Genomic DNA, 57130 nt, shown 5'->3' with positions numbered 1-57130 from the left:
TGCGATATCGCGGCGGTGATTTCCAATCACGACGATCTGCGCAGCCTGGTGGAGTGGCATGAGATTCCCTACCATCATGTGCCGGTGCCGGCCGACGACAAGGCGCCGGCGTTTGACGAGATCGAACGCCTCGTCGAGTCGGCGGGCGCCGATTGCGTGGTGCTGGCGCGCTACATGCAGATTCTGCCGCCGGGACTCTGCCAGCGCTATGCCGGCCGCGTGCTCAATATCCATCACAGCTTCCTGCCGTCCTTCGCCGGTGCCAAGCCCTATCATCAGGCGTATCGGCGGGGAGTGAAATTGATCGGTGCCACCTGTCACTATGTGACCGAAGAATTGGATGCCGGCCCCATCATCGAGCAGGATATTCACCGGGTCAGCCACTGCCATACCCCCAATGACCTGGTACGTTTCGGCCGTGATGTCGAGAAGGCGGTGTTGGCGCGAGGGGTGCGCTGGCACCTGGAGGATCGGGTCTTGTTGCACGGTAACAAGACGGTGGTCTTCGCCTGACGACAGGATCGATTACAGCGGGAGGGGGAGCTGCAGTCGCGCTTCTTCGGAAACCAGGCGTGCCCCCACGCCGAGTAGTCTCACGGGACGGTGGGCACGTGACCAGGCCTGTTCGAGCAACTGCGAGAAACTCTCGGGAGCGGCGGGAAGGCCCCGACTCTCCAGGGTGGTAAGGCTGAAGTCGTCGAAGCGCACCTTGACGAACAGCCCGGCAAGAGGCGGCTGGCCGTGTCGGGCGATCCGTTCCGCCAAGCGTTCGCACAAAGGGGCCAATGCTCGCTGGGCGCTGTCCAGATCGGGAAGGTCCTGCTCGAAGGTCGTCTCGACACTGATCGACTTGCGCTCGCGTTCGGTGCGCACCGGACGTTCGTCGATGCCGCGCGACAGTTCGAACAGTCGCCTCCCGAATTTGCCGAATTCGTCGATCAATCGCTCGAAGGGTTGGCGTCTCAGGTCGGAGCAGGTAGCGATACCCAGGGTATCCAATCGTGCCGCGGTGGCGGGCCCCACGCCATGCAACTTGTTCACCGGTAGCGAGGCGACGAAGGCGTCGACCTGCTCCGGGGGAATCACCGTGAGCCCGTCGGGCTTCTCCCAGTCGCTGGCGATCTTGGCCAGGAATTTCGCCGGTGCGGCGCCTACTGAAACGGTGATGCCGGTTCGGGTCAGGCATTCCTGCTTGAGCCACTGGGCCATCCAGGTGGCGCTGCCCTGAAAATCCTCGACGTCGGTGACGTCCAGGAAGGCTTCATCGAGCGACAGGGGTTCGACCAGCGGTGTCAACTCGTGAAAGATGCCCTGAAGGTCCCGGGATACCGCGCGGTACTTGTCGAAATCACCGGGCAGCAGGGTCAGGTGGGGGCAGAGCCGCAGTGCCCGGGCGGTGGGCATGGCCGAGTGGATACCATAGGTCCGGGCCGGATAGTTGCAGGTGGCGATCACGCCACGCCGCTCGCGTGATCCCCCGATGGCCAGGGGAATGTCGCGCAACGACGGATCGTCGCGCATCTCGACGGCAGCATAGAAGCAGTCACAATCGGCATGCAGGATCTTGCGCACGGCCGTCTCCGTACCTTGCAGCCGCGGGCGTCAGGCCAGGGCCTGGCCATTGCCACCGCGAATGACGCCCACGCCGATACCCTCGATCTCCAGCTCCTGATGGCGCAGGTCGACCTCGATGGGCGCGAAATCGGGATTCTCGGCTTCCAGAACCACCCGATGACCCTGGCGATGGAAGCGTTTGACGGTGACCTCATCCTCGAGACGCGCCACCACGATCTGCCCGTCACGGATGCGTTCGGTGCGATGCACGGCCAGCAGGTCGCCCTCGAGAATACCGATGTTCTGCATGGAAAGGCCGCGAACCCGCAGCAGGTAGTCGGCGCGGGGGGTGAAGTATTCGGGGGGTAGCGGGCAATAGCGATCGATGTGCTCGGTGGCGAGGATCGGGCTGCCGGCCGCCACTTCGCCGATGATCGGCAGTCCCTGGGAGGGAGCGCCGTCCGAGGGAGAAGCACCGGACGAGGCTTCGGTCTCCTGGGCCGGAAGACGGATGCCGCGTGATGTACCGCGAATGACCCGAATCACGCCCTTGCGTTCCAGGGCGCGCAGGTGCTCCTCGGCGGCATTGGGTGAGCGAAAGCCGAGCGCGCGGGAGATTTCGGCCCGGGTCGGGGGATAGCCCAGCTCGTTCATCGTCTTGACGATGAAATCGAAGACGTTCTGCTGGCGGGGCGTGAGGGAGCGAGTCATGCGACCTCCGGGTCGAGAACCTGTCAATGGACGGATCGGTGAGCCTGGCGCTATCTGAAACCTCGACGAGCCCGAGCATCTTGCTGGCAGAGCCAGATCCGATCACCACACTATTGGTCAAGTATACAGCATGGCAATCCATCCAGTAAAAACGGATCGCTGGTCGGCCAGCGCGTCCTTTCCGTTTCCTCGTTTTAAACAGTAGTTGATTGGTAACATTGAGGCGCTGTATGCCCTGTCGTACACTCGAACCACATTCAAACAATTGTTTCCAACCTTGGACCCGATTCATGGCCCAGCCCGACACCGTCACGCGCATTCTGGACACCGCCGAAGTGCTGTTCGCCGAGCGAGGGTTCGCCGAGACGTCGCTGCGCAACATCACCAGCAAGGCCAAGGTCAACCTGGCCGCGGTGAACTATCACTTCGGTTCCAAGAAATCGTTGATCCAGGCCGTCTTCTCGCGCTATCTGGACCCGTTCACCACGCGGTTCCACGCCGCCCTGGATGAATTGGAGGCCAAGCATCGTCAGGATGGCAGCGACATTCCCCTGGAAGAACTGCTCGAAACCATGGCGCGAACCGTGCTCGAAGTGCCGGCGGAGCGTAACAGCCTGAAGGTGTTCATGCGCCTGCTTGGGCTGGCCTACAGCCAGGCTCAGGGGCATCTACGTCGCTATATCCAGGACGAGTACGGCAGCGTCTTCACTCGCTTTACCGAGCTGGTGCGGCGGGCGACGCCGGAACTGCCCGACGCCGAGCGTTTCTGGCGTCTGCACTTCGTGCTCGGCACGGTGATCTTCACGCTCTCGGGACTGGATGCGCTGCGCGACATTGCCGAGCAGGATTACGACGAGCATGTCACGGTGCGCGACCTGGTCCGTCGTCTGCGTCCCGTGGTGGTGTCGGCGATGCAGGCACCGTTGCCCGAACCGCCGGTACAGGAGGCGAGCTGATGCGCACCCCCCGCCTGGAGGCCTTGCCCCCGGAGGATGGTATCTGGGTCGAGATCGACGTGGCGCAGCAGCGGCTGGTGATTCGGGAGGGCCGAGAGGCTCGCTGGTCCTGCGAGGTCTCCACGGGGGCGGCCGGCACCGGCGAGGCCAATGGCAGTGGCTGCACGCCGCTGGGCTGGCATTATGTGCGTGCCGCCATCGGGGAGGGCCGTCCTGCCGGAACCGTCTATCGCGGCCGCCGACCGACCGGCGAGGTGTTTGACGCCGGACTGGCTGCCAGGCATCCCGAGCGGGACTGGATTCTCACGCGCATCCTGTGGCTGTGCGGGCTCGAACGGGGGCGTAACCGGGGCGGCGAAGTCGATTCCCAGCGACGCTACATCTATCTGCATGGAACGCCCGATGACCAGCCGATGGGGGTGCCAGCCTCGCACGGTTGTGTTCGCCTGCGTGACCCGGACCTGCTGGACGTCTTCGCCCTGGCGGTGCCCGGTACCCCCGTCTGGCTGCATTGATACCTAGACGGCGCCTCCGAGCGCAAAGATGGGCAGATACATCGCCACCACCAGGCCGCCGACCATGACCCCGAGGATCACGATGACGGCGGGTTCGAGCAGTGACGTCAGAACATCGACGCGGTCATCGACCGCTTGCTCGTAATGGTCGGCGATGCGCTCTAGCATCTGATCCAGGGTCCCTGATTCCTCGCCGATGGCGACCATCTGGATCGCCAGTGTCGGAAAGCGTCGAGTCTGGCGCATGGCGATGTGCAGGGGCTGACCATCGAGCACATCACGCCGGATGCGCCCGATGGCCGCGCTGAAGGCTCGGTTCCCGGTGGCGCCGGCGGCACTGTCCAGGCCCTCCGCCAGGGGAACGCCGGCGGCGAAGGTGGTCGCCAGGGTCCGGCAGTAGCGGGCCACGCACGACTTGTCGAGAATGTCGCCGAGCACCGGCATGCTCAGGGCCAGCGCATGCAGGCGAGCGGCGAAAGCCGACGAACGTCGCTGGCCGGCATGCACCAGCAGGGGCAGGCCGATCGCGAACGCGAGTCCCCAAATCCAGTAGTGCTGAACGGCCTGGGAAAGCGCCAGGGTCAGGCGCGTCAATGCCGGCAGTTCGGCGCCGAAATCCCGGAACAGGCCCTCGAAGCGAGGCACTACCTTGATCAACAGCAGCGAGGCGATGGCCACCCCGGTGACGAGCACGACGGCCGGATACCAGAGTGCCTTGCGGACGCGTGCCTGAAGCCGTTCCACCTTTTCCTTGTGGGTCGCCACGCGATCGAGCATGCGCTCGAGCGTGCCGGCTTGCTCACCCGCCGCCACCAGGTGAATGAAGAGCCCGCCGAAATGTCGAGGATGACGGCCCAAGGCTTCCGCCACGCTCGTCCCCTCGTTCACCTCCTTGCTCAGGGCCTCGACCAGAAGCCGCATGGCGGGCTTCTCGACTCCATGGGCGACAACCTCCAAGCCTTGCAGCACGGGAATGCCGGCACGAAGCAGGGTGGCCATCTGGCGTGCGAAAAGCGTGATGTCCCGGGCGCCGATACGCCCCGCCCCCGTACCGAAGCCTCGCTTGCGCTGGATACGACGCACGAGGATACGTTGTTCGACGAGTCGTTGTACGACGTCTTCGCGACGTGTGGCGATGGTCTCGCCGGTGACGCGTCGTCCATCGGCATCCTGTCCTGACCAGCGCCAACGTTGCGGCTTGGCATCATCGCCGCGATGGGCATGGGGCATCGTTACCTCCCATGTCGCCCTGTCTCAATGATGGCCGGCGACTCGACTCACTTCGGCGAGACTGGTCAAGCCCTGCATGGCTTTGTCGAGTCCATCGCTCCACAGACTCGGGTAGCCCTCGTGTCGGGCCTGTTCCTCCAGATCTGCCGCCTTGCCGCGACGCAGGATCCGCTCGCGCATCGCCGTGTCGATCGGCACCACCTCGTAGAGACCGATGCGTCCCCTGAAGCCCTGAGTGCAGTAGCCGCAACCCACGGGCTCGTGAAGATCGACGCGGCAGGTCGCTGGATCGTCGATGCCGAGGTCGAGGAGGACCTGCCGGTTCAATCGGGCAGGCTGCTTGCAGTGATCGCAGAGCCGACGCGCCAGGCGCTGGGCAATGATCAGGCTCACCGAGCCGGCGATATTGAAGGGAGCGATCCCCATGTCGACCAGGCGTGTCAGGGTCTGCGCTGCGGAGTTGGTATGTAGCGTGGAGAGCACCAGGTGACCGGTCTGGGCGGCCTTGATGGCGATTTCTGCGGTTTCCCGGTCGCGAATCTCGCCGACCATGACGACATCCGGGTCCTGACGCAGGAAGGCACGCAGGGTGCTGGCGAAATCCAGGCCGATGCGCGGCCGAACATTGACCTGGTTGATGCCTTCCAGCTTGATTTCCACCGGATCCTCGGCGGTACAGATATTGCGGCTGGCCTCGTTGAGTCGTCCGAGTCCGGTATATAGCGTCACCGTCTTGCCGCTACCGGTGGGGCCGGTGACCAGGATCATGCCCTGGGGCGCGGACAGGGCGGTTTCGTAGAGCTGCCGTTGTGCCGTGGAGAGGCCGAGCTGATCGATGTTCCAGTGTGCCGAGGTCGGGTCGAGCAAGCGCAGGACGACCTTTTCTCCATGCACGGTGGGCAGTGTGTTGATGCGAAAGTCGACGCCCGGGCCTCCGGGATGGCGCCACTTGATGGCGCCATCCTGGGGGAGACGACGTTCCGAGATATCCAGGTGCGCCATCACCTTGAGCCGGGCGGCAATACGGGAACGCATCGTGACGGGGGGATGTGCCACGTCATGCAGCATGCCGTCGATCCGCAGTCGGATGCGAAAGTGGGCCGCATAGGGTTCGAAGTGGATGTCCGAGGCGCTGTGCTGGATGGCATCATGAAGGATGCTGTCGATGAAGGCCACCAGCGGAGCGTCGTCATGCGTGGTATCGGATGCCGCGACGTCGTTCTCATGGCCCGCGCCCAGTGCCCCAGGCGACGACTCCATACGAGCCAGTGCCGCGAGAGTGCCGCTTCTGGGAGCGAGGTAACGGTCCAGCCAGGCAGCGAGTTGATCCCGGGGGGCGAGGACACCCTCGGGGGTGAGGCCGGTGGCGAAGCGTAGCTCATCGAGTTCGGCGAGCGTTGCGGGCTGGCTCACGGCGACGGTGAGACGCTGCCCATGACGGCGCAGGGGAAGCACGTCGAGCCGGCGGAGCAGGGCTTGCGGATAATCGGCGGCGGGAGGCAGTTCGTCGAAATCCAGGGTCTCCAGGTCGACGACAGGCAGCCCGTATTCCCTGGCGGCCACTTCGGCAGCTTGCCGCGCCGACACGGCTCCCGCATCGACGACGAGTGTCAGTAACGGGCACTCGGCCTGCCGGGCCTGCTGTTCCAGGTGCCGGGCATCCCCGGCGTCGAGCAGGCCCTCGTCGACCAGGCGCCGAGCCAGGCCATCCAGGCCCATGGCATGTCGCTCAGGGTTCTGCTCCATGTCGTCACCTGCTGGATATTCGCTCATGGCATCTTGCGGTCCCGGCTTGGGATATCGCCGAGTCTAGTCAGTCGAGGTTGGCGTGGCTCGACGTTTTTACGGTGGCATATCGACGAGTTTGCAGACTCCGCCATGCGAAATGACGACGCCGAGAAGTCAGAGAATCGTCCTTGTCGGTCCCTGGCTCGCTACCTACCGTCAAGGCAGGAGCGGTCAGCGTGGACGGAGACGAAGAGAAGGCGCGAGCGCCAAGTGTCCGGATAACGCTACCCGCGAAACCCTGCGGGGGTATCCGAAGCGTCGACCAGGGAGGTGGGCCATGGAAGGAAGGATGAGGGAAGACACGACGAGTGTGCCGGTGGATCAAGCCGGTTTTACCCTGATTGAATTGCTGATCGTGGTGGCGATCATCGGGATACTGGCGGGGATCGCGGTACCGCGTTATCAGGACTATACGGAGCGGGCCGAGCACAGTGCAGCGTTATCGGAACTGAGCGCGGCGAAATTGCGCGTCTCGGTGAATATTTCCGAGGGGCTGGACGACCCCTGTACGGACGTGGGCTGGAACTGTACCGCCAACGACGACGATTCCGGCACCATCGAAAACACGCCCGGCAACAGTGAGTTTGACGACGAGCATGCCAATACCCACCCCAATGCCGTGTTGACCTGGAATGCCAGTGATGAAGAGGGCATTACCTGGACGCCGAAGGCCTGGAACGACGAGTAAAAAGGCCTTGTATGGTGGTGTGCCGGGCCGCTCGGGCGGGGCTCGGGGCGCTCCGGCGAATTACTCGAGTGATCCGCCGGACCAGAGTTCGGCAATACGTCGTTCGGCCAGGTCCCGGTAGGTTTCGCCACGCAGCTTGTCGGCAGTCAAGGAGTCGCGAATGGCCGGCCAGTGGTCGCCGGCGCGTCGTGGCAGGGGGCGAACATGGGCATCGATCCAGGTCAGGCGTCCCTGATCGTCGACCAGCAGGTTGTTGAGATGCAGGTCGCGATGCACGTAGCCGGCGCGGGCGAGCTGCGCCACTTCCCGACAGAAGTCGTCGAGAAAGCGCCTGCGTCCCGTCTCGTCGAGATCATCGAAGACCTCGCCGCCCACACGGGCATCCCGTACCTGTTCCATCAGCAGCAGTGAGGGAGTCCGGTTGGCGGGGTTGAGGGATATTCCCCAACCGTGGAAACCCGGGACACGCAGGCCGGCCTGGCGCAGGATACGCAGGCTGAGGAATTCCTTGCGGGCATCTGACTGCATCAACCAGCGCTTCTCGAGATAGTCGCGGCACAACCATTTCAGAGGGTGTTGCCGCTTGCGGTACTTGTCCGGCACCACCTTGGCGAGGATGCGCTGGTCCTGCGATACATAGAAGCGACTGCTGCCCATGGCCTCGAATGCCGCCGTGGTGGTGGTGCTGGCCAGTCGCAGGCGATCCGGTAGGTCCCGCGAGTGAAGGACCAGATAACGTCGACGACGATCATCGAAGGGAATGTCGAGCAGTTTCACGAGTGGACTCTTTACGTGACCCGCAGCGGAGGGCGGGTCATAGGCAATCTCGGGATCGGCATGTCGAGAGCTCACGTTGAAGCTGATGCCGGGGTTAAAGCGCTAATCCTACCGTTTCGGCATCTGGCCGCCTAGCCAGGCCCCTTCCTGGTGACTGTCTTGCGCCTCACTCTCCATTGAGTGTGGCGATAAGTTGCCGTGGCCCACCATGGTCGCGATGCTCGCCGAACCAGACGCCCTGCCAGGTGCCGAGCGCCAGGCGGCCGTCGCGCACGGCCAGGGTCAGTTGCGTGCCGAGCAGGCTCGCGGCGACATGGGCGGGCATATCACGCATACGGCTGAGATGGACGTCGTATGGACGCCTGTACTTCCCATGGTTACTGGGAGAAGGGATTTCCTGGCTGTCCATATCGACTCCTTGGTGCATGGACACCTCACACACGATTTTGTCCATATCTCTGTCACTCCCCATGCGCAGTAATGACGATGCGCCGGCTGCCGCCATGGTTGCGGTGTTCACATAGATAGATACCTTGCCAGGTGCCCATGTTCATTCGGCCATCAGAAATAGGGATTTGAACACTAGGACCTAGGAGGCTGCTTTTTAAGTGTGCGGGAAGGTCGTCACTCCCTTCAAATATGTGTTGGTAATAAGGTTCACCTTCAGGGACTGCGCGATTAAAGAAGCTTTCGAAGTCGTTTCGCACAGTCGGATCGGCATTTTCGTTGATCGTCAATGAAGCTGAAGTATGCTTTATAAAAACACTCAGTAAGCCTATCTTTATATTCTTTATGTCGCCGATGGCCTGTGCAACATCATCGGTGATCAGGTGAAAGCCACGAGAACGGGGCTTCAAAGTAATTTCTTTCTGCATCCACATAATTCATCTCCTATTTTCGAAGTGGAACAACTTTCTTTAGGTTTTCAATCTCTTTCTCAAGCTGAGCAAGTCTTTCCATAAGCATCAGTTCACGGTTAAGAGTCTGGTGGTAGAGTTCCCGGTAGTTGTTCTTAGCGCTTTTCTCAGCTTTCAGCCGATTGTCAATCGATTGATATGAGTGATTGATGTTAGCAGTCGCATTGTCAATAGCTTCGATCAGCTCAGAAAAAGAAGCACGAGACTTCTTGATGGATCCTCGCTTGCGGCCAGCCTCGAGCGCAACAGTATCTTTGTTAATGGGGCTGCTCTTGGGAACCCTGACCGGCGTATTGGAACGCAGCCTACTTAACGCTTCCCAATAATCATTCAATGCACTCATTGTTCACCTGCCTTGCCCATGACGCGCTCTTTGTATTCGAGGAGATGGCGGAGTTCCTCCTTTTCTGTGCGAAACTCTACGCTATCAGGAGCGGTGTCTTCCAGCTCGTCGACGAACAATTTCTGCCTGGCTATGACACGATCAAGCTTGCTCTGTTTAATAACAGACCTAGAGCACGTTAGGCAGGAGGTCATCGAACGAAGCAGCTTCTGGTCACAGGGCGCAACCGTTGTGCAGGCACCCAATGGTGTTTGAGTATACGCGATTTCACCCTTTTTGAACTGTTTTATTAGCTCTTCTCTGCTATCCGCAAAGACCAATTGTTTGTTGCTGCTAGGTTTGTTCCGATCAATAAAGGTACCATGTGCCCCATACAGAGGCTCTCCGGAACTCAGAACATCACTAATGTAGGCAATGGCGTCTGCTTCTGGTTTTTCCCGTTTGATCAGCTGAGCAATGTGCTCTTGGCCAGTGGCATCATAGTTTTGGCTGCTGGATTGAGAGTAGTAGATGGTCATTTCTCGACTGACGTGCTTTAGCTGCCTTTTGAGCGAGGGGAGAGAAACTAGAGCCGATTGGGCGACATAGAAAGAAAGCGAACGTCTGAACTGGTGGATTGTAAATCGCCATATGCTGCCCACTGCAAAGGCTTTCTCACTTTCCCAGGCACGAAAAGGGTTTATTTTTTCAAGCTCATTGAGGTCGTCTTTAGTAACCCTGAATGCATCTTGATCCAGAAGGTTGTAGATTTCATGAGATTTGCTTGATGCATCACCTATGATTATGTTGATTCCATCATAGTCAACCCGGGTGAAAAGTGAAAGATACCCTGTTGATATGAATAGCGGGGTTTCGTGATACGATAGTTTGATCTTCTGTGAAACGAGCTTGGCAAGCATGCCGGCTATCTCGTAAGCTCTTTCTACTTCTTGGCTGGTGATCCAGCTAACCCCCTTTTTTTGACCCACAAACTTACTGGTTGTCCCTAAAAGCTTGTAAGTTCCATTAGATACTTTCAGCGAATTAGTTAGAAGGCTCAGCGATTCGGAGCTTCGCATTCCTGTGTAGATATGTAAAATAATACGAGCGCCATGCTGAATTCGCGTTAGGAAAGTTGACAGAGAAGGCATGTTTTTAACTTTGTACTTGACTAGGTACTCCCAGATGCCGTGTTCCTGTGCAGCTTCCTTGAAAAAAGGTTTGAAATCTTTTGTGCGATAGCCAATCTTTGTTTGTAAAGCTGAAGAGCGTGCATAACGGTCACAGGCAAGGATTGACTCAATGAACCTTTGCAGCTGGTCTTTGATCTCATGGAGATCTTGAAAGAAGTCATCCAGCTGCTGTATCAGTTCTGAGTAAATTCTGTTGGGGATCACCGGATGCTGGTTGTCTTCACCCAAGCTGTGTAGTCTTCTTTTTACCGTCTCGAACTTAAAATTGGATAATATTTTATACCCCGACGCTTCGCTTGGTAGCGTGATCAGGTGAGATAACACGGAAGATAGACCAGCAAGAAGACTTCTCGTTGTAATCTTGCCCACAAATTTGGTTAGTTCGTCTTCCGCCTGAAGCACTTCTTTGATAGTTAGTCCATGGTTCTCACAGTATTTGGCCAGACTTCTGACTGCTTTGAAATATGTCATCGTGGTGCTAATGCTGATACCCGATGCTCGCCCAGAATCTACCATAAATAATAAGAGGAACATCAGCCATTTGACTTCTTCTTTTGTGCTGTTGCTGAAGATCTTGAAATTGAATCTTGCATTACCAGTGTTGCCACTCAGGCGATAGGGTCTAAAATCCCATACGTCATCTGAATAGATAGATAGTGTTTTTCCCTCAAGAGTCTTTGATACAACAAAATCAGGAAGAGGGCGTTGGCCCACTTCATTTGGAGTAAATGGGGCAGGCGCACAGGCGATGTCCTGGGCCAGTGATGAAAAGTTTGGGTAGTAGGCCTGTGCTTTCATCATATTAACTCCAGGTCATCCATAAGTTTAAGCTTCTTGGTCCAGTATTTGGATAGCAACTCTTCGTCTTTTATTGAGCTTTGTATTTCTTGTGCATCAACTTTGGAGAGCTTGCCCGATGCCTCTATCTGTGAAGCTATGCTGTTGATGGCATCTACGACCGGTTGAAGCATTTCCTCGAAGTGATGGTCATTGAAAGCTAAATGCTTTGACTGCTCAAGTATGTATTTGAGGCTTAAGATTTTTCTGTAATCTATAGTGTCTGCGTGAACACGGAAGTTTTTGCAGAACAAACACCCTTCCGGTGTTTTACAGTCTGGCTGGATATGTGAGCTTGAAGAGGGGGTGGGTGAGTGAAGCTCTACACACTGCCCTGTGGCGATAGAGTTGGTAGGCTTTTCATTGGAGATTATGATATCGTTTTTAAAATTGGTGAAAAAGTCCGTCAGCTCCTTGCTGGCTTGCTGGTCAGAGCCTTCAGAATAATGCTTTATCATCGTCTCCGGTGTGTTCTGTAATAGCGTAGCGGTGGTGCTTAAGTCAGCTTTTTCAAGTAGCCAGTTGCTCTTGTGGGCTCGCCACATGCGTGTTGTGATTTTGGTTTTGAAGTCGAAGCATATTTCAAGCCTTCGATGGAAGTCCGTTGATAGGTTCATGGATAGAGGGTAGATATCTTTCCCGTTGAAGGAGAAGAAGAGATAATTAAAGCTTTCCCTTCCGGTTCCTTTGATTAAGTGGTCTCGCAACCTTAATGCTTTCCTGAAAAGGTTGAGAAACCTAGCCTCAATGTAGAATTCAACCGGTCTTCCGCCTGCCCTATACTTGATTGATCGAAATCCCTGCCGGTCGATGCCGACCTGGTAGTCGTCTGACCACTCTAAGGAGGCGAACTGCCCGAGGCTCATACCCGTGCTGGAAGAAAATAGCATCATGAAAGCCTGAAAGGCCATTGATGCGGCCCTCATCCTATGGATACTGTATTTATCATTATTGGCTTGATCGATTCTTGTTAATGCTCTATTTCGAGCAACCTTTGCATTTTGTGCTTGGGAGCGGTGCTGTGTCATTTTTCGTGCTATTTCTTCAACACTGAATATCGTTCCATTGATGTAGTCGTAGGCTTTATAGTTTTTTCCATTCTGAGTTTTTTTCTCTATATTCGAGGGGCCTGCGAATGGCATCTGGGTAGGAAAAAACCAATAGTAGCCATGTTCAAATTCTAGTCTCTTAGGGAAGCGCTCAAAGTCAATGACAAAGTCAGACAGTTGGTGGAATAATGATGTGTAGAACTTTAGTGCTGATCGTGCTCGTTTCTGTTCAGGTGTTTCAGTGATGTTAACCGCCCTAAATGAGCGACTGATTTTTCTAACACCTCTGAAAAGGTCACCATAACGGTCAGAGTAGATGTTTCTACCAGCAGTGAATAGCACTAGCTGAAGAGTGGCAGCGGTATTGATATTCATCTGACTCTTTCGCACAAGGTCAATTAAATATTCGGTGAATACTCCAACTGCATCGATATAATGCTGTTGGGAGTCCAGGCCTTGCACGTAGCTATCGTCACACCAATTAACAAAGCGTTGAAATTGACCGACTGATGTTTTGAGGCTGGCCGGTGATTTGCCTAGTCGTATATGCTGACTGAGATAGTCAAGGTAGTTTGTGATAAAAGTCCTTCGACACGTACGGTAACTTTCCGTATCCACTAGGTTGATAACGCTTTCCTCCCTTGTGTTATCGCCACTTTTGCGTCTGCGGACTGAATAACACCAGGAGCCAACGTCCATAGGGAATTTGTAACCGGGAATGTAGACACGAACCAAGTGCGGGGCAATCAGGGTAAGCTTGCCTTGCGTATCGAAGGGGAGGTCCGAAAGTTTATATACTGTAGTGTTGCGCTCCATCCAGGCCATAGAGTCACTCTTCCTTAACAATTTGTTCCAAGAAGGATTCAAACTCGCTTTGCAGGTGGCTAGCGATCTTGAATTTCTTCCGGTAATTCAAGTAGCCCTCAGTTGTGCTGAGTTGGCTATGCCCCATTCGCTCCCGCACGTACATCAATGCCTGGAAGAACTCGGGCCGCTGTTCTTCGGTAGCGTTTTTTTCGCTATGTTGATCAAGTAGGCTCTCCACAAGATTCATGCCGAAACTGGCACGGAGGTCGTGGAATCGAAATGTAAAATCATGTCCATGCTGATTCAGGTTTGGCATCAGTTGTTGATGAATGAACTGAGTCACAGCATTACCGCGTGGCGGAGAGCGATATAGAAACGCAAAAGGGTCGCTTGTGGCCATGTAGTAAGGCTGACCTGCTCGGGTCAGAAAGAGATACTGCTCCTCAACCTCCGGGTAGGTGTGCTGACTTTTCGCCACCCGTTGCAATCTGCGCGGCGACTGGCTGTAGATCTGGAGCCTAGTGTAGAGCCAGACTGGGACAAGCAGGGACATCTGCTTGCCATACTTGGTGTTGATCAATGTGCCATGCCCGACCTTGATTCGCTTCGATGTGGTGCCGTCACGGGGTGGTGAGGCCACATGCTTCGAGCGAAGCGTGAAGACGGTTTGTAGTCGGGCACCTGTCGTCAAGGCGAGCAGGAACGCCAGCGTCATCTCGGTATTGCCAATGCGCTGGAGTGCCTCGACTAAGGCTATCTGCTCGTCTTTCGGCAGTGGCCGCAGTTTGCCGCCGTCTTCCAGGTATTCGCTGAAATCGTGACTTTGTCGCGCTGTGCGGAACGATCGGGTCAAGTCAGTGCTCTTGACTTGCCTCTGGTGCTGGAGGCCTTTCGCATCCTTGAAGCTGAGGCGCGTGTCACTCTCGACCCATAGGGGGTGGGGGAAACGAACACCATCATGCTCCAGCCAGCGATAAAAATTCTGCACTGTACTCATGCGGCGTTTGGCCGTGCTGGCTTTGATGGTGTGAAAGCCCACGAGGTCATGCAGGAAAGCACAGTAGCGATAGGTCGGGCGAGCACGAGGGCGTCCGGGGACGTTGAGGAAATCGATATCGTCATCGAGCTGCCACTGGCGAAAGTGAGCGAGGTCGCCAGCGATAGACTCCAGGGTGCGATGGCTGATCGGCGAGATGTCAGCTAGCCGGCTTAAGAGGTAGCGGTTGGCTTCTTGCCAGGGGCTACCGTCTGGATCCAGCACCACCGGGTAGTGGTAGCAATTGTCCCGGAAATGGCTCTGAAGGCGCTCCGCCCAGAAGGGCCGTCCATCACGGGGGGAGCACCGCCATGCCTCTGGGCTGGGACTTTGGGAGACGGACGGCTGGTAACAGTCCAGCTTGCGCAGTACCTCAACGCGCACCTGTGTCGGTGAAGCCTTCACTACCATGCACCTTTTTATTGCATCAATGGCGATGAGACGAAAATAGCTTGACAGGAGTGAGAAGGCAAACCAGTATTCTGCATCATTGACGATGAAACGAGATCGATATGCAGCTGGGCGACCTAGCAAGTATCCAAGCGGGCTACCCGTTCCGGGGCAAGATTGCCGACTTGCCGGAAGGGGAGGCTCTGGTGGTGCAGATGCGAGACATCGCGGATGGCGGCATCGATTGGGCCTCTTGCACCCGCACTGCACTCACCGGCAAGCGAGCGCCGAATTGGCTCAAGCCGGGCGACGTGCTTGTGGCTGCGCGAGGCAGCCACTACTACGCAATCGAGGTGGACTCTCAGGCCGAGGATCACTGCGTGGCGGCGCCGCACTTCTACGTGGTGAAAGCCCAGATGGAGCGGATTCTCCCCCGATACCTTTGTTGGCTGATCAACCAGCGCCCTTGCCAGCGCTTCCTGGAGCAGAACGCCGAAGGCAGTCTGACCAAAAGCATCCGGCGTCGTGTACTGGAATCGCTGCCCATTACCGTTCCTCCGCTCAAGCGGCAGCACCAGTGGGTCGGGCTGATCGATACGCTGTCGCAGGAGCGCAGGCTGCTGCATGAACAACTGGCCGCTAATTCGGCATTGCAGTCGGCACTGGCCGCTGATCTGCTGGGCCATCAGGATGAACGCAACCCATGACAGGACATGACTCAATGAGCGAGCAAATCAACCAGGACAGTATCAACAAGGCCCTGTGGGCGGCCTGCGATACGTTTCGCGGCACCATCAGCGCGGACACCTATAAAGATTTCATCCTCACGATGCTGTTTCTGAAGTACATCTCGGATGTATGGCAGGACCACTACGATAGCTACCAAGCCGACTATGGTGATGAGCCGGAGCTGATCGAGGAGTTGATGAAGAACGAGCGTTTCGTCCTGCCACGTGATGCCAGTTTCTACACACTTTGGGAGCACCGACACGAGCCAGGCAATGGCGAGCGGATCGACCGCGCCCTGCACGCCATCGAGGAAGCGAATGGCACCAAGCTCAAGGACGCAAGCAAAAGCGTATTCCAGGATATCTCCTTCAATACCGACAAGCTTGGTGGAGAAAAGCAGAAGAATACGACTCTGCGCCATCTTCTTGAAGATTTTGCCAAACCCGAGCTCAATCTGAAGCCGAGCCGTGTTGGCTCTTTGGATGTGATCGGTAACGCTTATGAGTACCTGATCAAGAACTTCGCTGCCTACGGTGGCCAGAAGGCTGGTGAGTTCTATACGCCACCAGAAGTGTCGGATTTGATTGCTGAGCTATTGAACCCTCAACCGGGTGATACCATCTGTGACCCTGCTTGTGGCTCCGGTTCGCTGCTAATGAAATGTGGACGCAAGGTTGTAGAAAATTACGGAAGCCGTGAATATGCCCTTTACGGTCAAGAGTCGATTAACTCCACATGGGCGCTATGCAAGATGAACATGTTCTTGCATGGCGAAGACAACCACAAGGTTGAGTGGGGCGATACAATACAGAACCCACTTTTGCTAGATAATAATGGTGAGCTAAAGTTATTCGATATAGTTACTGCTAATCCTCCGTTTAGTCTCGATAAGTGGGGTCATGACGAGGCTGTTCACGACAAATTCAGCCGTTTCCGTCGTGGAGTTCCCCCAAAGACCAAGGGTGATTACGCATTCATCCAGCATATGATTGAGACATTGCAACCTGCCTCTGGTCGTATGGGAGTGGTAGTCCCCCATGGCGTACTTTTTCGTGGCTCAAGCGAAGGGAGGATCCGTAAGAAGTTAATCGAAGAGAATCTATTGTATGCCGTAATTGGCTTGCCAGAGAAATTGTTTTACGGCACAGGTATTCCAGCTGCGATTCTAATCTTTAAAAAGAATAAAAAAGATGATTCCGTTCTTTTTATTGATGCTAGTCGTGAGTTTAAACCCGGCAAGAATCAGAATGTTCTGACGAAAAGCAATATTCAGAAGATTGTTGCTACCTACCGTGAGCGAGTCAGCGTAGATACGTATGCGCATCTGGCAACCCACGAGGAGATCCAAGAAAATGACTACAATCTCAACATTCCGCGCTACGTAGATACCTTTGAGGAAGAGGAAGAAATTGACCTGATGGCCGTGCGTAACGAACGAAAGAAGCTACAGTCTCAGCTTACTGATCTTGAAGGTAGAATGGAGCAGTATTTAGAGGAGCTGGGCTATGGTGCCTGAGGGGTGGCATGTTAAAAGCGTTGGAGACATATGCACTTTCATCAATGGGCATGGGTTTAAATCCCAAGATTGGTCTGATTCTGGGCTGCCGATAATTCGCATTCAAAATTTAAACGGTTCCGAGAGTTTTAATTTTTATGATGGTGCCATAAAAAAGCAGTGGCTTGTGAATCCAGGTGATATACTTTTTGCTTGGGCTGGGACTAAAGGAGTTTCATTTGGCGCCAAGCTTTGGAAAGGGCCAAAAGGTGTCCTTAATCAACACATTTTTCGTGTTGAGCCTAAATTAAAAGTTGATCATACTTGGCTTTACTTTGCCATGCTATCAGTTACCAAGCGTGTTGAAGAGAAAGCACATGGTTTTAAGTCTACCCTTGTTCATGTGCAAAAAAGTGATGTGACCGAGCAGGTTGTTCTTGTTCCCCCGCTTGATGAGCAAAAGAAAATCGCTCAAGTCATCTACACATGGGATGAAGCTGTCCGTACTTGCGAAAGGCTTCTCTCTAATAGTCGCCAGCAGAAGAGGGGGTTACTACAACAGCTGCTTAACGGAAAGCGTAGATTTAATTCTGAGTCTGGAAGAGGGTTTCCGGCTTGGAAGGAAGAGAAAGTCGGTAATTTTTTGAGATTACATAAAGAATATGTGCCTGCTTCAACAAAATTGCCGATACTGACTTCTTCTAGGGACGGTCTCTATGAGCAAGAGCGCTCAGTTATAAATGAAGGGAAGTATGGTGTCATACCTTTTGGCTATTTTACATATAGGCATATGAGTGATGATTTAATTTTTAAGTTCAACTTGAATCGAGAGTGGGAAAGGGGGGCTATTAGCAAAGAGTATCCTGTCTTCTCCGCAAGTGGGGTTGATAAGGATTTTCTAGAAGCTCAATTAAATCATGGCGATGCCTTTAAAAGGTTTGCGATTCAGCAAAAGCAAGGCGGTACAAGAACTCGACTGTATTTTAGAAATTTATGTGAATTCAGGTTTGCGGTTCCTTGTCTTGAAGAACAGGAAAAAATTGCTACCGCGCTCTCTGTCGCCAATCAAGAGGTTGAAGTTGTCAAGAAAAAGGTTGAGTGCATCAAACATGAAAGAAATGCTTTAATGCAGCAGCTTTTGACAGGTAAGCGGAGGGTGGGTTCTGGTGATTTTCAATGTGAAAAAGTTGGCGAGGTGTGAATGTCAGTTTCTGATATGTTTAAAGATTTTTTAGACAATCTAAAGGTTGATAACGCCGAGCGGATTAGTAGTCGCTATGGTGAAATCACTGCTAGCCTAAATAAGAAGTTTAGAGACTCCGAGTCCAAAGAGGCAAACTCACTGAGAGTTGGTTCATATGGGCGTTATACCGGCATCAAAGGCATCTCAGATCTTGATATGCTTTATATAATGCCAAAAGGAGCGTGGGATACCTATAAGAATGGGCAGCAGACCCAGCTGTTGACTGATGTTAAGGATGCAATTAAAGCTAGGTATCCGAGTACAAATATTAGAGTTGATCGCTTGGTTGTTACAGTCACATATAAAAACTTCCACGTTGAGGTTCAGCCTGTCTTTGAGAATTTTGATGATGGAGGCAGCTTTTTCAAGTATCCAGACACTTACAATGGTGGAAGCTGGAAAATTACTAAGCCCCGACAGGAAATGCGGGAAATAAAAAAATTAAACGAGCAAAAAAATAGGAATTTGCGTTTATTGTGTAAGATGGGTCGTGCTTGGAAAAACAAGCATGGCGTAGCGATGGGAGGGCTTCTAATTGACACGCTTGCTTATAACTTTATGAAGTCAACGTCATTCTATGATAATAAAAGTTTTCTTTATTTTGACTATTTGAGTAGAGACTTTTTTAACTACTTGGCCGAGCAACCTTGTCAGGATATTTATAAGGCTCCAGGTAGTAATCAGAATGTAAAAGTAAAGAAAAAATTCCAGAAGAAAGCAAGGCAAGCCTACAACTTGTGCTTAAAAGCGATAGATGCAAGGGGAACTGAATCTGAAAATAATAAGTGGAAGAAAGTGTACGGAAGAAGCTTTCCTGCTAAGCAGGGCGTTCAAGAAGCTGTGGCCAAAGCAGGAAGGGGGTGGCGAAACACTGAAGAATTTATTGAGGATACGTATCCCGAAGACATTAAGTTTACTGTTTCTTTGGACTGTGACGTTTCTCAAAATGGCTTTAGAGAGAATTCGCTAATTAATATTATTATGAAAGGGCTGCCACTTCGGCGGCAGAAGAGACTTAACTTTAAAGTGGTTTCTCATGATGTCCCACACCCATTTTCATTAAAATGGAAGGTCTTGAATCGAGGTGAAGAAGCACAAAAAAGAGATTGCATCAGGGGGCAGATAGAAGATGACGACGGCTCTATGAAAAAAAGTGAATCTACTGATTTTAAAGGAGAGCATCTAGTCGAATGCTATGCTGTTAAAGACGGAGTGGTTGTTGCGAAATCAAAAATTGATGTGCCTATCCAGTAGGAGTTAATGGTGAAAAAAAACGATTTGTTAAGAAGCATTGCAGAAAAAGGTTATGATGTTGGTTTTGGGGCAAAAAAGCATTTTGCCACCTATGATATAGTCGAAAAGACGCCGGGGTTCATTAGTTTTATTTCGTTGGCCTTTGGTATTATTGCTCTTGCAATTGATGATATATCAAACAAGCTTGTTTCCTCTGTTTTTATAATTTTAGGCGTTGTGGGTCTCTATGTTTCTTTGAATGATAGTAAGAAGAAGGAGTATGCTGAAGCCGGAGTTGGTATAACTAAGCTTTACTATAGGTTAAAATCTCTCTATTTTAATGTCAAAGCCATGGATGAGTCAGAGGATGGTTCTGGTTATCAAAAGGAACTTTCTGAAATTGAAGAGGAGTTTTATTCGCTCAGTATAAGCAAGCAGATAATGTTTAGCAATTGGTACGCTCATTATAAGTTTTTCTGGGAGCTCCAGATTGACTGGGTTGCTGAGCAGAGAAGATTCCGTTTTTTTAGAGACAAAGTTCCGCTCTCATTCTTGCTATTTGTCTTGGTTGTTATTTTTTCATCTGGGATTTATTTCTCTGACCTTATAAGCTATGTTTGTCGTTAGCTTTTCTCGTGCGCTTGTTATAGCTTCCATTTTAAATAACTTTATATGCAGGGGTGGGGATGAAAATGGATTCTCCAAGGTTTCAAGAAGAGTTCAGCGCTAAACTCCCCGCGCTAACATTATTGTTACAGCAAGGGTGGGGCTTTCTTTCTCCCGAATTTGCCTTGGCTGCTCGCGGTGGCCAATATGATGAAGTCGTGTTGAAAAATATTTTGCGCGAAGAGCTTGGGAAACGTCGCTTTGTCTTTGGCGGTGCAACGCATGCTCTTTCCCAAAATTCGGTCGACAATTTGGTTGCTGAGGTGTGTACGCCCGCATTGAATGAGGGGCTTCTTTCCGCTAACGAGAAACTCTATAATCACCTGCTTTACGGTATCTCGGTAACCGAGTTCGTAGATGGCCGTAAGGCCAGCCCGACTGTAGCGCTAATTGACTGGGATAACCCAGAGAATAACATCTTTCACTTCACAGAGGAGTTCAGCGTTGCTCGCTCGGGAGGCGTGGATACGCGCCGGCCGGATATCGTCTGCTTCGTAAATGGTATCCCCCTGGCGGTGATTGAGGCCAAACGGCCCGACGGCCAGTCTCACAAGGGGCCAACTCTGCAGGAGGGCATTTCTCAGTGCTTACGTAACCAGCGCTATGACGAGATTCCCCAACTCTTCGCATACAGCCAGCTTCTGTTCTCGATCAATGGGCATGAGGGTCGCTATGGCGCCTGCCATACACCAGAGAAATTCTGGGCGACCTGGAGTGAGGAAGACATTTCGGAAGCCGAGATGCATGCGCTCAAGAATGCCCCGCTCTCGGCGCAGCAACTTGATGCGCTCTTCAGTCATCGTCCACCAGCAGACCGCGAATGGTACGAACAGCGCCTGCAGGGCGGCGAACTGGCCGTGACCGGCCAGGACAGGCTCCTCATCAGTCTGCTTTCACCGGGGCGTCTGCTGGAGATGACGCGCTTCTTCACCCTGTTCGATAAGAAGGCCGGGAAGATCGTTGCTCGCTATCAGCAGGTGTTTGGTATCAAGCGGCTGATCGAGCGAATCAACACCAGACGTCCGGATGGTGGACGAGAAGGTGGTGTCATCTGGCATACCACAGGCTCCGGCAAGTCCTTCACCATGGTGTTTCTCAGCAAGGCACTGATCCTGCACGAGTCGCTCAAGCAGTGCCGCTTGGTCATCGTCACCGACCGGATCGATCTTGAGAGCCAGTTGAGTGCCACCTTCACGTCCGGTGGCGAGCTGGCCACCAAGAAGGACAAGGCTGCGGCCATGGCAACCTCTGGCACACGCCTGGCCGAACAGATTGGTAAGGGCAACGAGCGCATCGTCTTCTCGCTGATCCAGAAGTTCAACTCCGCGACCAAGCTGCCGGAGTGCCACAACGAAAGCTCGGACATCATCGTCTTGATCGATGAGGGGCACCGTAGCCAAGGCGGCGAGAACCATATCCGCATGAAACAGGCGTTGCCCAATGCCGCCTTTGTGGCCTTTACGGGCACCCCCCTGCTGAAGGAGGACCGAACCACTAACAAATTCGGCCCCATCGTTCACGCCTACACCATGCAGCGTGCTGTAGAGGATAAGACGGTTTCCCCGTTGCTCTATGAGGAGCGTATTCCCGATCTGGATGTGAACGAGCGGGCCATCGATGCCTGGTTCGAGCGGATCACCGAAGGGCTGGAAGACGCTCAGAAGACCGACCTCAAACGCAAGCTGGCCAGGAAGGGGCAGATCTACAGCGCCGATGACCGTATTCGTCTGATTGCACTCGATATCGCCAACCACTTCGTCAAGCATGTGCCGGAGGGCCTCAAGGGCCAACTGGCATGCGACAGCAAGAGCTCAGCCATCAAGTACAAGAAGTACCTGGACGAAGCTGGATTGTTCGAGTCGGCGGTGGTGATGAGCCCACCGGACACCCGTGAAGGTAACACCGAGGTGGATGAAACCACCTTGCCGGAGGTGCAGCAGTGGTGGAAGGACAATGTCGGCAACCAGGAGGAACAGGTTTACACCCGCAGCCTGATAGAGCGCTTCAACAAGGATGATGACCTCAAGCTGCTGATCGTGGTTGATAAACTGCTGACCGGCTTCGATGAGCCCAAGAACGCGGTGCTCTATATCGACAAGCCGCTTAAGTCCCATAACCTGATTCAAGCTATTGCTCGCGTGAACCGCCTGCATGACAAGAAACGTTTTGGCTTCCTGATCGACTATCGCGGCATTCTGGCGGAGTTGGATACCACCATCGCCAAGTATCAGGACCTGGCTTCACGCACTCAGGGAGGCTTCGATATCAACGATATCGAGGGGCTTTATCACTCCATGGGTACGGAGTACAAGCGGCTGCCGCAGCTCTATACGCAGTTATGGGCGATCTTCGATGGCGTGAAGAACAAGCAGGACATCGAACAGCTACGCCAAGTACTGGTACCGCGCATGGAGACTCTGGAGTCGGCTTTGCCGGGCGCTAAGCCTGAGCTGGTCGATGTGCACCAGAAGGTGCGTGAAGACTTCTATGAGGCGCTGACGGCCTTTGCCAGCTGCCTGAAGGTCGCCCTGCAATCATCCACTTTCTTCGAGGATTCGAGTTTCACCGACGACGATCGTCGTCATTACAAGGACACTCTCAAGCAGTTCTCCAGCCTTCGCCAGCTGGTCAAGCAGGACGCAGGCGAGTCCGTGGACTACGACGACTACGTGGAGCAGGTCAAGAAGCTGCTGGATCGCCATGTGGTAGGTGTCGATATCCAGGAAGCGGACGGGGCCTACGAAGTTAGTCGTATGGGAGCACAGCAGGCGCCAGAAGAGTGGAGCGAGGACAAGACCCGCAACGAGACGGATATCATCAAGACTCGGGTCACCAAGATGATCGAGCAGGACCTCAAGGATGACCCTTACGCCCAGGAAGCCTTCTCGGCGCTTCTGCGCCAGGCCATCGAGGAGGCTGAGAAGCTGTTCGACCACCCCTTGAAACAATATCTTCTTTTCAAGGAGTTCGAGCAGCAAGTCAGCGAGCGCCGACTAGATGAACTGCCTGATGCTTTTCAGGGTAATCGGCATGCGCAGGCGGTGTATGGTGTCTTCAAGCAGGCGTTGCCTAAGGTGCTGTCCAGTGACGACCCCCAGGTTCAACAACTCTGGATCAATCTGGCATTCGAGGCCTGTGAGGTGGTCGACGACGCGGTAGCCGTCCACTCCATCAATCCGCAGAACATCGAAGCCGCGATACGCAAGCAATTGTTGCCGGTGGTCTTCAGGCAGTGCAAGTCCGTGGGCGCAGGTATGGATCAGGCTAAGCAGATCGTGGAGAACATCGTTCAGATCACCCGAGTAGGATTGGCAACATAATGAGCGTGATGATCGCTGATGCCGCTCCCTATGGTCGCGAGCTGGTGTTCCGTTATGGCGACGAATGTATCACCATCCGGCGCCTGGCCCGGTCCCAAGGCATCAATCGGGTACTGATCAAGGTCCATCCAGATACGCGTGTCGAAGCCCTGGCCCCACGAGAAGCCAGTGACGATGAGGTGCTCGATGCAGTCCGGCAGCGGGCGCGGTGGATCTATCAACAGCTGCGCCAGTTTCGCGCTCAGAATGAATACGTGATCCCGCGCCGCTATGTGAGTGGCGAAAGCCATTACTACCTGGGCAGGCAGCACCTTCTGAAAGTGATCGAGACGCTGACGGAGCGGCAAGGTGTCAAGCTGCTACGCGGTCGGCTGGAGGTGCGCATTCGCCATAAGCGGCCTGACAAGGTCAAACAGCTACTGGCACGCTGGTATCGGGAGCGTGCGGGTGAGGTGTTTGGGCGGCGGCTCGACGCCTTGCTGGAACAGGCGCTCTGGGTCTCTGAGCGGCCACCGATGCGGGTGCAGGCCATGCAAACGCGCTGGGGAAGCTGCTCGCCTCAAGGGCGTCTGACGCTGAATCCGCACCTGGTGAAGGCGCCGCGGGAATGCGTAGATTACGTCATCCTGCATGAGCTGTGTCACATCGCGGAGCATAACCATAGCGAGCGATTCTATCGCCTGATGGGGCAAGTGATGCCACAGTGGGAGGGCATCAAGGCCAGACTGGATGACATGGCAGGCAGGCTGATCGACTGAGGGAGGCTGGTATGGCGCACGGATCGGGTAAGCCGGAGGCCGGGGAACAGGGTCAGTTCCGGCGTCTCAACGCGCAGGAGCTTCAGGAGCTACGTGATGAGATGCGAGATGCTGGCCACTGGATGAAAGCGCAGCTCAGGAAGAAGCGACGAGGGCTCGTCAATCAGAAGAAGACACGCTAGGGGTTGCGGTGCGGGGGAAGAGGTCGGCGACCTCGATGCCGAGGGCTTCGCTGATCTGGTAGATCTTGGTCAGGGTGATGTTCTTCTCGCCGCGCTCGATGTGGCCCATATAACTTCGGTCCACCCCGGCCAGTGCAGCCATGGCCTCCTGAGATAACCCTCTGTTTTTGCGGAGCTCTCTGACCCTCTGGCCGAATGCCACCAGCTTCTCGTTCCGCATCTGTCCCGCTCCATCCAAAGGATGGAACTATCACGGCCCACTGCATACAATTCCACGGACTATGATTCCCATTTGGAGTAGCCTGGATGCAGTTGGAGATTCTCACTGATGATGAGCTGAACGCTCGCATCTGCGCGGACTACTGGCGACAGACTGAGGAAGGTGAGTTTGCGCTCAAGATACGCGAGATTGCGACCGCTCATGGGATGAAGCCCCATGTGGTCAGTAAGTTCGTCGAGCGGCACGCCTTCGTATGGCGGGAAGACATCTGCTGTGGGCGTTGCAAACAGCCGTACCGCTTTGGCACCCGCAGCCAGTATCAGGAGCGCCGCTGGTTTCAGAATCGGATCTGCAAAGCATGTATAGACGCTGAGCGCCAAGCCATCGCCGACGAGAAGAGGGGCTTGATCCTGAAAATGCGGCAGTCGGCGGAAAACAACACGCCAGACCCAGCAACGCTAGACCTGACCAGCAAAATCTATCTGTTAGCTGCGATTCAGGCGTTAGGCGACGAGCAATTCACTACCATTGAGCCGCTAGACGACTATCCTACCTGCACGTTGTCACCTGATTCTGTCTACGATCACAAGGTCCTTCGGCATTTGATTGACAACCACCTACTGTTAATCTGCCTGGGCACACGCCTTGAGGCGGTCGAGCTTCACGAGGATGATCGATTTAGTGTCGATCTCGGAGAGTGTGCGTTTAACCTTGCTTTGGACGCCGATCATGTTACGGCGCTGGTCAATGAGTTTTTCGATGAGGAAATCATACAAGGCGTCAGACAAGCACCGGAATTCGTCGCGCTATGCAAGGAAGTCCAACTGAATGAATGCCTCGGTTTTCTGAAGACTATTCTGGAGGATCATCAGCTGTACTTGTCGCCGGGGGAGAAGACTCGACAGGTTATAAGCCAGTGCTTAGAGAAATTCAGTGTGGCCCAGGTCTACAACTTCATTTGGCGAGCTACCAAGGACGCAGCCGCCTATTACATGCGAAGCTCTATCAGTAAAAGGCAAGCTGCCAACTCAGTCGTAGGGAATATCTCACGGAACATGGAGCGGGCTGTGGCCAACGATTGGGATGTAAAACCGTTCCATAGGAACTATAATCTTCCGCAGTCCTCTCTGAGTCGCATAATCTTCAACATGGTCTTGGGGACTGATGACGGTGGGTTTGAATGCCCATTACATGAGCTAATTAAGCAGGAAAATCCTTTATCAGTGTAGAGGCTCGGAGGAACCATCACCAACCAAATAGGAGAACGTTGGCAGCTATGGGCGATGACAGTAAAGATACGGAAAGGGATTGGGTAGATCCTGACGATGCGCCGGAGCTCGATGATCAGTGGCTTGAGGGAGCATATCACTACCATGGCAGACGACTACTGAAGCGGGGTTATGGTCGGGACCCTTTCAAAGGTCTCGAGAGAGAAGGTGATGAAAAGCAAGGCTAATGCCTTGCTTCGGGGAGCGGGAAGGTAAAGGGATGAGAATATGGTAAGGCCTTGACTTGCCAAGAGCTAATATGCGAAGCATATGCATATCATCAGGAATAAACCCGCCTTGCGGCGGGTTTGCATGCAGACTCCCGTTAAAGGCGGGCTTTTAATTTCACTATTTTTTGTAGAGCCAATCCCGTTCTTGAGCAACCTTTGTGATCTTCTTTGCTTTTTTAGAGATTTGGCCATTTGAAAGATCTGAATAATCAATCACAGCATGCTCTGGAAATGGCGCTGGATCTGAGTTGGCTGTAAGGTCTTGCTCTTTACACTCTTCGACAGTAACACCCATAACTCCGCTTGAGGAGCAGTCCAGCGAGTCTTCAAAGTGATGAAGAGAATCTTGAGGAGAAATCATGTCTCCATCATAGACTGATAGTAAATCTTCATCTTTGGGGGTGGGCTTGAAAGCTTGTGAGGTGACCCTGCCATCCCTAATGAAGTTTGGGTTGATTTGACGAAGAAGAATTGTCGAATCATTCATTTTTTTCCTGCCCTTCAGCCTCACGCAGCTTCGATGTCACAAAAGCCCACTTTTCCTCGTCATCAAGATCCAGTCTCTCTTCATAATCACTATCAGAGCTTATGTCAAGATAATGCCAATATCCTTGATGATTTTTGAGATCAATCTCTAAGCTTATTTCTTGTTCACCAATACTCCATTCCACTTGTACCCCTCCTTCGGGAGTGGGGTATACATAAGGTTGAGGAAGGTCGTCTTCATACAGGTTTGAAAAACAGCTTATGAGCCAATCTAAACCAGATTTACATGGGGCAAGCCCTTTTCCATCCAACCAGAAGTCCCTCAGGTTTTTGAGCTCTTCCAGCTGAACCTGGACTTCGGTAGAGGTTAAAATTGTGATCTGGTCTGTTTCAATAACCTCTTTAAGTTGGTCATTTCTATTAAACCTGCCAACCCCTTTGATAGAGACATACCCTCCATCCCGATAGGCATTATTGGCATGGAGAATATCATTCACATGGAATGAAGACATTCGCCCCATTATTTTCTGACCAGTAGTAAGCTGAATATCATAGGTCAGATTTATTTGATCAACACCGAAAACTTTTCCAAGTATAGATATGTTGTCTGTCAATCCATCAGACTTAGACAGCATTATCAACTTCTTTCTTGTCGAACGGTTGAGCGGGGCTTTTCTATCGAGGTTTTCAGGGGAGAACTCGATGCGCTCGTCATCAAGCAACATTCTTCCAAAGCGGTCAAAATACCCCAACAGGTGGCTAGGAAGATGATCTATGACATTCTCGTCATTGGCGGCTGCGTCAATGGCAGAGATAATTGAGTCCCGAGCTCTCATGAAATAATCTTCTGCCAGAGCTGGGACCAAGTCATGAGATGACTCATGAACATGCATGTCAATGATCGGCTGGGCACTTCCTTTTTCTATTTTAGTAATTTCTAAGTATATGTTATCAGTGAATTTTTTTGGCGCCCTCATGCGACTGGGATTGTCTTGAAGATAGAGCCACTTGGCTACATCAATGACAAATTCCTCAAAAACAGAAAAGTCTTTCAGGATCATCAAAGGAAGTGCATGATCATCATAACGCTTGCCTACCAGTCTTGGTTTAAGCAAGTTGACTCGCTTAAACATAGCGCCACCATTTCATTAATTTGTATTTTTGCTTAATCATCACGTCCCTACCATATCCTAATCTATTGGGTGCTATCTAATAAGACTAATAATGTTGAGAGCGTACGTGTAAAGTTTATACTCTTTGTATTATATGACACAAAAGGGGATCCTTCAATGCGTCGCGCGAAATTAGAAGTGCTGTGTGTTGTAGCGATCTTGAAATACAGGGATTAGGTCTTGATCTTGAGCAGTATGGAATAAGCTTCTATTCTCTAAAGGTTGCGAATTTTTTATGCTGTCACCTTGTCCTCGCAAAGTTTGAGATGGAGTCTTTTTAGAGTGAGTTAAGTAGTGAGGCTCTTACTCCTTTTCCTAAAGCTTTTATATAGTATTGCTTCGGAATGTGTCATTTTTTAATGATTTCATTACCTAGCGTCAGAGCATAGCTTTGGAAAGCCTCATTTTGGATCGCATGGTCATCTTACAGCGGCTAGGAATGAGGAGTAACTGCATAGGAGGTGTCCATATAAAACTATATGTCCATATCCGGCAAGGAGCCCTTATATAACCCGTACGTCCGGGCCCTCCAGGGTATGGCGGAAATAGGGCAGGTCACCCGGCACCCTGTCGCGCAGGAAGGCATCCATGTCGTGGCGGACATCGGGGTCGGCGTTCTCGTTGAGGGTCAGCGAGGCAGAGGTATGCAGGAGCTGCAGATGCAGCAGGCCAACCTTCAAGCTGGCCAGCCGGGGGACGGCCTCGGTGACCTCGTCAGTGATCAGGTGAAAGCCCCGCGAACGTGGCGCGAGGCGGATTTCTTGCTGGTCCCACATGGTCGCTTCCCCTTGCTTGCACGGATATCCGTCGCAGGATAGGGGATATCATACGATAGGGGATAGCCATACCCCACCTCTGGCCCGTCGAGAGCGGGCAATACCTGGCCACGTCAGCAGGAATTAAGAAAATGAACGGCATCCTCGATATGCTCGGGGCTTGTTTCATCGAGAATGATATTGATGTGCGGGCTAAGATGCTCAAGGACAACCTTGTAATTCATGAGCCCCTTTCCCACCGGAGCAGGGACTATACGACCATCTTCGATGGTGAAATCCTTGGCGTGGATGACAGCAATGCGGTCTCCCCACAATGAAAAGGCCTCAGACAAGATTTCATCCTGTCGTTCGTGATTATCGGCCGTCAACAGATTGACTGGGTCGAATATCACTTGCAAGTTGTTGGATCCCGTCTCGTCGAGCAAGCGTTTCATCGTCCTGGGGGAATGGATTGGATGGTTGACGCCCGGCTCGATACCTACGATGATGCCGAATTTTTCGGCCTCATCGACGAGTTCTCTGACACTGGACAACACTTCTTGAAAAGGTTCTTCATGAAAATTTTCTTCAGTGTATATGATATCGGGATTGACGTTGCCTGTTTCAGTGCCAACAATCCCGCATCCGAAATCCCTGGAATACCGAATATGCTCCTTGAACCTTGATAGCGCAGAGAAGCGTTCGTCGGGGTCTGGATGGATTATGTTGGCATAACAGCCAAGTACCGAAATTTGAATATCGCGACGTCTGAATGCCGTTCCGACAAGGTGCGCCATGCCCGGATTCAATGTTCCCGGCCTTGTGTCAAAATCGAACGACTTGTTCAGGGCCAATTGCACCGATCCAAGTCCTCGGTCGGCCACATTATTTACCAGGCTCTCCAGAGGCTGCTTGGGCAGGTCGTGTGCTCTGATGCCTATATTCAATGTTCTGTTCATGCTCTTCATGCTGATGTGTCGAGTGTTGAAAGAGATATTGCCAGGCGTGCTGGCAATATCTCGTCGGGAAGAATCAGTTGCTGACGGAATCTCTGATCTTCTGGTAAAGCGAATATTGCTCTGGATGACTTTCGAGGTCGTCGTACATCGGCTGCACGGCCTCCTGGAAGGGGGCGATATCAACTTCGTTGATCTCGACGTTGAATTCATCCTTGATACTGTTTCTCGCTTCCTCGACAGACTGAGACCACTTCTCCAGTTGGAATTCAGTCGATTCATCGATAGCCGACATGACGGCTTCTCGCTGAGAGTCCGTCAAGCTGGAAAGCGTATTGCTGTTGAACAGGATGATGTCGGGAATCCGCGTATGACCGTCAAGGGTATAGTAATCGACAACCTCACCATGGCGTGCAGTCGTAAGGGCAAATTCATTGTTTTCCGCGCCATCCAGAATACCCTGTTGTAGAGCGGTATATACTTCCTCCTGGGCCATCACGACAGGTGAAGCCCCAAGGAGCTCCATGGTATTGACGGACTTTTCACTTTGCATGACCCGAATCTTCTTGCCTTCCAGGTCAGACACACCATTGATTGGATCGTCCTTTGTATAAAAGTTGCGTTGGCCAGAGTCGTACCAGCCGACACCGACGAACCCCTGATCCTTCGTCGATTGGTATACGTCATCCATGATGTCGGGATTGTTCATCACGTTATGAAAATGTGTCTCTCCATCGAATAGGTAAGGCATGGAGAAAACGCTGTAGAGTGGTGAAAAACTTCCCATCAGGCCACCGGATACCTTGGTCATGTCGATCGCACCAGTCTGTAGAAGCTCGACGAGCTCGCTTTCTCCGCCCAACTGGCTATCCGGGAAGTAGGTGACACTGATAGATCCACCTGACTTTTCCTCGACAAGGGAGCCAAACTTGGCGAGGGCGTCCTTGACGGGTTGAGAGTTCTGGGCATAGGCCAGCTTGAGAGTGACGCTATTCTCGGCATATGCCGCTGATGTTCCCAATGTCAGGGTGGCGAGTGTTGCGGCGATCAGTGTCTTTTTGTGAGCTGGTATGGTCATGATGTCTCCTTTCTTTGGATTTGTTGGTGAGTTCATGGCCCAACAGGGCCAAGGGAATGCTACAAGTATGTCCTCAAGTATTCGGAGAGGCACAAGATTGCCATGGCCTGGCCATAGGGCATGGAGGTCAAAGGGATGGTTCGGTAATAGTCGAGGTCGTCTCCCATGGCGGTGCCGAAAGAGACTTGCGCCAACTCACCATCCGGGGTGATGTGCTGAATGACACTCTTGGTGGCTTTTTCGGCTACTTCGTAGTAGGAGGCATCGAGATAACGCATCCGGACCGCCTTGAGAATGCCATACGCAAAGCCGGCCGTTGCCGATGCCTCAAGGTAGGAGGATGGATCGTCAAGCAGCGTATGCCATAGACCGGATTCCGATTGCCACTGGGTCAGTATCTCGACCTGGGACTCCAGGACCTGGATGAGAAAACGTCGAATGGGGTCGTGAGGAGATAGGTCGAGGAGCTCAAGAAACTCGGGAATGACGATCGTCAACCAACTATTGCCACGCGCCCAGCGAGCCTTGGCGAAGTTATGATTGCCCTCGAACGTCCAGCCATGGAACCAGGCGCCCGTCTCCCGATCCATGAGATACTGGATGTGTACCAGAAACTGGTATTTCGCCTCTTCCACGTAGTCCTGTCTATCGAGGAGCCGTCCAATCTTGGCCAACGGCAGCACGCTCATCATCAAGGTGTCGTCCCACAGCTGCTGATGGTTCTCGCTGTTGTAGACGACGTGCTGTAGACCACCCTTGTCAGTGCGCGGCATATCGTGCATGACCCAATCCGCCCAGGCCTGCAGGTACGGCAACCACTCCTTGCGACCCGTTTCCTCGTAGCGATAGGCGAGGGTCAGGAAGGGACACACGGTATTGACATTCTTGGTGGCCAGTCGCTCGGCAAAGCGGTTGCGGAACCAAACATCGATGATGGCCAGTGCTTCGGTATCGTCGGTTTGCTCGTAGTACTTGTAGATACCGTACAGGCCGATACCGTGGGTCCATTCCCAACCAGCCCATCCTTTCGTGTCTATGGTTCGGCCATCATCAAGATGAAGCAGGAACTCGCCGGTCTCGTCCTGTATATTGACCAGGTTGTCGATGGTCTTCTTGATCAATTCCGTAACATCATCCCTGGAGATGAAGCGCTCTTCTTGCCTCAGGATCGGACTGTGCTTGACGCTAAATGTTTTCATATCGTTCTCTCATGTTTTGATTTTTAAATTAGAGGCCCATCATCATGGGAAGGAATAGCGTGATTTCCGGTATGAAGGTGATGAGTAGCAGGACTGCAAGGATGACCAGGTAAAAGGGCAGGAGAGGGATAAGCAGATTCTCGACTTTCTCCTTGGCGATGCCGGCACCAATGAACAGCCCAGTTCCAACAGGTGGCGTAATCGTTCCAATACAAAGATTGAATACCATGATGATCCCGAAATGTATCGGATCGATATTAATTGCAGATGTGATGGGTAGAAGAATCGGAGTGAAGATCAAGATGGCCGGGCCAATATCCATGAAGCACCCGATAACCAGCAGTAAAGCGGTGATGATCAACAATATGGCAGCAGGGTTGTCGGAAAAACCGAGAATGGCGGAGCTGATCGCTGTGGGCAACCCCGTGATGGACATGGCGAATGACATGGCTGAAGAGGCTGCAAGGAGGAACATGATAACGCCGGTCGTCTCGGTGGCCTTGATCAATGAGTCGATGAAAGCGCGTAGACCAATGGTCCGGTAGACGACGACGGTCAAGAATATCGTGTAAATGACGGCAATGGCAGATGCCTCAACAGCCGTGAAGATACCAAATACGATACCGCCAATGATGATGGCAATGAGCAGAAGGCTGGGGAGCGCCTGAAGGACGACAGTCTTGATCGAATTTTCACGCAGGTCCAGCCTCACCGTGTAGTTCCGATACTTTGCGATGACCAGGGCAACCAGGATGCAACCGGCACCCCATAGACAACCCGCTACGAGGCCACCGGCAAATAGGGCTGAAATTGAGGTACCGCCGCTGGCCAGTGCATAGAGAATAAAGGAGGTTGTCGGAGGAATCAGCATGCCCGTAGGTGCCGAGGCGATATTGGCGGATGCAGAGAATGGTCGGCTATAACCTTCCTTTTCACTCATGGGGACCATGACGCCCCCGATAGAGGTTGATGCGGCAATCGCGGATCCTGAAATCGCCCCAAACATCATATTGCCTACAATGTTGGTGTGCGCCAATGACCCAGGAATGCCTGCACTGAAGAGCTTGGCAAAATTTACCAGACGAAGGGCAATTCCTCCATTGTTCATGAGAACACCGGAGAGAATGAAGAAGGGCACAGCCAGCAGAGTAAAACTATCCAGACTCGATGCCATTTTCTGTGCCGTTGTGAAAATGGCAATATCTGCTGGTAACTCAAGAAGTATCGTTATTGCCGAAGAAGCTGCGATACAAATTCCAATTGGTACCCCAATGATGAGGAGCCCAATGAAAGACAAGATGAGAACGAGACCTGCATCCACCATCATGGTTACTGACTCCTGGAAATCTGTGAATTTTTGTATATTTTCAAGCAGTTAAGAAGGCAGTAAACAACGATGATAGATCCGGAAACGGGGAGTGAAAGGTAAATCAAGCCTTTCGGGATGTTGAGCATGGGATATATCTGGGACATCGTGTTGGATGCTGCTTGAAATCCACCATGTATCATCACAAAGGCTGCAAAGACAATGAACAGGATTTCTGTCAAAAGATTAGATGCAACTTTCCATGTTCCGGTCAGCCTGTCGGTAAACAGTGTCAAGCTTACGTGCTCTCGACGCCCCGCAACATAGGCGATAGCGAGCATCGACAGCCATATCAAGGAACAGCGAAGAAAGGCTTCCGAGATTGTGCTGGGGCTGTTGAGAACATAACGACTGATGACCTGCCAGCTGGCAGTTACCACCATCACCATGAACAGAAAGCAACAAACAGTCTGGAGGCTTCGATCAATTGCGGTTCGTACTTTTTGCATGCTTCCTCTCCTGGGCTTTAACTTTTCATGCCACTGTCAGGTTTTGTAGGTCATTTTGCTCTCTGGTTGAAGTCGATTGTGGCATGGGAAAAACATTCCCATGCCCAGGGTGACTAGAATTTGTGCTGATAGCCAATCAGCCAGGAGCTGTTGCGCTGCCCAGGATCCATCGACGCTTGGTCGCTATTCTTGTCCCGGCGAATATAGCCCCCGAAAAGCGTGTTTTTGGCATCGAGCGTATGGAATACAAGAAATTCCTGTTCGAGATAGTCACGATCCCCGGTGCCAAAATCGGGTGAATCATCTTCATGCTTGAAGTGGTAATGAGGGTTGTAAAGGAGCATCCAGTCATCGTTGATATCATAACTGGCATACAGGTCTATCCTGCCCGCCGTGCCTTCTTTAGCTGTTTCATGAGTCGTTTCCTGTTCGTAGCGGTAACGTCCGGAAAGACTCCAGCCATCGCCTTGATAACCTACTTTGATGGCAGCCAGGGCACGCGTTAGATTCGAGCGGAACTTTGCACCCAGCTGCGGTGTCAATGACCACCGGTTATCTGCGCCCAGATTATAGGAAGGAAAGGCGTAGTTGACGAAGCCTTCGTCGTGTTTTGGCCAGCCACTTTCATGTACACCTTCCTGCCAGTACCAGGATTTTTCAAGTGTCAGGGAGGAGGTGTCATCAAAGACACGGGTGACCGCCACCTTGGGGAGCGTCAGGGCATGACTATTGGTGGTATGTTCCAGTTTCATCGTCAGGATGTCGTCGGCAGCGAGAGACGGTCCTGCCAGAAACATCGTCATGCAGGCTGTGGCGGTACCGATGAACCATCTCGACGGGTATGTGGCTCGCATGTCAGCTCCATTGTTGGTTTTGTGTGAATTGTCCTGATCGGGCCGAAAGGGGGGGTGTCCTTGCCGGGTCCACGTGGCGGGAAATGTCGCTTTCCACGTTTCAATCCCTTGGGCCACTAAAAAAGTAACAATGTTCCTATAAAAATGAAATGGTGTTTCTTTTATACTTTGGTCGGTGCTATAGGCGTCCTGGACGGGTCGATGACACGAGACAGGTAGCGATGGGAAGCGTTTTGCGTTAAATTCAGACCATGATTCCAATTTTTGTGAAACGAGGGGTGGGGCTATGGCAGCGTCGCAAAAACCCGACAATGTAGCCGCCGTCATGAAGGTGTTCGGGATTCTCGAAGGGTTGGCCGAGCAAAGGGAAATTGGCCTGTCCGAGCTTTCCCAGCGTGCTGTCACATCGAAAAGCACCGCCTATCGCTTCCTGCAGACGATGAAAGAGCTGGGCTATGTCAGTCAGGAAGAAGAGTCGGAGAAGTATGCATTGACCCTGAAGCTCTTCGAGCTGGGGTCTTCTGCTCTGCAGCATGTCGATTTGACGCGCCTGGCCGACGTGGAAATGCGCAAGCTCTCCGAGGAGACCCACGAGGCGATCCATCTGGGGGTTCTGGATGATGATCCCCGGCAGATCATGTACATCCACAAGTACAGTTCTCAGTACAATCTGTGCATGCAGTCGCGTATCGGTCGTCGAAACCCGGTGTATTCAACGGCGATGGGGAAGACGCTTCTGGCCTGGATGGAGCAGGAGCGGGCAAGGGAAGTGCTCGAGTCCGTGGATTTCGAACCCCATACCGAACACACCCTGACCAGCGTGGAAGCGGTCATGGGCGAATTGCCCGAAATCAGAAAAGAGGGTGTGGCGGAGGATCGGGAAGAAGCCGAGCTTGGTGTGCGGTGCCTGTCGGTTCCGGTGTTCGACCGTTTCGGCCATGCGGTGGCCGCCTTGAGCCTGTCATTCCCCGTGGTGCGCTATGACACAAAGAAACGAGCCGAATACGTGCGCTTGTTGCATGAGGCCGGCAAGCGCATTTCCGAGGGGCAGGGGTGCCACGAGTATGCCTTCGAAGACCGCTCCCTGGCTGTCTGATGAACGCGCTCTCGGCCGGACGCAGCCGACAGGCTGCGTCCGGTCTATCGGATGGGGCGCTATCTGGCCAGCCACCCTCCATCTACTGCAAGAGTATGCCCGTTGACGTAGTTCGACGCGTCCGAGGCTAGAAATACCGCGGCTCCGGCGAGGTCTTCGGGAGCTCCCCAGCGTCCGGCGGGTATCCGGCCAAGGATCTCGCGACTGCGCTCGGGGTCGTTGCGCAATGCTTCTGTATTGTTGGTGGCCATATAGCCGGGAGCGATGGCATTGGTGTTGATGCCGTGAGAGGCCCATTCGTTTGCCATCAATCGGGTCACCCCCAGGACGCCGCTCTTCGAAGCCGTATAGGAAGGGACCCTGATGCCCCCCTGGAAGGACAGCATCGAGGCGATATTGATGATCTTGCCTCGCCGCTGTCCTTCGATGCAGGTCCGGGCGAAGGCCTGGGAAAGGAAGAACAGGTTCTTGATGTTGACGTCCATGACGTCGTCCCAGTCTTGTTCGGTGAACGTCAGAGCATCCGCGCGGCGGATGATGCCGGCATTGTTGACCAGGATATCGGCACCGCCGAAATGTTCCTCGGTCTGGGCGAGGATGTCGTCGATCGGCGTCGTGTCGGCCAGGTCGGCTTCCACGGACAAGAATGCCACGCCCATCGCCTCGACGTGTCGTCGGGTCTCTTCAGGTGGGCGACGGTTGACGGCCACGATGTTGCATCCTGCACCGGCCAGGCCCAGCGCCATGCCCTGGCCCAGGCCGGTGTTGCTGCCGGTGACGATGGCGGTCTTGCCGCTCAAATCGAAAAGCTGGCTCATCTGACTCATGGAGACCTCCTTTCAGCTCAGCGCAGTTCCGACATGGCAACGTGGTCCATGTCGGGGAAGGTCTGGTTCTCGCCGACCATGGCCCAGATGAAGGTGTAGCTGCCGGTGCCTACGCCGGAATGCAGCGACCAGCTTGGAGACAGAACCGCCTGGCGGTTGCGCACGACCAGGTGCCGGGTCTCCTGGGGCTCCCCCATCATGTGGAAGACCAGGCTGTCGTCGGCCATGTCAAAGTAGAAATAGGCCTCCATGCGTCGCTCATGAGTATGACAGGGCATGGTGTTCCACAGGCTGCCTTCCTCGAGGCGGGTCATCCCCATCAGAAGCTGGCAGGTGGGGAGCACATCCGGCACCAGGTACTTGTAGATGGTTCGGCGATTGCTGTTGGCTGTGTCGCCCAGAGTCTGGGGCGATGCATCCTCGAGGGTCACCTTGCGAGTCGGATATGCCTGGTGAGCAGGCGCGCAAGTCATGTAGAAAGCGGCCGGGCTATCGGCGTTCTGGCTTTCGAACTGGACATCACGGCTACCCTTGCCGATATAGAGACCTTCGTGGGTGCTGACCTCATGACGCGTGCCATCTACGACCACGGTTCCCGGGCCGCCAATGTTGATGGTGCCGAGCTCGCGGCGCTCGAGGAAGAAATCGGTTCCGGTCTGCTGGCCAAGAGATGCGGGGATGGTCACGGCTTCCCCAACCGGTTGGGCGCCTCCGATGATGATGCGATCGATGTGGCTGTATACCAGCTTGAGCTGATTGTCGACGAACAACTCTTCAATCAGGAACTGGTCACGAAGTCCCTGGGTGTCGAGGGTCTTGGCATGTTCGCTGTGGATCGCCTGACGAATCTCCATGCGTTCTCCGGAATCGGTGGTTCTATAAAATTGAAATGCAAGTTCAAAATAGCATCGTCGCCATGATGGATCAAGACGGCCATCGTCTGGCCGGCGGAGAGGATCATCGGAGTTCGGTAAGCGATGGCCGTCCCGCGGACTTGCGGCAGGCCGTCAGAGGGGCATGGGATATCGCGGGGTCATGTCGGAAACCGGCCGATCACGGGGAATCGCTATTCTCGCGCTCATCGAGCAGGGCATCCCGGAAGTAGTCGTTGATACGGGTATGGCTGCGGGCGTACCAGTCGTCATCCTTGGTGATGGCGCGTTCGGCATTCAGCGGATGGGTGGGGATGTGCAGGCGCATGTCGACGCCGCTGTCGGGGTGGGTGGTGACCTGCAGGGTCGCCGAGCGACGCGAGGGACCGTAGGGGATGAGCCGGGCCAGGGCGGCCTGGCGTTCGCTGGAGGTGGCGAAGCGGATGAATTCGCGGGCGGCATCCGGATGAGCGGCACCGCGGGGCAGGGCCCAGGTTTCGTGCTCCTGGACCTGTCCGTCCCAGAGAATCTCGATGGGCAGGTCACGGTTGATCATGGCGTCGAAGAAGCGCCCGTTGTAGCCCGAGGCCATCACCACCTCCCCCTCGGCGAGCAGACGCACCGGGGCGTCCCCGGCCTCCCACCAATGCAGGTTCTCGAGGCTGTCGATTCGCTTGAAGGCGAGCGACAGTCCGCGGCGTGTGCTGAGCAGCCGATAGATTTCCTCCCGGGGCACGCCGTAGGAGAGCAGTGCCCACTCCAGGTTGACCGCGGGCGTGCGTTGCAGGGCGCGGGGACCGGGGAAGCGTTCCTGGTCGAAGAGGTCGGCGATCTCGGTGGGCCGCCGGCCCGGGAAGGCATCGCGACGATAGGCGACGACGGTGGCGAAGACCGAGTGGGTGATGGAGCAGCGGTTCAGGGCACCATCGACGAAGTCGCGTGCGGCGGGAGTGCCGTCCGGCGCGGGAGCGAGCAGCTCGGGAGATAGCGGCTCGAGCAGGTTCTCCGCGCAGGCGGCCTTGGCCTGGCTGCGGGTCATGTCGATCAAATCCCAGGTCACGTCGCCTTCGGCCACGGCCTGGCGCAGCTCGACGATGCCGCCGTCGTACTGTTGAACCTCCACCGGAATGCCTGTGGCCTCGGTGAAGGGATCGAACAGGGCGCGCTGCTGGGCACGCTCATAGGCGCCGCCCCAGCTGAGCACGGTCAGCGGTTCCGCTGTCGCCTCATCGCCGTGGGTCGAGGGGGCCAGCATGATCGTCAAGCCGAGCAGGGCACCGGCGCAGGCGCGGCGCATGATGTGATCAACCCGTGCCATGTTCCTCCCGTCGCAGTTCTTCGCTGTACTGCAGGTAGGCGCGGGCGATACTCGCCTCGTAGACCACGCCGAGGAAGGCGTCGCCGGCCTTGTCGTCGACCACGGCGATCGCCTCGCCGGTGACATCCTGGAGCTGATGCATGGCATCCCACACCGAGGCTTCCGGTCCCAGCACCGGGCGTGGGGTACGCGGGCAGTCGCGTACCTGGCGTTGCCCCTGGTTGCGACCGCGCATCACCTCGAGGTCGGCCAGCGTCACGCTGCTTCGATAACGCCCCTTGTCATCGACCAGGTAAGCCTCGCCATGGCCGCCGTTGCCCAGGGCCGTCACGGCATCGTCCACGCTGTCGTGCGGATTCAGGGTCACGCAGTCCTGGCTCAGCAGATGCTTGAGCCTGGCATTCTGCAGCAGGGCTCGGCCGCGACCGGCCGAAAGATCCAGGCCGCGCCGGGCAAGCTGGATATCGAACAGCGAGCGGCCGAAGAGCTGGGCCGCGATGGGGCTGGCCAGGGTCACGCTGGCCAGGGCGGCGGTGGTCAATACATAGCTGCCGGTGAGTTCGAAGACGATCAGCAGGCTGGTCAGGGGAGCGCCGATCACCGGTGCGGTCACCGCGACCATGCCGCACACGGCATAGAAGACGAAGGTATCGCCGGCCAGGCCGGCATCGCCGATCAGGGTGCCGCACAGGGCACCGAACAGGGTGCCGATTACCAGCGCCGGGCTGAACACGCCGCCGCCGAAGCCCATGCCGATGCACAGCGCCGTGGCGGCGAGCTTGAGCACCATGACGATGATCAGTTCGAGGCCGCCGAAGGCTCCCTCGATGGTGGCGAAGCGCAGGGTCTCCTGGCCCATGCCGAGGATGTCCGGCACCCAGAGGGCGACGAGGCCTAGGGCCGCACCGGCCAGGGCGGGGCGCAACGAGGGCACCACGGGCAGGCGGCCGGCCCAGCGGCCGACGGCGAGGATCGCATGCATGTAGGCGCCGGCCACCAGGGCACCGAGACCGCCGATGACGATGAAGGCCGCGAACTCCCAGGGCCGCGGCACGGCGGTATCGGTCACGTGGAAGAGCGTGCCGCTCGACAGCACGTTGGTGGCGATGACATGACCGACGATGGCGGCGGCGGCCACCGGTGCGAAGGCCCGCAGGGCATAGTGGCGCAGCACCACTTCATGGGCGAAGACGATGCCGGCCAGGGGGGCATGAAAGGCCGTGGCGATGGCCGCCGCTACCCCGCAGGCAATGGCCACGTTATCGTCGGAGCGCCCCAGCCTGAGCAGCTTCGCGCCTATCGAGCCCAGGCTGGCGCCCAGGTGTACCAGGGGGCCGTACTGACCCACGGAAGCCCCGGCGCCGAGCGATACCAGGCCGGACAGTGCCGAGAGGACGCCGGCTCGGGCCGGAAGGCGACCGCGACGCGTCTGCACGGCGGCGATCACGTCGGCGGGCGTGTGGGGGCGACGCTCGCGGATGGCGCGGTGCAATTGTCCCACGACCAGGCCGCCGAGGGTGGGCACCAGCACGGTGGCGATGGCGAGCGCCTCGGGGTGGGCGAACATCATGCGCCCACGCGGCGAGATCAGCAGCACATCGTTGAGCCAGAGCACCGCACTCACAAAGCCCACGGCAGAGAGTGCCGCCAGGCCGCCGATCAACGCACCCAGTACCACCAGACCCAGAAAACGCACCATGCCCCGAGCGCCCTGGGTCGGGTGCTCGGGGTCGTTTGCCCGCGTTGTTTCCGGCTCGCCTGCCACGTCGATTCGTCCCTGTGCGTATGGCGTTGTACCGCCCGATGCGATGAGTCGCGGTGGGACAGGTCATGTCGCTCCATCCGGGAGTCGGGGCTGTCCAACCGCATGATTCTCAAGCCTAGCCCATATACCGGGGCAATCTCGACAATGGGGGAGCTGGCTCGATCGATACACGCGCGGCGAGTTCACGCCTCGGGCGCATCGCGTTGCGCGCTGGAGCGTTGTCATGACGGCGTTCCAGCGCTGGGCAGGTGTCGATCGGACGCCGTTGAATCAGGGTGAGCCGGCCCTTTGCGTCACATGGTGTGCCAGGGTGAGCGGGGCGGCTCCGACAGTGTCTCCAGGACGATCTCCAGGCCCCGGTCGAGCTCTTCCCGGGTCGCCGGTGGCCCCAGGCAGAGGCGCAGCGCCTGGGGAGCCGGTTCACTCCCCATGCAGAAGGGCTCCGGGGTGGCGATGTGGACCCCGCGTTGCGAGAGCATCTCCTGGGCCTGGCTGCTGCGTAGTCCGACCGGTAAGGGCAACCAGACCAGCGATGAGCCCTCGCGGCTCGACGGCCCGTAAGCCGCCAGGCGATCAAGTGCCAGGCGACGGCGGGCGGCGAGTTCGTCGACTTGCCAGCGAAGTAGTTCCAGGCTGCCGGCATCTTCCATCCAGCGACAGGCCGCCTCGACCATCAACGGCGGTACCATCCAGCTCTGAGAGCGCAAGGCGGAACACAAGCGTTCCTGCAATTGATCCGGGACCGTCAGGCTACCGATACGCAATCCGCCGGCCAGTACCTTGGAGGTGCTGAAAATGTGCAGGGTGCGTTCCGGTGCCAGTTCGATCAGCGGCGTGCCGCGCTCGCTCTCGGGGAGGTACTGAACGGCGTCCTCGATGAGCCAGAAATCGTGCTCGCGGGCCAGGGCCACCAGGCGTTCGCGGCGGTCCTCCGTGAGATGCGCGCCGGTAGGGTTGTTGAGATCCGGGGTGCTATAGAGCAGGCGCGGCGGTTGGCGTGCGCACAACCGGGCCAGGGCCTCCACATCCAGGCCATTGGCATCCATCGGCACGGCCAACGGACGCAGGTGAGCCTGCTGGGCGGCGCAGATGAAACCCGGGTAGGTGAGGGTGTCGGCGGCCACCAGGTCGCCCGGTTGGGCCAGGGTGCGTACCACTAGATGGATACCGTGCTGGCCGCCCTGGGTCACCAGCAGGCGAGTGGGATCGTCGGGCAGGCCAAGGCGGCCCTGCCAGGCGGCAATGCGAGCGCGCTGGGCCTCGTTGCCAGCCTCATGCTGATATTCGGTGGCCGCCTGCAGGGCCTCGGGAGTGGCGGTGATGCCTTCGAGCGCGCGCTGCAGCCCCTGGGCACGCTGGGGGTGAGGCGGCGGCAGGCTCATGCCCATGTCGATGACGCCGCTCGCCTGCGGGCGCGTCGCGCGGAACGTCGCCGTCGACTCGGCGTCCTTGTGCCGTACATAGGTGCCGCTACCAACCCGCGATTCGACCCAGCCCTGGCGCTGTGCCTCGGCATAGGCGCGGGTGATGGTGCCGATGGTCACGCCGAGCGTGTCGGCGAGGCGACGCTGGGGCGGCAAACGCTCTCCCGGCGCCAGTTCGCCCCGGGTGATGGCATCGGCCATGGCATCGGCGATGCGGCGGTAGCGGGGGCCGCCTTCGGTTAGCCGGGGTGTCCAGATTGTCATGGTGACAATAAAACCTTTGACGCCAATTTTGTCCCCATTATGCTCAATGAAACGGGGAATGAAAGCCCGTTTGTCCAATATTGTATGGGTGCAATTTTATGAGCTCGCTGGCATATCTGGGGCCCGTGACCCTGTTCATGATCTCGATGACCATCACGCCCGGCCCCAACAATGTGATGTTGACCGCCTCCGGCGCCAACTATGGCTTTCGGCGCACCATGCCGCATCTGCTGGGTATCCTCGGAGGGTGCTTCGTGCTCTTTGCGGCGATTGCCCTGGGGCTGGGTATCGTCTTCGAGCGTTATCCGCTGGTGCAGACGGCACTACGGGTGATCGGCAGCCTCTATCTGCTGTACCTGGCCTGGAAGATCGCCACCGCGCCGCCGCCCGAGTTCGGCAATGTCGAGGGGCGTCCCCTCGGTTTCTGGCAGGCGGCGGCCTTTCAGTTCGCCAACCCCAAGGCCTGGGTCATGGGGCTGACGCTGATGGCGAGCTTCCTGCCGGAAGGGGGCAATACCGTCGTCAATGCCCTGCTGTTGGCCGGCTTCGCCGAACTGGTGGGGCTGCCCTGCATCGCCCTCTGGGCAGGCTTCGGCATGGCCATCGGCCGCTGGCTCAAGGGGCCGCGCGCATGGCGGGTCTTCAACGGCACCATGGGCGCGCTCACTGCGGCCTGTGTATTCTTCATCCTCGGTTGACGGCGAGCCCGTCATTGTCCGCACGGCGTGCCACCAGGGTGATCTCGACGTGGGCGTCGTCCAGCAGGGCCGGTGACTGGGTGCAGGTGCGGGCGGGATAATGCGGCGACTCGAAGAAGTCGGCATAGGCCGCATCCAGCTCGTGAATCTTCTCGAGGTCGGTGAGATGGACATCGGCGCGCACCACATCGGCGAGCGTGCAGTCCACCGAATCGAGCAGGTGCTGCACGCGGCGCATGATCCAGCGGGTCTCCTCGCTCACATCACCGAGTATCGCCTCGCTGCCCTGGATATCCGCTGCCGTCATGCCGGATAGATACACATAGCCATCATCCAGCACCACATGGCTGCCGGGAAAGGTGGGCGTTGGCAGGGTGGCATCGTTATGGAAAGTCGGCATCTTGGCTCCTGTTCCATGGCATGGCCTTCATGACCTGCGACAGGTGCCTGCGCGGTGATGTTCCTCAGAGCCAACGGGGATCCGCGGTGAACGCCACGGTAAACCAGCGATGTTCGACGGGGATGCTCAACCCGCTGGCGATCGCCTCGCGGACCTCGTCGAGCTCGGCCACGCCGCGCTCGGCGGCGAACTCGGGCGTGGTGACGAGGTGGATCTCGATGAAATGGCCCCGACCGCTCTTGGCCACGTGGCTGCTGTACTCGAGCAGGCCTTCGCGCTGCATCACCGGCGCCATGGCGGCATGTACCTCGCGGTCAATGGCGCTCGGCGCCATCAGGAACACCTCCTTCATGGCCCGACGCACGATGCCGATGGGTACCGGCATGAAGGCCACCGTCAGGACGGTCAGCAACAGCGAATCGACATAGGGCGTGAGGTGCGAGTAGGGCGTGCGCTGCAGGATCAGGGCGACGACGAAGGCCACCAGCAGGGCACTGGTGATCAGCGCCGCCATCAGCCAGCTATGCATGTCGATGCGCACGAACTCCGAACCGACGCGACGATTGAGACGGCGCTGGTAGGCGGCCATGGTGAAGCAGACGATGGCCACCACCACGGCATAGACGCTCGCCAGGCCGAAGGCCAGGTCATGGCCGCCGGTCATCAGTCCCTGGACGGCATTGAGGAAGGCATAGAAACACAGCAACAGCAGGATGGCACCGTTGAGCGCCGCCACCAGTGGCTCCAGGTGCCAGTAACCATGCTGGAAACGCTGGCTGACCTCCCGGGCGATCAACCGCGTGACAACCAGCGCCAGGGCCGACATGGCCGCGTCGATGGTCGAGAAGACCCCATCGAAGAGAATCGACCGAGACCCCGCCAGCAGACCGAAGCTGACCCCCAGGCAGGAGACCAGCAGGGTCATGACGATGGAAACCTTGAGAGCACGTTGCTCGAGAGCGGATGACATGAAGCGTTCGCCTGATGACCGAAAAACGACAGTCTAGCCGAGGGATGATGGCGGGGCAGTACCCCCGATGATGTATATCGCTTCAGCGAACCATGTCGATTTGCTCGCTCCCGAAACGACTCATGAAGGAAACGACGGCAATGTCATGCCGTCGCGAGTCACTTCAATGCTGGATGGAGGAGCACAAGATGACATATGTCGATGGATTCGTGGCCGCCGTGCCCACCGCCAATCGCGAGCAATACCTGCAGCATGTTCGCGCCTGCGCGGCGGTCTTCAAGGAATACGGTGCCCTCAAGCTGGTGGAATGCTGGGGCGATGACGTGCCGGACGGTGAGGTCACCTCCTTTCCCATGGCCGTGAAGTGTCAGCCGGAGGAGACCGTCGTCTTCGGCTGGTTCCTCTGGCCTTCGCGTGAAGCGCGCGAACAGGCCATGCCAAAGCTCATGGAAGACCCGCGCCTGCAGCCCGACGTCAATCCCATGCCGTTCGACGGTAAGCGTCTACTCTATGGGGGGTTCGAGGTCATTTTCGACGAATAGGTCCCTGCCAGGAGGAGTTTTGTCATGCACCGTATCACGCCCTTCCTGTGGTTCGACGGTCAGGCCGAAGAAGCGGCTCGCTTCTATGTCTCGGTATTTCCCGACTCCCGCATCGAGCGGGTGGTGAAGGCGCCGACCGACACGCCGAACGTGCCGGCCGGCGAGGTGCTGCTTGTCGAGTTCGTCCTCGACGGCGCGCGCTATCTTGGCATGAACGGCGGGCCCGGCGTGCCCTTTACCGAGGCGATTTCGCTGCACATCGACTGCGCCGACCAGGCCGAGGTGGATTACTACTGGAACGCCCTGAGCAAGGGCGGCCGCCCCATCCAGTGCGGTTGGCTTGAGGATCGCTGGGGACTGCGCTGGCAGGTGGTACCCGTGCGCATGCACGAACTGATGCGCGACCCCGATCCCGCGCGCGCCCGGCGCGCCATGGAGGCGATGATGCAGATGGAAAAGTTCATCATCGCCGACCTGGAGCGTGCCGCGGACGGCGGCTGAGGGCGGTCTCGGGCCCGGTGAATGAGGACGTGTCGGGCCCGGTGCCCTGAAGATGCCGCCGGGCCTCGCGCTCATGGCCGGCAGACGAAGTAGTCGTTCTGGATGTCGTGCTCCAGCTGGTGGACGTGGATGTCGCGGAAGCCGGCCTCCTCCAGGTAGGCCAGGGCCCGCTCGCGTCCCCACATGGTACCCAGCCCCTCGCCGCCCTGGGCCAGCGAGACGGTCATGCAGTGGCTGAGCGATACTGCATAGAGGATGGCTCCCAGCGGGTGCTCGCGATCCTGGTGGTGGTGGCTCGAAGCGTGGATGTCCTGCACCAGGTAGATGCCGTCGTCGGTCAGGCTGCGATGGATTCCCGCAAGCAGGCGGCGTGGCCGGGCCTGGTCGTGGATGCCGTCGAAGGTGGTGACCAGTTCGAAGGCGCCGGGCTCGGCAGTGTCGTCGAAGTCGCTGAGGTCGCGTACCTCGAAGGTCAGGTTGGTCAGTCCGGCCCGACCGGCCTGCTCGCGCGCCCAGGCGATGGCCTCTTCGGAGAGGTCGTAGCCCGTGAAGCGGCTGGCGGGGAAGCGCTCGGCCATGGCCAGCAGAGCCCGGCCGCGTCCGCAGGCACAGTCCAGCACCCGGATGCCGGCCTCCAGGCGATCGGTGAGCCCCGGCGCGAGCGGCAGGATGGCGTCGAACAGCGCCGGCAGCACCGTCTGGCCACTGTCGCTGGCCATCACCTCCTGAAAGCGGGGGTAGCGATCATAGGGCACGCCGCCACCTTCGTGGAAGCAGCGCACCACGTCGTCCTCTACGCTACCCAACAAGGGCATGAACTGGGCATAGACGGCCAGGTTCGCCTCGCCCCGGTCGGTAAGCAGCGCGGCGCGTTCGTCCGGCAGCCAGTAGCGGGCGGTGCCGGGGTCGGTCTCGACCACCTCGGCCGCCACCATGCCGCCGAGCCACTCGCGCACATAGCGCTCCTGGAGGCCGCTGCGCTCGGCCAGGGCCTGGCTGGTGAGCGGCGATTGCCCGGCCAGGGCCTCCAGCAGCCCGGTGCGATAACCGATCGAGGTCAGCAGCAACAGGCCGCCGTGATTGAGGGCCTGGACCAGCCGGGTTTCGAAGTCGTCGGTCGTCGACTCGGTGGGGATGGGGATATCGCACATGATCAGGGTCCTCCGGTCGTTGTTGTATCGGCGATGAGCGTTGGGGATGAGGCCAGGGTCCACGATACGACCGGGAGCTCGTCGATACTCAGGCGCATCGCGCCGCAAACGAGGGATTTCTGCCATGGCTGAGCCCGAGATCCGAGACAAGGCGGTCATCGCGCTGCTGGCCGGTCCCGACGCGACGGCCTCGACGCTCTTCGGTATGTACGACATCTTCGGCTCGGCGGGCCGTGACTGGGAGCTCCTGATGCATGGGCGGCCGGGCGAGCCGCTGCTCAGGCCGTTGATCGTCTCGCGGGATGGCCGCGGTTTTCGCACCGCCAATGGCGCCTGGATCGCACCGGATGTCGCCCTGGCCGATTGCCCCGCGCCGCTGGCGGTGTGCGTACCGGATCTGATGATCGCCCCCGGTGCCAGCCTGGCGAGCTACGCGTCCGAGATGGCCTGGTTGCGTGCCTGTCAGGAGGCGGGAGCGCTGATGGCAGCGGCCTGCACTGGCGCCATGCTGTTCGCCGAGGCGGGGCTGCTCGACGATCAGGACGCCACCACCCACTGGGCCTACTGCGAGGTGTTGGCACAGCGCTTCCCCAGGGTAAGGGTGCATGCCCATCGCACCCTGGTGATCAGCGGCGAGGGGCAACGGCTGATCATGGCCGGTGGCGGCACCACCTGGCAGGACCTGGCACTGTTCCTGGTCGCACGGCTGGTGGGCGTGGACGAGGCCATGCACCTGGCGCGACTCAATCTGATCGGCTGGCACCTGGAGGGACAGCAGCCCTATGCCGCCCTGAGCAGCTCGCGCCAGGTAGAGGATGCCTGTATCGCCAACTGCCAGGTGTGGGTGGCCGAGCACTACGACACACCCTCGCCGGTGGCCGGCATGGTGGCAGTCAGCGGCCTGACGGAGCGCTCCTTCAAGCGGCGCTTCAAGGCCGCCACGGGCATGACGCCGATGGACTACGTTCACACCCTGCGCCTGGAGGAAGCCAAGCAGGCGCTGGAAAGCGGCGATGCGCCCATCGACGAGGTGGCCGAAGAGGTGGGTTACGCCGACCCGAGCTTCTTCCGCCGGCTGTTCGGTCGTCGGGTCGGCCTGACGCCCAGCCAGTACCGTCGTCGCTTCCGCAGCATGCGGCTGCGTCTGCAATAGCGCGACGGCAGGGAGCGGAGCCGGGGCACGCGTTCAGTCCTCACGTCCGGCCGGGCTCCCCTCTGGCGAGCGTTGGCGATAACAGGGATACTGGGGCGCTTCGCCGAGCCGGCTCGCGTCGGACCTTGGCATCGCCACGCATCGCTGACAGGATTTTTTCGCCATGGGTTCAGGCCTGCCTCTCGTCCGCATCCACGCTAACTCGTCTCATGTCGCCACCCTGGCTGGCTGGATCCATGCCGAATGGGGGCATCTGCATTCCGGCCGCGATCTCGCCGCCGCCGTCGGGCACTTTCGCGGCGACTGCGGCCTGGCCGGTGTGCCCTCGGTATTCGCCGCCATGGACGGTGAGCGGCCGGTGGGCACGGCGAGCCTGGTCGTCGACGACATGAGCGACCGTCGCGAGCTGACGCCCTGGTTGGCCTCGGTCTACGTATTGCCCGAGTGGCGCGGCCGCGGCATCGCCTCACGGCTGGTGCGCCGGGTCGAGGAGGAAGCCCGGGACCACGGCGTCGAGCGCTTCTACCTCTATACGCCGGATCAACAGGCGCTCTACCGGCGGCTGGGCTGGCAGGACGTCGAGGAGCGTGAATATCGCGGCGAGGCGGTAACCATCATGCAGCGCGACCTTCCGTCTCCGGCCTGAACCATGCACTGGCGAGCCCTGCGCTACTTCGACACCGTGGCTCGCAGCCACTCGCTGCGCGAGGCGGCGGCCCGACTGCATATCGCCCCGACGGCCATCAGCCGTCAGATCGACCTGCTGGAGCACCAGCTCGGGGCGCCCCTGATCGAGCGTGGGCCCGGCGGCATCCGGCTCACCGCCGCGGGAGAACTGCTGGCGGTGCAGGCGCGCCGCACCCTGCGCGATCTCGAGCGGGTGCAGGAGCACATCAGCGACCTCAAGGGCCTGCGTACCGGCAAGGTCAGCCTGCGAGTGGCCGAAGGCGTGGTCTCCGGGCTGCTCGTGCCGGTGCTCGGGGAACTCAGCCAACGTCACCCGCAGTTGCAGTTCGATATCCAGATCGCCAGCGCCGGCCAGGTGGTCGAGGCGCTGCGCAGTGGCGATGCCGACATCGGCCTGACCTTCTTCATGCCGCGCCACGACGACATCCAGCCGTTCGCCAGCAGTCGCCTGGAGCACCACGCGGTGATGGCGCCCGGCCATCCGCTGGCGGACAGAGCCGCGCTGCGGTTGGCCGAACTGGCCGACCATCCCCTGGCGCTGCCCGACGAGCATTACGGCGTGCGGCAGGCACTCGACGAGGCGGCACGACGCCAGGGCGTGACACTGAACCCCAGCTTTCATACGGCCTCTCTGGAAACCCAGAAGGCACTGGCCATGGCGGGCACCGGGCTGTTGATCCTGCCGCCCATGGCGGTGGCCCGGGAGTGCCGGGACGGCCAGCTGGTCAGCGTGCCCCTGGCTCGGGGCGAGCTCGAACACACCCGGCTGGACCTGTGCCTGCATCGGCATCGCCAGCGGAGCTTCGCCACCGAGGCTTGCCAGGGACTGCTGGCCTCGGCACTGCAGACCATGGGAGAGGGTGACGCAGAGGGGCAGGGACCGAACATCTGAGAGGTGCACACAAAAAGTGGACACCCCGGCATCAGGATTGTAATGGCGGTAGACACCGCGCGGCACCAAGCTGAAGGCATCGACAACAACGCCAAGAGTGAACGATGTCAGAACTCCACCTGATGACCGCCACCCAACTGCTGGATGCCTATCGCCGCAAGGCGCTGTCACCGCTGGATGTCGCCGAGGCCCTGGTCCAGCACATCGACCGCTGGGAAGGCCGCCTCAATGCCCTCTACGGCTACCGGGCAGAGACCTTCCTGGACGCGGCGCGGGCCTCGAGTGAACGCTGGACGCGCGGTGAGCCCAGCGGCCCGCTGGATGGCGTGCCGGTCACCCTCAAGGAACTGATCGCGACGCGTGGCATGCCGGTGCCGAATGGCACGGGCCTGGGCCCACAGACACCGGCCACCGAGGATGCACCGCCGGCGGCCCGGCTGGCCGAAGACGCGGCACTGCTGCTGGCCAAGACGACCTGCCCGGATTTCGGCATGCTCTCCTCGGGGCGTTCCTCCTTCCATGGTACAACCCGCAACCCCTGGCGACTCGACTGCAATCCCGGCGGCTCGAGCGCCGGGGCAGGGGCCGCGGCGGCGGCCGGCTATGGCCCCTTGCACGTGGGCACCGACATCGGCGGCTCGGTGCGCCTGCCCGCCGCCTGGTGCGGTGTGGTGGGGTTCAAGCCGACACAGGGGCGCATTCCCATCGACCCCTACTATGTGGGGCGTTGTGCCGGCCCCATGACCCGCAGCGTGGACGACGCCGCCCTGATGATGACGACCCTGGCGCGCACCGACCGCCGCGACGCCACGCGCCTGCCGCCGGAATCGATCGACTGGACGGACCTCGCGTGCGACGTCTCGGGGTGGCGCATCGGCGTGATGCTGGACGCCGGCTGCGGCCTGCCGCTGGACGACGAGATCGCCGCCGCCGTGGAGGCTTCCGCCGCGCGACTTGAGGCCGCCGGCGCCACCCTGGTGCCGCTGGCGCCGGTGCTGACCCGCGAGATGCTCGATGGCCTGGACCGCTTCTGGCGTACTCGCCAGTGGAGCGCCCTGGAGGAGCTGACGCCCGAACAGCGCGAGCGCGTGCTGCCGGCGATCCTCGCCTGGGCCGACGACGGCGGGCGGATCGGCGGCGTCGAGGCGGTGCGCGGCTTCGAGCAGACCCTGGCCATGCGGCGCGCGACGGAAGCCGTGTTCGACGATGTCGACGCCGTGATATCGCCCACCACGCCCAACGTCGCCTTTTCCGCCGACTGGGTCTCGCCCACCGATGACCCGCAGCAACCCTTCGAACACATCGCCTACACGGTGCCGTGGAACATGGGCGAGCAGCCGGCGCTATCGCTCAACGGCGGGTTCTCCCGTGACGGCATGCCGCTCGGCGTGCAGTTGATCGGTCCGCGCTTTGCCGACCATCGCGTGCTCAAGCTGGCCAAGGTTCTGGAGACGCGACTGGCGCTCGAACCGCGTTGGCCGACACCGCCCGTCGCGCAGTAAGCTTCTCGGTCAACTGTCTCGTCATCGTGGGAGATACGCATCATGTCTCGTCTCGTCGTCCTGCCCACCAGTCGCGCCGGCTGGGCGCTGCTGATCGCCTTCGTCGCCGTGGTGGCGGCCGGCATCTGGCCGGTCATCGGTTGGGTGAACCGCGCGGTGCTGGTGCTGGGTTTGCCGCTGCTGGTGGTGTGGAGCTATGTGGTGATCTTCGCCTGCTTCGCCGTCATGCTGATCGCCAATCGTGTCCTCGAGCGCAAGGAGGACCACCATGACTAGCCCCTGGCCGCTGCTCATCACCCTGACCTATGTCGCCATCGCCATGTTCATCGGCCTGCGTGCCCGGGGCGGGCGGCGCATGAACAGCCTCGAAGAATGGGGCGTGGCCGGGCGCAGCATGGGCCCGGTAACGCTCTACCTGCTGATCGCCGCCGGCAGCGTCAGCGCCTACACCTTCATGGGCGCGCCGGGCTGGGCCTACTCGAAGGGCGTGCCGGTGTTCTACGTGGCCGTCTATCTCGCCTACCTGGCACTGGTAGCCTGGTACGTCGGCCCCAAGGTGTGGCAATTCGGCGAACGCTTCGGCCACGTGACCCAGGCCAGCGCCATCGCCGACCGCTACCAGAGCCCGCTGCTGGGCGCCCTGGCATCGCTGGTGATGTCGATCGGCTCGATCGCCTACGCTGTGCTGCAGACCATCGGCTCCGCCTACATCCTCAACGTGATGAGCGGCGGGGCGATTCCGATATGGCTGGGCGTGCCGCTGGTGCTGGCCTGCATCGCCGTCTACCTGTTCGTCAGCGGCCAGCGGGCCATCGGCCGGACCAACGCCTTTCAGGGCGTGCTGATGCTGGTGGTGGCCTGGGCCGTGGGGCTCTGGGCATTGCACAGCGCCACCGGCGGGCTCGATGTCGGCGCGCTGTTCACGCGGCTCCAGGCCGAGCACGGCGAGTTCCTGACCCTGCCTGGCGCCGGCGGTGACATGAGCTTCAGCTTCTGGACGACTTCCGTCATCGTCTCGATGTTCTCCTTCATGCCGCCGGTGTGGACCCAATGGATGAGCGCCTCCTCGGCGCGGACCATTCGGCGCAGCGCCACCTGGCTGCCGACCTACTACGTGGTGATCCTGCCGATGGTGGTGGTGGGCTTCATCGGCATCTTCGCACTGCCCGACCTGGCCCGCGCCGACACCGTGGTGCTGGAGTACGCCATGCAGCACCTGCCGGTCGTGCTGGTCGGGTTGCTCGGCGCCGGCACCCTGGCCGCCTCGATGTCCTCCAGCGAACCCTTCATCCACTCGGTGGCGCTCTCCTGGAGCCGGGACGTGCTGCAGCCGCTGTTTGGCCTCTCCGACGCCTTCACCGGGAAGCTGGCGCGCTGGATGATCCTGCCGCTGATGGCCCTGGTGATCGCCCCGCTGGCCATCGCCGAGCCGGGCAGCCTGGTGATGATCCTGCTGGTCGGGCTGGGCTTTGCCACCCAGGTGATGCCGGCCTTCATCGGCATGTTCCTGTGGCCGCGCGCCTCCAAACTGGGCGTGCTGGCGGGCATCGTCGCCGGCTTCATGGTGACCGTGGCCTTCACCACCCTGTGGAAGCACCCGCTGGGCATCCACGCCGGCTTCTGGGGCCTGATGCTCAACCTGCCGGTGTTCGTCATCGTCTCGCTGATGACCGCGCCCACCCAGGCCGAGGTCGTGGAACGCTTCTTCCGCATCGCCGCCCCCCACGGCCTTACCCGACTCGGCGGTGGGCGCGCCGCCCAAGCTAGTGACTGCTTGCAGCAATAAAATGACAGTATCTTGAGCTTCAGGAGTAAGGCAGCGATATGATTCGCGCGTATCGGGAAGCGGATATCGATCAAGTCCTGGACATCTGGCTTTCAGCATCAATTAAGGCCCATGGGTTTGTCGATCCAGCATTCTGGCAGTCGAAAGTCGGTGAAATGCGCGACAGGTATATCCCCGCTTCGGAGACATTCGTCTATGAACGCAATGATCGAGTCGTCGGGTTCTATAGCCTGTTCGAGGACACCCTGGCGGCCATCTTCGTGGATCCCGACCTGCAGGGACAAGGGATCGGAACAACGTTGCTGGATGATGCTAAGGGCAGAAGAGAGGGGCTGCGCCTGACGGTCTACAGAGACAATGCGCCAAGCGTCAGGTTCTATGAGAATCATGGCTTTGTTTCGTTTGGCGAGCAGGTCGATGAAAACACCGGTCATGCCGAGATTGTCATGGGATATCGAGTTTAATCATGCGTAAACTGTGGGCTTTAACGTCGTTCGTCCTTGTGGTCCCGCGGAGAACCTATGGAACGCTTTTATAACGCGCCCGAGCGTGTCGTCGACGATATTCTTCATGTAGCGGCCGCTACCGCGGACCTGCGCATTGCCGAGCCGGAAAGCGGTCTGCGGATTCTGGTCAGGGGCGATTGGGACAGGCAGCGAGAGGGCAGCCGTCAGGTGGCCGTGCTATCCGGTGGCGGTGCCGGCCATGAGCCCGCCCATGCCGGCTTTATCGGCGATGGCATGCTGACCGGGGTCATTTCCGGCAATCTGTTTGCCTCGCCCAGCGTCGAACCGGTTCTGGCGGCCATCCGTGAAGTCTGTGGCGATGCTGGTTGCTTGCTGGTGGTCAAGAATTACACCGGCGATCGGCTGAATTTCGGCCTGGCGGCCGAATGTGCCCGCGGCGAAGGGCTCAATGTCGAAATGGTGATCGTCGCCGACGATGTCGCCATCGCCGAAGCACCGCAGCCACGCGGTATTGCCGGCACACTGCTGGTACACAAGCTGGCCGGCTATTTGGCAAGCCAGGGCGCGTCGCTGGCCGAGATTCAACAGCGCACCCGGGCACTCTGCGAGCGGATGGGCTCACTGGGCATGGCGATCAAACCCGCCGCACAGCCTGGTCGGCCGGCATCAACGCGTTCCCCCGAACTGGGGCTGGGCATTCATAACGAACCCGGCACCCGTGCGGTCGACCCTCAAAGTGCGGATGACGCGATGCGCCTGGTGCTGGAGCCGTTGCTCCAGGCAGTGTCGCCTGTGTCTGCCCCTGGTTCGTCATCCGACACCGCCTGGGTGGCCATGCTCAACAACCTGGGCAGTTGCTCGTCCCAGGAGATGGGCGTGCTGGCCGAGGGCCTGTTACGCCAGCTGGGCGAGGATCGGGTCAGTCATTTGATCGGCCCCGCGCCGCTGATGACCTCGCTCGACATGCACGGTTTTTCTGTCACCTTGGTGCCCGGCACGCCCGAATTGCTGGATGCCCTCACGGCACCAACGAACGCTCCTGCCTGGCCGGGCGTTCATGGCGTGCGCCAGGCGCCTACCTTCACACCCAACACGGCCCAGGGTCACGACGCTCTGGCTGACGATGCTCCGCAGAATAGCGAGACATCAGCGGTGCTGTGGCGGGTGATCGAGACATTGCGCGAGTCGCGCGAGGAACTGGACGCCCTGGATGCCAAGAGTGGTGACGGCGATGCCGGGGCCAGCATGCAGAGTGGCGCCGACAGCATCGCCAAGGCACTCGATGCTCAGCGCCTGGACACGACCTCCCTGTCGCCGCTGTTCACGGGTATCGGCCAGCTATTGGCTCGAGACATGGGCGGCTCCAGCGGCGTACTGCTCTCAATCCTGTTCACGGCGGCAGGCGGTGCACTGGGGCGCGGTGACAATCCAGGGGACGCGCTGGCGGCGGGTGTCAGGAAGGTACAGGAATACGGCGGAGCTCGACCCGGGGATCGCACCATGCTCGATGCCCTGATGCCGGCGATCGAGTCGCTGCAACACGGCAATACACTGGCGCAAGCCGCACAGACGGCGCGCACCGGTGCGCAAGCCACCGCCTCGCTGACTACGGCCAAGGCGGGGCGTTCGGCCTATGTGCCGGAGAGCGCGCTGGAAGGCATCGTCGACCCCGGTGCCGAAGCCGTGGCACGGGTGCTCGAGGCGTTGGCGAAAACATAATGTGATACGACCGCCGGGCATCTTTCCCGCCGAAGGCAGCGTTATACCGAACAGGAGACATCGTGATAGTCATCTATGGCATCAAGGAACATCTGAATCCCATCAAGGCCCAGCTCTCCGATGTTATCCATGGCTGCATGCAGTCGGTACTGGGAATGCCGGAAGACAAGAGGGCGCTTCGCTTCATTCCGATGGACGCCGAGGACTTCTACTACCCGGGTGGCCGAACGCCGGCCTATACAGCCATCGAGATCAATATGATGCAGGGACGCTCGGCGGAGACCCAGAAAGCCCTGATCAAGACGATCTTTCAGCGTCTGGAGGCTGAGGTAGGTCTCGCCCCCGTGGATGTGGAAGTGACGATCAAGGAGCAACCACCACACTGCTGGGGCTTCCGCGGCATGACGGGCGACGAGGCGCGAGACCTCAAATACTCGGTCAAGGTATAGCCATAGCACATTACTGGAATGACCTAATGGGCGAGGACGGCCTGCATCCCGCCCATCCCCGCTTTGCACTTATATGCCCGGTTGATTAGGCTCGAATAGAAGGTGACCGAGATCGCCGTGATAACGACACAATCAAGATACGCCAGGGACTACCGCGGGAAGATGGCCGGATTGTCATTGCATCGTGCAGGGTAGGTGGCGGTAGCGTGCCTGAAACTTTGTCCTCCTCACCCCAAGCGTCTCGGCGGTGAGATGGGCATGAGCGCTGTGCTTCACACCTGGGGCCAGAACTTGAGCCAGCATGTGCACCTGCACTGTCTGGTTCCCGGCGGTGCGCTGGGCGACGACGGCATCTGGCGCGAGGCGCGCAGCCACTACCTGTTTCCGGTCCGGGCCCTGTCGCGCCACTTTCGCGGGAACCTGGTGAGCGCTCTGCGCGAGGCCGCCACTTCAGGCGAACTCCACCGGGTTACCCGGCCGGGTGACGTCGATGACCAGCTCAACACGCTGATGGCCACCGAGTGGGTGGTCTACAGCAAGGACTGTCTCGAACACACCGACACGGTGGTGCGCTACCTGGCGCGTTACACGCGCCAGATCGCCATCAGCAATGCCCGTATCCTCGCCGTGGACGACCATCAGGTGACCCTACGCTACAAGGACTACCGCGACCGTGACCGGCGTAAACAGCTCGTCCTCGCTGGCGAGGAATTCGTGCGCCGCTTCCTGCTCCACGTTCTGCCCAAGGGACTGATGCGAGTTCGTCACTATGGCTTTTTGGCCAATCGCTGCCGACGACGACGTCTGGCAGAGATCCGCCGGGCGCTGGCGGTCGAGACGACACCGGAGGCCGATACTGCCGCCAATGACTCGGAGCCAACCTACACTTGCCGACACTGCGGGCAACCGACACTGAGAGTGATCGGGACCCTCATACCCCTGCGACCCAAACGTAGCCGCCCCCCCAGCCACAGGGAGCAACGCTATCGAGCATGAACTAACGTCCTACCCCCACAATGGACTCGGCGATCCGGCCCGCTTGCGGGTCGCGGCGGTGCTCGTCCCGATGATGGATTTTGACCGGCAAGCGCGCTACGTTGGGGCAAACTGGGCCCGGAAGGTACTGGAATCATGGCCAATATCACTGCCCGAATGCGTCACAACAGATCCGTCTGCGCGCGATCTGCCGTCACAGGCCGAACACTGGCCAATACAATACCCTATAGAAGCTGTGTAGCAACCTGATGGTCGGCTTAGTCCAACAGGCATTTATACGCCATGCTCCGCACAGCGAAGAAATGCTGAACAGTTAAGTTTACATCGGGATCGGTCATGGATGAGACAATACGAGCATCCTGGGAACGAACCCTTCACCCAGAAACCCTCAAAACCAACATCATCACAGCATCAATATTCTCGATGGCTTTCGAAATGCTGAAGAGCAGCATTGTAGAAAAGATCGAAGGTTTCTTTACGAACGGGTTTGATCAAAATGGACCGATTATCAGCCCAGAATACAAAGAAAAAGTCCTTTCCCTGAATAGAAGTCCCGTCTATGCGTCATTGAGGTGGCTGCAGGACATGGATGCCATCAATGATGAGGACATGGGGAAGTTTGAACACGTTAAAAAGTGCCGCAACACGCTGACACACGAAATGCTTTCTTTTGCGTCCAGTGGGGTAGATTTCGACGTTCCGGAAGCATTCGACGAAATGGTGGCGCTGTTACGAAAGATCGAAATGTGGTGGTTCGAGCATTTTGAAATGGCAATAGATCCGGAATCCTATCCAGACGATCTAGATCTGGATAAGGTGATTCCTGGGCCCGTCTGGAGTCTCCAAATGCTTATAGATTTTGCGTTGGGCCCAAAGGAAGAGGCTGAGAAGTATTATGATCTGTTTGTGGCAGCCGCAGACAAAACTTAACCAGTGGGTGAAGCCGACCGGTACTACGCTGCGCTCCGTCCCGGCGGCTTCCCCAAGGCGTTATGCAGTTATTATCTGAATTCAGGAAAAAACACCATAGATTTCGACCAAGGAGTTATCAGTGGCTGACCTAGGTTTTGTCTGAAAAGTCAGCACGCAGGCAACGGTCTATGCAAGCCAGACATACCATGGCGCTAAAGCTACTGGCGAGCTTATCGTATCGGGTGGCGATGCGCCGTAGTTCCTTAACCCAGCCGAAGCCACGTTCGATCACGTTTCGCTCCCGGTACTT

The 57130-nt window shown here is 57.6% G+C and carries 55 protein-coding genes and 2 pseudogenes (1 of these 57 cut by a window edge); 27 read left to right on the top strand and 30 right to left on the bottom strand.

The annotated features are described in order from the left end of the window. A protein-coding gene (gene purU / locus LU493_RS13735) for a formyltetrahydrofolate deformylase (protein ID WP_275288354.1) crosses the window boundary here: on the top strand, positions 1–513 show its 3' portion. 342 nt of this gene lie to the left of the window's left edge; only the last 513 of its 855 coding nucleotides appear in the window; its start codon lies beyond the left edge, outside the window; it ends in the stop codon at positions 511–513. A 12-nt stretch (positions 514–525) separates the two neighbouring features. Here purU and dinB read toward each other — a convergent pair whose 3' ends face one another. After that, positions 526–1572, bottom strand: coding sequence for a DNA polymerase IV (gene dinB, locus LU493_RS13730; RefSeq protein ID WP_275288353.1), 1047 nt, complete (start codon positions 1570–1572; stop codon positions 526–528). 30 nt (positions 1573–1602) lie between these two features. Further along, positions 1603–2265: a transcriptional repressor LexA gene (lexA, locus tag LU493_RS13725; RefSeq protein WP_275288352.1), complete on the bottom strand. Its 663-nt coding sequence runs from the start codon at positions 2263–2265 to the stop codon at positions 1603–1605. 290 nt (positions 2266–2555) lie between these two features. Here lexA and LU493_RS13720 point away from each other — a divergent pair, with 290 nt between their 5' ends. Continuing rightward, entirely contained in the window at positions 2556–3221 is a 666-nt protein-coding gene (locus tag LU493_RS13720) for a TetR/AcrR family transcriptional regulator (protein WP_275288351.1), read from the top strand. Beyond that, entirely contained in the window at positions 3221–3736 is a 516-nt protein-coding gene (locus tag LU493_RS13715; protein ID WP_275288350.1) for a L,D-transpeptidase, read from the top strand. The genes LU493_RS13720 and LU493_RS13715 overlap by 1 nt, the downstream gene beginning before the upstream one ends. Positions 3737–3739: 3 nt before the next feature. Here LU493_RS13715 and LU493_RS13710 read toward each other — a convergent pair whose 3' ends face one another. Together LU493_RS13710 and pilB are read right to left on the bottom strand one after the other, a co-directional pair. Further along, positions 3740–4966, bottom strand: coding sequence for a type II secretion system F family protein (locus tag LU493_RS13710; protein ID WP_275288349.1), 1227 nt, complete (start codon positions 4964–4966; stop codon positions 3740–3742). Positions 4967–4990: 24 nt separating this feature from the next. Continuing rightward, complete coding sequence (gene pilB / locus LU493_RS13705) at positions 4991–6712, bottom strand: type IV-A pilus assembly ATPase PilB (protein ID WP_275288348.1); 1722 nt, start codon at positions 6710–6712, stop codon at positions 4991–4993. Between the two features lie 319 nt (positions 6713–7031). Here pilB and LU493_RS13700 point away from each other — a divergent pair, with 319 nt between their 5' ends. Next, a complete protein-coding gene (locus LU493_RS13700) occupies positions 7032–7442 on the top strand; it encodes a pilin (RefSeq protein WP_275288347.1) in 411 nt (136 codons plus the stop codon). Between the two features lie 60 nt (positions 7443–7502). On the opposite strand, the gene LU493_RS13695 is transcribed toward LU493_RS13700, so the two are convergent. From LU493_RS13695 to LU493_RS13665, 7 genes and pseudogenes are all read right to left on the bottom strand, one after another. Further along, entirely contained in the window at positions 7503–8219 is a 717-nt protein-coding gene (locus tag LU493_RS13695; RefSeq protein ID WP_275288346.1) for a lipopolysaccharide kinase InaA family protein, read from the bottom strand. A 166-nt stretch (positions 8220–8385) separates the two neighbouring features. Next, a pseudogene (locus LU493_RS13690) lies at positions 8386–8577 on the bottom strand (YjbQ family protein); the annotation flags it as partial. A 103-nt stretch (positions 8578–8680) separates the two neighbouring features. Then, on the bottom strand, positions 8681–9100 hold the full coding sequence (locus tag LU493_RS13685) for a secondary thiamine-phosphate synthase enzyme YjbQ (RefSeq protein ID WP_275288344.1): 420 nt from the start codon (positions 9098–9100) through the stop codon (positions 8681–8683). Between the two features lie 10 nt (positions 9101–9110). Then, the gene (locus LU493_RS13680; protein WP_275288343.1) at positions 9111–9479 is read right to left on the bottom strand and encodes a hypothetical protein; all 369 of its coding nucleotides are present in this window, start codon (positions 9477–9479) and stop codon (positions 9111–9113) included. Beyond that, positions 9476–11452: a hypothetical protein gene (locus LU493_RS13675; protein WP_275288342.1), complete on the bottom strand. Its 1977-nt coding sequence runs from the start codon at positions 11450–11452 to the stop codon at positions 9476–9478. Before LU493_RS13675 ends, LU493_RS13680 begins: the two co-directional genes overlap by 4 nt. After that, on the bottom strand, positions 11449–12999 hold the full coding sequence (locus LU493_RS13670; protein ID WP_275288341.1) for a hypothetical protein: 1551 nt from the start codon (positions 12997–12999) through the stop codon (positions 11449–11451). The genes LU493_RS13675 and LU493_RS13670 overlap by 4 nt, the downstream gene beginning before the upstream one ends. 367 nt (positions 13000–13366) lie before the next feature. After that, a complete protein-coding gene (locus tag LU493_RS13665) occupies positions 13367–14785 on the bottom strand; it encodes a hypothetical protein (protein WP_275288340.1) in 1419 nt (472 codons plus the stop codon). 107 nt (positions 14786–14892) lie between these two features. Between LU493_RS13665 and LU493_RS13660 the strand changes: the two genes are divergently transcribed. From LU493_RS13660 to LU493_RS13630, 7 genes are read left to right on the top strand one after another with little or no spacing between them, the layout of a single operon-like run. Next, on the top strand, positions 14893–15477 hold the full coding sequence (locus LU493_RS13660) for a restriction endonuclease subunit S (protein ID WP_275288339.1): 585 nt from the start codon (positions 14893–14895) through the stop codon (positions 15475–15477). Positions 15478–15491: 14 nt separating this feature from the next. Beyond that, positions 15492–17015: a type I restriction-modification system subunit M gene (locus tag LU493_RS13655; protein ID WP_275288338.1), complete on the top strand. Its 1524-nt coding sequence runs from the start codon at positions 15492–15494 to the stop codon at positions 17013–17015. Continuing rightward, on the top strand, positions 17005–18195 hold the full coding sequence (locus tag LU493_RS13650) for a restriction endonuclease subunit S (RefSeq protein WP_275288337.1): 1191 nt from the start codon (positions 17005–17007) through the stop codon (positions 18193–18195). The genes LU493_RS13655 and LU493_RS13650 overlap by 11 nt, the downstream gene beginning before the upstream one ends. Further along, complete coding sequence (locus tag LU493_RS13645) at positions 18196–19491, top strand: nucleotide-binding domain-containing protein (protein WP_275288336.1); 1296 nt, start codon at positions 18196–18198, stop codon at positions 19489–19491. Between the two features lie 9 nt (positions 19492–19500). After that, positions 19501–20097, top strand: coding sequence for an SLATT domain-containing protein (locus tag LU493_RS13640; RefSeq protein WP_275288335.1), 597 nt, complete (start codon positions 19501–19503; stop codon positions 20095–20097). A 59-nt stretch (positions 20098–20156) separates the two neighbouring features. Then, on the top strand, positions 20157–23456 hold the full coding sequence (locus LU493_RS13635) for a type I restriction endonuclease subunit R (protein WP_275288334.1): 3300 nt from the start codon (positions 20157–20159) through the stop codon (positions 23454–23456). Next, positions 23456–24214, top strand: a complete 759-nt coding sequence (locus LU493_RS13630) for a M48 family metallopeptidase (protein WP_275288333.1) — start codon at positions 23456–23458, stop codon at positions 24212–24214. The genes LU493_RS13635 and LU493_RS13630 overlap by 1 nt, the downstream gene beginning before the upstream one ends. A 159-nt stretch (positions 24215–24373) precedes the next feature. Here LU493_RS13630 and LU493_RS13625 read toward each other — a convergent pair whose 3' ends face one another. Next, a complete protein-coding gene (locus tag LU493_RS13625) occupies positions 24374–24616 on the bottom strand; it encodes a helix-turn-helix domain-containing protein (RefSeq protein ID WP_275288332.1) in 243 nt (80 codons plus the stop codon). 86 nt (positions 24617–24702) lie between these two features. Here LU493_RS13625 and LU493_RS13620 point away from each other — a divergent pair, with 86 nt between their 5' ends. Then, on the top strand, positions 24703–25845 hold the full coding sequence (locus tag LU493_RS13620) for a hypothetical protein (protein ID WP_275288331.1): 1143 nt from the start codon (positions 24703–24705) through the stop codon (positions 25843–25845). Between the two features lie 387 nt (positions 25846–26232). Here the strand turns inward: LU493_RS13620 and LU493_RS13615 are convergent, their stop codons facing one another. The 9 genes and pseudogenes from LU493_RS13615 to LU493_RS13575 all read right to left on the bottom strand — a co-directional run bounded on the left by LU493_RS13615 (position 26233) and on the right by LU493_RS13575 (position 34429). Beyond that, complete coding sequence (locus tag LU493_RS13615) at positions 26233–26601, bottom strand: hypothetical protein (protein WP_275288330.1); 369 nt, start codon at positions 26599–26601, stop codon at positions 26233–26235. Beyond that, positions 26594–27733 (bottom strand): hypothetical protein, encoded by a 1140-nt coding sequence (locus LU493_RS13610; protein WP_275288329.1) that lies wholly within the window; start codon positions 27731–27733, stop codon positions 26594–26596. The genes LU493_RS13615 and LU493_RS13610 overlap by 8 nt, the downstream gene beginning before the upstream one ends. 557 nt (positions 27734–28290) lie before the next feature. After that, positions 28291–28548: pseudogene (locus LU493_RS13605) on the bottom strand (YjbQ family protein); the annotation flags it as partial. A gap of 113 nt (positions 28549–28661) precedes the next feature. Continuing rightward, positions 28662–29495, bottom strand: coding sequence for a sugar phosphate isomerase/epimerase family protein (locus LU493_RS13600; RefSeq protein ID WP_275288328.1), 834 nt, complete (start codon positions 29493–29495; stop codon positions 28662–28664). Positions 29496–29559: 64 nt separating this feature from the next. Next, a complete protein-coding gene (locus tag LU493_RS13595; protein ID WP_275288327.1) occupies positions 29560–30561 on the bottom strand; it encodes a TRAP transporter substrate-binding protein in 1002 nt (333 codons plus the stop codon). Between the two features lie 59 nt (positions 30562–30620). Continuing rightward, positions 30621–31760, bottom strand: a complete 1140-nt coding sequence (locus LU493_RS13590; protein WP_275288326.1) for a glycoside hydrolase family 88/105 protein — start codon at positions 31758–31760, stop codon at positions 30621–30623. A 28-nt stretch (positions 31761–31788) separates the two neighbouring features. Then, positions 31789–33087, bottom strand: coding sequence for a TRAP transporter large permease (locus tag LU493_RS13585; protein ID WP_275288325.1), 1299 nt, complete (start codon positions 33085–33087; stop codon positions 31789–31791). A gap of 2 nt (positions 33088–33089) precedes the next feature. Then, positions 33090–33575 carry a TRAP transporter small permease gene (locus LU493_RS13580; RefSeq protein WP_275288324.1) on the bottom strand — a complete coding sequence of 162 codons (486 nt, stop codon included), beginning with the start codon at positions 33573–33575 and terminating at the stop codon, positions 33090–33092. A gap of 113 nt (positions 33576–33688) precedes the next feature. After that, complete coding sequence (locus LU493_RS13575; RefSeq protein ID WP_275288323.1) at positions 33689–34429, bottom strand: oligogalacturonate-specific porin KdgM family protein; 741 nt, start codon at positions 34427–34429, stop codon at positions 33689–33691. Between the two features lie 286 nt (positions 34430–34715). Between LU493_RS13575 and kdgR the strand changes: the two genes are divergently transcribed. After that, on the top strand, positions 34716–35525 hold the full coding sequence (kdgR, locus tag LU493_RS13570; protein ID WP_275288322.1) for a DNA-binding transcriptional regulator KdgR: 810 nt from the start codon (positions 34716–34718) through the stop codon (positions 35523–35525). Between the two features lie 59 nt (positions 35526–35584). On the opposite strand, the gene kduD is transcribed toward kdgR, so the two are convergent. From kduD to LU493_RS13545, 5 genes are all read right to left on the bottom strand, one after another. Beyond that, positions 35585–36343: a 2-dehydro-3-deoxy-D-gluconate 5-dehydrogenase KduD gene (gene kduD / locus LU493_RS13565; protein WP_275288382.1), complete on the bottom strand. Its 759-nt coding sequence runs from the start codon at positions 36341–36343 to the stop codon at positions 35585–35587. Between the two features lie 26 nt (positions 36344–36369). Beyond that, the gene (gene kduI, locus LU493_RS13560) at positions 36370–37206 is read right to left on the bottom strand and encodes a 5-dehydro-4-deoxy-D-glucuronate isomerase (RefSeq protein WP_275288321.1); all 837 of its coding nucleotides are present in this window, start codon (positions 37204–37206) and stop codon (positions 36370–36372) included. A 199-nt stretch (positions 37207–37405) separates the two neighbouring features. Continuing rightward, positions 37406–38542 (bottom strand): extracellular solute-binding protein, encoded by a 1137-nt coding sequence (locus LU493_RS13555; RefSeq protein WP_275288320.1) that lies wholly within the window; start codon positions 38540–38542, stop codon positions 37406–37408. Beyond that, the gene (locus LU493_RS13550) at positions 38529–40307 is read right to left on the bottom strand and encodes a chloride channel protein (protein ID WP_275288319.1); all 1779 of its coding nucleotides are present in this window, start codon (positions 40305–40307) and stop codon (positions 38529–38531) included. The genes LU493_RS13555 and LU493_RS13550 overlap by 14 nt, the downstream gene beginning before the upstream one ends. Positions 40308–40600: 293 nt before the next feature. Continuing rightward, complete coding sequence (locus tag LU493_RS13545) at positions 40601–41995, bottom strand: PLP-dependent aminotransferase family protein (RefSeq protein WP_275288318.1); 1395 nt, start codon at positions 41993–41995, stop codon at positions 40601–40603. Positions 41996–42093: 98 nt separating this feature from the next. Between LU493_RS13545 and LU493_RS13540 the strand changes: the two genes are divergently transcribed. Then, positions 42094–42693, top strand: coding sequence for a LysE family translocator (locus tag LU493_RS13540; RefSeq protein ID WP_275288317.1), 600 nt, complete (start codon positions 42094–42096; stop codon positions 42691–42693). Here the strand turns inward: LU493_RS13540 and LU493_RS13535 are convergent. Further along, positions 42680–43093: a RidA family protein gene (locus tag LU493_RS13535; protein ID WP_275288316.1), complete on the bottom strand. Its 414-nt coding sequence runs from the start codon at positions 43091–43093 to the stop codon at positions 42680–42682. The genes LU493_RS13540 and LU493_RS13535 overlap by 14 nt on opposite strands. Before the next feature lie 64 nt (positions 43094–43157). Continuing rightward, complete coding sequence (locus LU493_RS13530; RefSeq protein WP_275288315.1) at positions 43158–44063, bottom strand: cation diffusion facilitator family transporter; 906 nt, start codon at positions 44061–44063, stop codon at positions 43158–43160. Between the two features lie 188 nt (positions 44064–44251). Here LU493_RS13530 and LU493_RS13525 point away from each other — a divergent pair, with 188 nt between their 5' ends. Beyond that, the gene (locus LU493_RS13525) at positions 44252–44605 is read left to right on the top strand and encodes a DUF1428 domain-containing protein (RefSeq protein ID WP_275288314.1); all 354 of its coding nucleotides are present in this window, start codon (positions 44252–44254) and stop codon (positions 44603–44605) included. A gap of 24 nt (positions 44606–44629) precedes the next feature. Next, positions 44630–45106, top strand: coding sequence for a VOC family protein (locus LU493_RS13520; protein ID WP_275288313.1), 477 nt, complete (start codon positions 44630–44632; stop codon positions 45104–45106). A 71-nt stretch (positions 45107–45177) separates the two neighbouring features. Here the strand turns inward: LU493_RS13520 and LU493_RS13515 are convergent, their stop codons facing one another. Further along, positions 45178–46257 (bottom strand): class I SAM-dependent methyltransferase, encoded by a 1080-nt coding sequence (locus tag LU493_RS13515; protein WP_275288312.1) that lies wholly within the window; start codon positions 46255–46257, stop codon positions 45178–45180. A gap of 124 nt (positions 46258–46381) precedes the next feature. Here LU493_RS13515 and LU493_RS13510 point away from each other — a divergent pair, with 124 nt between their 5' ends. The 11 genes from LU493_RS13510 (at position 46382) to LU493_RS13460 (ending at position 56838) form a co-directional block, all read left to right on the top strand. Next, on the top strand, positions 46382–47410 hold the full coding sequence (locus LU493_RS13510) for a GlxA family transcriptional regulator (protein ID WP_275288311.1): 1029 nt from the start codon (positions 46382–46384) through the stop codon (positions 47408–47410). A 163-nt stretch (positions 47411–47573) separates the two neighbouring features. Next, the gene (locus LU493_RS13505) at positions 47574–48056 is read left to right on the top strand and encodes a GNAT family N-acetyltransferase (RefSeq protein ID WP_275288310.1); all 483 of its coding nucleotides are present in this window, start codon (positions 47574–47576) and stop codon (positions 48054–48056) included. A gap of 3 nt (positions 48057–48059) precedes the next feature. Further along, a complete protein-coding gene (locus tag LU493_RS13500; protein ID WP_275288309.1) occupies positions 48060–48989 on the top strand; it encodes a LysR family transcriptional regulator in 930 nt (309 codons plus the stop codon). A gap of 104 nt (positions 48990–49093) precedes the next feature. Continuing rightward, a complete protein-coding gene (locus LU493_RS13495) occupies positions 49094–50491 on the top strand; it encodes an amidase (protein ID WP_275288308.1) in 1398 nt (465 codons plus the stop codon). Positions 50492–50533: 42 nt separating this feature from the next. Beyond that, complete coding sequence (locus LU493_RS13490; protein WP_275288307.1) at positions 50534–50767, top strand: hypothetical protein; 234 nt, start codon at positions 50534–50536, stop codon at positions 50765–50767. Then, entirely contained in the window at positions 50760–52277 is a 1518-nt protein-coding gene (locus LU493_RS13485) for a sodium:solute symporter family protein (RefSeq protein WP_275288306.1), read from the top strand. The genes LU493_RS13490 and LU493_RS13485 overlap by 8 nt, the downstream gene beginning before the upstream one ends. A gap of 38 nt (positions 52278–52315) precedes the next feature. After that, a complete protein-coding gene (locus LU493_RS13480; protein WP_275288305.1) occupies positions 52316–52741 on the top strand; it encodes a GNAT family N-acetyltransferase in 426 nt (141 codons plus the stop codon). Positions 52742–52798: 57 nt separating this feature from the next. Continuing rightward, positions 52799–54463, top strand: a complete 1665-nt coding sequence (locus LU493_RS13475; protein ID WP_275288304.1) for a dihydroxyacetone kinase subunit DhaK — start codon at positions 52799–52801, stop codon at positions 54461–54463. Positions 54464–54525: 62 nt separating this feature from the next. Further along, positions 54526–54912, top strand: a complete 387-nt coding sequence (locus LU493_RS13470; RefSeq protein WP_275288303.1) for a tautomerase family protein — start codon at positions 54526–54528, stop codon at positions 54910–54912. A 195-nt stretch (positions 54913–55107) separates the two neighbouring features. Next, complete coding sequence (locus LU493_RS13465; RefSeq protein WP_428994563.1) at positions 55108–55908, top strand: IS91 family transposase; 801 nt, start codon at positions 55108–55110, stop codon at positions 55906–55908. Positions 55909–56244: 336 nt separating this feature from the next. After that, on the top strand, positions 56245–56838 hold the full coding sequence (locus tag LU493_RS13460) for a hypothetical protein (protein WP_275288301.1): 594 nt from the start codon (positions 56245–56247) through the stop codon (positions 56836–56838). Between the two features lie 130 nt (positions 56839–56968). On the opposite strand, the gene LU493_RS13455 is transcribed toward LU493_RS13460, so the two are convergent. After that, positions 56969–57130, bottom strand: a 162-nt coding sequence (locus LU493_RS13455; RefSeq protein ID WP_275288381.1) for a transposase, incomplete at its 5' end; no start/stop codon positions are given.

The sequence above is a fragment of the Halomonas elongata genome (assembly GCF_029081005.1).
Classification (GTDB): Bacteria; Pseudomonadota; Gammaproteobacteria; order Pseudomonadales; family Halomonadaceae; genus Halomonas; species Halomonas elongata_B.
The sequence above is the reverse complement of the archived record's forward strand: the minus strand, read 5'-3'. Positions and strand labels throughout refer to the sequence as shown.

What these genes read in the sequence shown, in the direction of transcription:
- lexA (WP_275288352.1), bottom strand. Translation starts at nt 2,265, where the DNA reads ATGACTCGCTCCCTCACGCCCCGCCAGCAGAACGTCTTCGATTTCATC.
- LU493_RS13720 (WP_275288351.1), top strand. Translation starts at nt 2,556, where the DNA reads ATGGCCCAGCCCGACACCGTCACGCGCATTCTGGACACCGCCGAAGTG.
- LU493_RS13715 (WP_275288350.1), top strand. Translation starts at nt 3,221, where the DNA reads ATGCGCACCCCCCGCCTGGAGGCCTTGCCCCCGGAGGATGGTATCTGG.
- LU493_RS13710 (WP_275288349.1), bottom strand. Translation starts at nt 4,966, where the DNA reads ATGCCCCATGCCCATCGCGGCGATGATGCCAAGCCGCAACGTTGGCGC.
- pilB (WP_275288348.1), bottom strand. Translation starts at nt 6,712, where the DNA reads ATGGAGCAGAACCCTGAGCGACATGCCATGGGCCTGGATGGCCTGGCT.
- LU493_RS13700 (WP_275288347.1), top strand. Translation starts at nt 7,032, where the DNA reads ATGGAAGGAAGGATGAGGGAAGACACGACGAGTGTGCCGGTGGATCAA.
- LU493_RS13685 (WP_275288344.1), bottom strand. Translation starts at nt 9,100, where the DNA reads ATGTGGATGCAGAAAGAAATTACTTTGAAGCCCCGTTCTCGTGGCTTT.
- LU493_RS13680 (WP_275288343.1), bottom strand. Translation starts at nt 9,479, where the DNA reads ATGAGTGCATTGAATGATTATTGGGAAGCGTTAAGTAGGCTGCGTTCC.
- LU493_RS13675 (WP_275288342.1), bottom strand. Translation starts at nt 11,452, where the DNA reads ATGATGAAAGCACAGGCCTACTACCCAAACTTTTCATCACTGGCCCAG.
- LU493_RS13660 (WP_275288339.1), top strand. Translation starts at nt 14,893, where the DNA reads ATGCAGCTGGGCGACCTAGCAAGTATCCAAGCGGGCTACCCGTTCCGG.
- LU493_RS13655 (WP_275288338.1), top strand. Translation starts at nt 15,492, where the DNA reads ATGAGCGAGCAAATCAACCAGGACAGTATCAACAAGGCCCTGTGGGCG.
- LU493_RS13650 (WP_275288337.1), top strand. Translation starts at nt 17,005, where the DNA reads ATGGTGCCTGAGGGGTGGCATGTTAAAAGCGTTGGAGACATATGCACT.
- LU493_RS13645 (WP_275288336.1), top strand. Translation starts at nt 18,196, where the DNA reads ATGTCAGTTTCTGATATGTTTAAAGATTTTTTAGACAATCTAAAGGTT.
- LU493_RS13635 (WP_275288334.1), top strand. Translation starts at nt 20,157, where the DNA reads ATGAAAATGGATTCTCCAAGGTTTCAAGAAGAGTTCAGCGCTAAACTC.
- LU493_RS13630 (WP_275288333.1), top strand. Translation starts at nt 23,456, where the DNA reads ATGAGCGTGATGATCGCTGATGCCGCTCCCTATGGTCGCGAGCTGGTG.
- LU493_RS13625 (WP_275288332.1), bottom strand. Translation starts at nt 24,616, where the DNA reads ATGCGGAACGAGAAGCTGGTGGCATTCGGCCAGAGGGTCAGAGAGCTC.
- LU493_RS13620 (WP_275288331.1), top strand. Translation starts at nt 24,703, where the DNA reads ATGCAGTTGGAGATTCTCACTGATGATGAGCTGAACGCTCGCATCTGC.
- LU493_RS13615 (WP_275288330.1), bottom strand. Translation starts at nt 26,601, where the DNA reads ATGAATGATTCGACAATTCTTCTTCGTCAAATCAACCCAAACTTCATT.
- LU493_RS13610 (WP_275288329.1), bottom strand. Translation starts at nt 27,733, where the DNA reads ATGTTTAAGCGAGTCAACTTGCTTAAACCAAGACTGGTAGGCAAGCGT.
- LU493_RS13600 (WP_275288328.1), bottom strand. Translation starts at nt 29,495, where the DNA reads ATGAAGAGCATGAACAGAACATTGAATATAGGCATCAGAGCACACGAC.
- LU493_RS13595 (WP_275288327.1), bottom strand. Translation starts at nt 30,561, where the DNA reads ATGACCATACCAGCTCACAAAAAGACACTGATCGCCGCAACACTCGCC.
- LU493_RS13590 (WP_275288326.1), bottom strand. Translation starts at nt 31,760, where the DNA reads ATGAAAACATTTAGCGTCAAGCACAGTCCGATCCTGAGGCAAGAAGAG.
- LU493_RS13585 (WP_275288325.1), bottom strand. Translation starts at nt 33,087, where the DNA reads ATGATGGTGGATGCAGGTCTCGTTCTCATCTTGTCTTTCATTGGGCTC.
- LU493_RS13580 (WP_275288324.1), bottom strand. Translation starts at nt 33,575, where the DNA reads ATGCAAAAAGTACGAACCGCAATTGATCGAAGCCTCCAGACTGTTTGT.
- LU493_RS13575 (WP_275288323.1), bottom strand. Translation starts at nt 34,429, where the DNA reads ATGCGAGCCACATACCCGTCGAGATGGTTCATCGGTACCGCCACAGCC.
- kdgR (WP_275288322.1), top strand. Translation starts at nt 34,716, where the DNA reads ATGGCAGCGTCGCAAAAACCCGACAATGTAGCCGCCGTCATGAAGGTG.
- kduD (WP_275288382.1), bottom strand. Translation starts at nt 36,343, where the DNA reads ATGAGCCAGCTTTTCGATTTGAGCGGCAAGACCGCCATCGTCACCGGC.
- kduI (WP_275288321.1), bottom strand. Translation starts at nt 37,206, where the DNA reads ATGGAGATTCGTCAGGCGATCCACAGCGAACATGCCAAGACCCTCGAC.
- LU493_RS13555 (WP_275288320.1), bottom strand. Translation starts at nt 38,542, where the DNA reads ATGGCACGGGTTGATCACATCATGCGCCGCGCCTGCGCCGGTGCCCTG.
- LU493_RS13545 (WP_275288318.1), bottom strand. Translation starts at nt 41,995, where the DNA reads ATGACAATCTGGACACCCCGGCTAACCGAAGGCGGCCCCCGCTACCGC.
- LU493_RS13540 (WP_275288317.1), top strand. Translation starts at nt 42,094, where the DNA reads ATGAGCTCGCTGGCATATCTGGGGCCCGTGACCCTGTTCATGATCTCG.
- LU493_RS13535 (WP_275288316.1), bottom strand. Translation starts at nt 43,093, where the DNA reads ATGCCGACTTTCCATAACGATGCCACCCTGCCAACGCCCACCTTTCCC.
- LU493_RS13530 (WP_275288315.1), bottom strand. Translation starts at nt 44,063, where the DNA reads ATGTCATCCGCTCTCGAGCAACGTGCTCTCAAGGTTTCCATCGTCATG.
- LU493_RS13525 (WP_275288314.1), top strand. Translation starts at nt 44,252, where the DNA reads ATGACATATGTCGATGGATTCGTGGCCGCCGTGCCCACCGCCAATCGC.
- LU493_RS13520 (WP_275288313.1), top strand. Translation starts at nt 44,630, where the DNA reads ATGCACCGTATCACGCCCTTCCTGTGGTTCGACGGTCAGGCCGAAGAA.
- LU493_RS13515 (WP_275288312.1), bottom strand. Translation starts at nt 46,257, where the DNA reads ATGTGCGATATCCCCATCCCCACCGAGTCGACGACCGACGACTTCGAA.
- LU493_RS13510 (WP_275288311.1), top strand. Translation starts at nt 46,382, where the DNA reads ATGGCTGAGCCCGAGATCCGAGACAAGGCGGTCATCGCGCTGCTGGCC.
- LU493_RS13505 (WP_275288310.1), top strand. Translation starts at nt 47,574, where the DNA reads ATGGGTTCAGGCCTGCCTCTCGTCCGCATCCACGCTAACTCGTCTCAT.
- LU493_RS13500 (WP_275288309.1), top strand. Translation starts at nt 48,060, where the DNA reads ATGCACTGGCGAGCCCTGCGCTACTTCGACACCGTGGCTCGCAGCCAC.
- LU493_RS13495 (WP_275288308.1), top strand. Translation starts at nt 49,094, where the DNA reads ATGTCAGAACTCCACCTGATGACCGCCACCCAACTGCTGGATGCCTAT.
- LU493_RS13490 (WP_275288307.1), top strand. Translation starts at nt 50,534, where the DNA reads ATGTCTCGTCTCGTCGTCCTGCCCACCAGTCGCGCCGGCTGGGCGCTG.
- LU493_RS13485 (WP_275288306.1), top strand. Translation starts at nt 50,760, where the DNA reads ATGACTAGCCCCTGGCCGCTGCTCATCACCCTGACCTATGTCGCCATC.
- LU493_RS13480 (WP_275288305.1), top strand. Translation starts at nt 52,316, where the DNA reads ATGATTCGCGCGTATCGGGAAGCGGATATCGATCAAGTCCTGGACATC.
- LU493_RS13475 (WP_275288304.1), top strand. Translation starts at nt 52,799, where the DNA reads ATGGAACGCTTTTATAACGCGCCCGAGCGTGTCGTCGACGATATTCTT.
- LU493_RS13460 (WP_275288301.1), top strand. Translation starts at nt 56,245, where the DNA reads ATGGATGAGACAATACGAGCATCCTGGGAACGAACCCTTCACCCAGAA.